The 57,671-nt window shown below is 66.8% G+C and carries 49 protein-coding genes, 2 tRNA genes and 1 pseudogene (1 of these 52 running past the window's edge); 39 read left to right on the top strand and 13 right to left on the bottom strand.

What is annotated here, in order from left to right; all coding sequences use genetic code 11:
* Positions 1-214: hypothetical protein (locus BCHO_RS09590; RefSeq protein ID WP_237743040.1), on the bottom strand; the 214-nt coding region annotated here is incomplete at its 3' end.
* Positions 215-287: 73 nt separating this feature from the next.
* Positions 288-1,736: an LCP family protein gene (locus BCHO_RS05065; protein WP_420306547.1), complete on the bottom strand. Its 1,449-nt coding sequence runs from the start codon at positions 1,734-1,736 to the stop codon at positions 288-290.
* A gap of 184 nt (positions 1,737-1,920) precedes the next feature.
* On the opposite strand from BCHO_RS05065, the gene BCHO_RS05070 reads away from it, so the two are divergent.
* Positions 1,921-5,019: a glycosyltransferase family 2 protein gene (locus tag BCHO_RS05070; protein ID WP_024541256.1), complete on the top strand. Its 3,099-nt coding sequence runs from the start codon at positions 1,921-1,923 to the stop codon at positions 5,017-5,019.
* The gene (locus BCHO_RS05075) at positions 5,016-6,557 is read left to right on the top strand and encodes a DUF5719 family protein (RefSeq protein WP_024541257.1); all 1,542 of its coding nucleotides are present in this window, start codon (positions 5,016-5,018) and stop codon (positions 6,555-6,557) included. Before BCHO_RS05070 ends, BCHO_RS05075 begins: the two co-directional genes overlap by 4 nt.
* A gap of 7 nt (positions 6,558-6,564) precedes the next feature.
* On the opposite strand, the gene BCHO_RS05080 is transcribed toward BCHO_RS05075, so the two are convergent.
* A complete protein-coding gene (locus tag BCHO_RS05080; RefSeq protein WP_024541258.1) occupies positions 6,565-6,993 on the bottom strand; it encodes a metallopeptidase family protein in 429 nt (142 codons plus the stop codon).
* 99 nt (positions 6,994-7,092) lie between these two features.
* On the opposite strand from BCHO_RS05080, the gene BCHO_RS05085 reads away from it, so the two are divergent.
* Both BCHO_RS05085 and BCHO_RS05090 read left to right on the top strand, forming a co-directional pair.
* Positions 7,093-7,899 carry an HAD-IIB family hydrolase gene (locus BCHO_RS05085; RefSeq protein ID WP_024541259.1) on the top strand — a complete coding sequence of 269 codons (807 nt, stop codon included), beginning with the start codon at positions 7,093-7,095 and terminating at the stop codon, positions 7,897-7,899.
* Between the two features lie 44 nt (positions 7,900-7,943).
* Complete coding sequence (locus BCHO_RS05090) at positions 7,944-8,729, top strand: ComF family protein (protein WP_193345751.1); 786 nt, start codon at positions 7,944-7,946, stop codon at positions 8,727-8,729.
* A gap of 76 nt (positions 8,730-8,805) precedes the next feature.
* Here the strand turns inward: BCHO_RS05090 and BCHO_RS05095 are convergent, their stop codons facing one another.
* Genes BCHO_RS05095 through glgB form a run of 3 tightly spaced genes read right to left on the bottom strand, consistent with a single transcriptional unit; the run spans position 8,806 to position 12,931 of the window.
* Positions 8,806-9,936 (bottom strand): sensor histidine kinase, encoded by a 1,131-nt coding sequence (locus BCHO_RS05095; protein ID WP_024541261.1) that lies wholly within the window; start codon positions 9,934-9,936, stop codon positions 8,806-8,808.
* A complete protein-coding gene (locus tag BCHO_RS05100; protein WP_029675618.1) occupies positions 9,936-10,652 on the bottom strand; it encodes a response regulator transcription factor in 717 nt (238 codons plus the stop codon). Before BCHO_RS05100 ends, BCHO_RS05095 begins: the two co-directional genes overlap by 1 nt.
* A 26-nt stretch (positions 10,653-10,678) precedes the next feature.
* Positions 10,679-12,931, bottom strand: coding sequence for a 1,4-alpha-glucan branching protein GlgB (gene glgB, locus BCHO_RS05105; protein ID WP_024541263.1), 2,253 nt, complete (start codon positions 12,929-12,931; stop codon positions 10,679-10,681).
* Positions 12,932-13,067: 136 nt separating this feature from the next.
* On the opposite strand from glgB, the gene BCHO_RS05110 reads away from it, so the two are divergent.
* Together BCHO_RS05110 and ispF are read left to right on the top strand one after the other, a co-directional pair.
* The gene (locus BCHO_RS05110) at positions 13,068-13,664 is read left to right on the top strand and encodes a CarD family transcriptional regulator (RefSeq protein WP_024541264.1); all 597 of its coding nucleotides are present in this window, start codon (positions 13,068-13,070) and stop codon (positions 13,662-13,664) included.
* 8 nt (positions 13,665-13,672) lie between these two features.
* Positions 13,673-14,152 carry a 2-C-methyl-D-erythritol 2,4-cyclodiphosphate synthase gene (gene ispF, locus BCHO_RS05115; protein WP_029675620.1) on the top strand — a complete coding sequence of 160 codons (480 nt, stop codon included), beginning with the start codon at positions 13,673-13,675 and terminating at the stop codon, positions 14,150-14,152.
* 124 nt (positions 14,153-14,276) lie between these two features.
* Here ispF and BCHO_RS05120 read toward each other — a convergent pair whose 3' ends face one another.
* From BCHO_RS05120 to BCHO_RS05130, 3 genes and pseudogenes are all read right to left on the bottom strand, one after another.
* Positions 14,277-15,110, bottom strand: coding sequence for a metal ABC transporter permease (locus BCHO_RS05120; protein WP_024541266.1), 834 nt, complete (start codon positions 15,108-15,110; stop codon positions 14,277-14,279).
* A gap of 359 nt (positions 15,111-15,469) precedes the next feature.
* Positions 15,470-16,003 (bottom strand): annotated as a pseudogene (locus BCHO_RS09740) (ATP-binding cassette domain-containing protein); the annotation flags it as partial.
* 139 nt (positions 16,004-16,142) lie between these two features.
* The gene (locus BCHO_RS05130; RefSeq protein WP_051354908.1) at positions 16,143-17,174 is read right to left on the bottom strand and encodes a metal ABC transporter solute-binding protein, Zn/Mn family; all 1,032 of its coding nucleotides are present in this window, start codon (positions 17,172-17,174) and stop codon (positions 16,143-16,145) included.
* A gap of 133 nt (positions 17,175-17,307) precedes the next feature.
* Between BCHO_RS05130 and BCHO_RS05135 the strand changes: the two genes are divergently transcribed.
* The 13 genes from BCHO_RS05135 to glgX all read left to right on the top strand — a co-directional run bounded on the left by BCHO_RS05135 (position 17,308) and on the right by glgX (position 34,196).
* Positions 17,308-18,186 carry a bifunctional methylenetetrahydrofolate dehydrogenase/methenyltetrahydrofolate cyclohydrolase gene (locus BCHO_RS05135; protein WP_024541269.1) on the top strand — a complete coding sequence of 293 codons (879 nt, stop codon included), beginning with the start codon at positions 17,308-17,310 and terminating at the stop codon, positions 18,184-18,186.
* A 218-nt stretch (positions 18,187-18,404) separates the two neighbouring features.
* Positions 18,405-19,886 (top strand): 30S ribosomal protein S1, encoded by a 1,482-nt coding sequence (gene rpsA / locus BCHO_RS05140; RefSeq protein ID WP_024541270.1) that lies wholly within the window; start codon positions 18,405-18,407, stop codon positions 19,884-19,886.
* Positions 19,887-20,050: 164 nt separating this feature from the next.
* A complete protein-coding gene (gene coaE / locus BCHO_RS05145; protein WP_024541271.1) occupies positions 20,051-20,701 on the top strand; it encodes a dephospho-CoA kinase in 651 nt (216 codons plus the stop codon).
* An 8-nt stretch (positions 20,702-20,709) separates the two neighbouring features.
* Complete coding sequence (uvrB, locus tag BCHO_RS05150) at positions 20,710-22,821, top strand: excinuclease ABC subunit UvrB (RefSeq protein ID WP_024541272.1); 2,112 nt, start codon at positions 20,710-20,712, stop codon at positions 22,819-22,821.
* Between the two features lie 73 nt (positions 22,822-22,894).
* On the top strand, positions 22,895-23,878 hold the full coding sequence (locus BCHO_RS05155; RefSeq protein ID WP_024541273.1) for a TerC family protein: 984 nt from the start codon (positions 22,895-22,897) through the stop codon (positions 23,876-23,878).
* A gap of 132 nt (positions 23,879-24,010) precedes the next feature.
* On the top strand, positions 24,011-25,453 hold the full coding sequence (gene pyk / locus BCHO_RS05160) for a pyruvate kinase (protein ID WP_024541274.1): 1,443 nt from the start codon (positions 24,011-24,013) through the stop codon (positions 25,451-25,453).
* Positions 25,454-25,597: 144 nt separating this feature from the next.
* Positions 25,598-25,674: transfer RNA gene (locus tag BCHO_RS05165), tRNA-Leu, on the top strand.
* Positions 25,675-25,868: 194 nt separating this feature from the next.
* Positions 25,869-26,465, top strand: coding sequence for an NUDIX domain-containing protein (locus tag BCHO_RS05170; RefSeq protein WP_024541275.1), 597 nt, complete (start codon positions 25,869-25,871; stop codon positions 26,463-26,465).
* Between the two features lie 125 nt (positions 26,466-26,590).
* Positions 26,591-27,358 (top strand): ANTAR domain-containing response regulator, encoded by a 768-nt coding sequence (locus tag BCHO_RS05175; protein ID WP_033491347.1) that lies wholly within the window; start codon positions 26,591-26,593, stop codon positions 27,356-27,358.
* 139 nt (positions 27,359-27,497) lie between these two features.
* Complete coding sequence (gene polA / locus BCHO_RS05180) at positions 27,498-30,329, top strand: DNA polymerase I (protein ID WP_024541277.1); 2,832 nt, start codon at positions 27,498-27,500, stop codon at positions 30,327-30,329.
* A 71-nt stretch (positions 30,330-30,400) separates the two neighbouring features.
* On the top strand, positions 30,401-31,321 hold the full coding sequence (locus BCHO_RS05185; protein ID WP_024541278.1) for a Nif3-like dinuclear metal center hexameric protein: 921 nt from the start codon (positions 30,401-30,403) through the stop codon (positions 31,319-31,321).
* On the top strand, positions 31,311-31,961 hold the full coding sequence (locus tag BCHO_RS05190) for an NUDIX hydrolase (protein ID WP_051354909.1): 651 nt from the start codon (positions 31,311-31,313) through the stop codon (positions 31,959-31,961). Before BCHO_RS05185 ends, BCHO_RS05190 begins: the two co-directional genes overlap by 11 nt.
* A gap of 111 nt (positions 31,962-32,072) precedes the next feature.
* A complete protein-coding gene (gene glgX / locus BCHO_RS05195; RefSeq protein WP_024541280.1) occupies positions 32,073-34,196 on the top strand; it encodes a glycogen debranching protein GlgX in 2,124 nt (707 codons plus the stop codon).
* Between the two features lie 101 nt (positions 34,197-34,297).
* On the opposite strand, the gene BCHO_RS05200 is transcribed toward glgX, so the two are convergent.
* A complete protein-coding gene (locus BCHO_RS05200) occupies positions 34,298-35,548 on the bottom strand; it encodes a hypothetical protein (RefSeq protein ID WP_024541281.1) in 1,251 nt (416 codons plus the stop codon).
* A 98-nt stretch (positions 35,549-35,646) separates the two neighbouring features.
* Here BCHO_RS05200 and BCHO_RS05205 point away from each other — a divergent pair.
* The 3 genes from BCHO_RS05205 (at position 35,647) to BCHO_RS05215 (ending at position 36,990) form a co-directional block, all read left to right on the top strand.
* Positions 35,647-35,720 (top strand) — tRNA-Pro (locus BCHO_RS05205).
* Between the two features lie 71 nt (positions 35,721-35,791).
* Positions 35,792-36,178 carry a hypothetical protein gene (locus BCHO_RS05210; RefSeq protein ID WP_024541282.1) on the top strand — a complete coding sequence of 129 codons (387 nt, stop codon included), beginning with the start codon at positions 35,792-35,794 and terminating at the stop codon, positions 36,176-36,178.
* A 227-nt stretch (positions 36,179-36,405) separates the two neighbouring features.
* Positions 36,406-36,990 carry a M23 family metallopeptidase gene (locus tag BCHO_RS05215; protein WP_081707990.1) on the top strand — a complete coding sequence of 195 codons (585 nt, stop codon included), beginning with the start codon at positions 36,406-36,408 and terminating at the stop codon, positions 36,988-36,990.
* Between the two features lie 2 nt (positions 36,991-36,992).
* On the opposite strand, the gene BCHO_RS05220 is transcribed toward BCHO_RS05215, so the two are convergent.
* Positions 36,993-38,468 (bottom strand): substrate-binding domain-containing protein, encoded by a 1,476-nt coding sequence (locus tag BCHO_RS05220; RefSeq protein WP_024541284.1) that lies wholly within the window; start codon positions 38,466-38,468, stop codon positions 36,993-36,995.
* A gap of 116 nt (positions 38,469-38,584) precedes the next feature.
* Complete coding sequence (locus tag BCHO_RS05225; protein ID WP_024541285.1) at positions 38,585-39,802, bottom strand: NADP-dependent isocitrate dehydrogenase; 1,218 nt, start codon at positions 39,800-39,802, stop codon at positions 38,585-38,587.
* A gap of 129 nt (positions 39,803-39,931) precedes the next feature.
* Here BCHO_RS05225 and BCHO_RS05230 point away from each other — a divergent pair, with 129 nt between their 5' ends.
* The 14 genes from BCHO_RS05230 to BCHO_RS05295 all read left to right on the top strand — a co-directional run bounded on the left by BCHO_RS05230 (position 39,932) and on the right by BCHO_RS05295 (position 53,999).
* On the top strand, positions 39,932-41,053 hold the full coding sequence (locus BCHO_RS05230) for a GuaB3 family IMP dehydrogenase-related protein (protein ID WP_024541286.1): 1,122 nt from the start codon (positions 39,932-39,934) through the stop codon (positions 41,051-41,053).
* Between the two features lie 629 nt (positions 41,054-41,682).
* The gene (locus BCHO_RS05235; RefSeq protein WP_024541287.1) at positions 41,683-42,450 is read left to right on the top strand and encodes an Rv3235 family protein; all 768 of its coding nucleotides are present in this window, start codon (positions 41,683-41,685) and stop codon (positions 42,448-42,450) included.
* Between the two features lie 42 nt (positions 42,451-42,492).
* Positions 42,493-44,415 (top strand): AMP-dependent synthetase/ligase, encoded by a 1,923-nt coding sequence (locus tag BCHO_RS05240; RefSeq protein WP_034256300.1) that lies wholly within the window; start codon positions 42,493-42,495, stop codon positions 44,413-44,415.
* 64 nt (positions 44,416-44,479) lie between these two features.
* Positions 44,480-44,965, top strand: coding sequence for a peptide deformylase (locus BCHO_RS05245; protein WP_024541289.1), 486 nt, complete (start codon positions 44,480-44,482; stop codon positions 44,963-44,965).
* A 256-nt stretch (positions 44,966-45,221) separates the two neighbouring features.
* A complete protein-coding gene (rpsB, locus tag BCHO_RS05250) occupies positions 45,222-46,124 on the top strand; it encodes a 30S ribosomal protein S2 (RefSeq protein ID WP_024541290.1) in 903 nt (300 codons plus the stop codon).
* Between the two features lie 81 nt (positions 46,125-46,205).
* Positions 46,206-47,066, top strand: coding sequence for a translation elongation factor Ts (gene tsf, locus BCHO_RS05255; protein WP_024541291.1), 861 nt, complete (start codon positions 46,206-46,208; stop codon positions 47,064-47,066).
* Positions 47,067-47,220: 154 nt separating this feature from the next.
* The gene (gene pyrH, locus BCHO_RS05260; RefSeq protein WP_024541292.1) at positions 47,221-47,967 is read left to right on the top strand and encodes a UMP kinase; all 747 of its coding nucleotides are present in this window, start codon (positions 47,221-47,223) and stop codon (positions 47,965-47,967) included.
* A 54-nt stretch (positions 47,968-48,021) separates the two neighbouring features.
* Positions 48,022-48,576 carry a ribosome recycling factor gene (gene frr / locus BCHO_RS05265; RefSeq protein WP_024541293.1) on the top strand — a complete coding sequence of 185 codons (555 nt, stop codon included), beginning with the start codon at positions 48,022-48,024 and terminating at the stop codon, positions 48,574-48,576.
* Between the two features lie 133 nt (positions 48,577-48,709).
* Positions 48,710-49,678, top strand: a complete 969-nt coding sequence (locus BCHO_RS05270; protein WP_024541294.1) for a phosphatidate cytidylyltransferase — start codon at positions 48,710-48,712, stop codon at positions 49,676-49,678.
* Between the two features lie 60 nt (positions 49,679-49,738).
* The gene (gene rlmN / locus BCHO_RS05275) at positions 49,739-50,956 is read left to right on the top strand and encodes a dual-specificity RNA methyltransferase RlmN (RefSeq protein ID WP_024541295.1); all 1,218 of its coding nucleotides are present in this window, start codon (positions 49,739-49,741) and stop codon (positions 50,954-50,956) included.
* A 195-nt stretch (positions 50,957-51,151) separates the two neighbouring features.
* Positions 51,152-51,721: a TetR/AcrR family transcriptional regulator gene (locus tag BCHO_RS05280; RefSeq protein ID WP_024541296.1), complete on the top strand. Its 570-nt coding sequence runs from the start codon at positions 51,152-51,154 to the stop codon at positions 51,719-51,721.
* Position 51,722: 1 nt separating this feature from the next.
* On the top strand, positions 51,723-52,448 hold the full coding sequence (locus BCHO_RS05285) for an ABC transporter ATP-binding protein (protein WP_024541297.1): 726 nt from the start codon (positions 51,723-51,725) through the stop codon (positions 52,446-52,448).
* On the top strand, positions 52,445-53,197 hold the full coding sequence (locus BCHO_RS05290) for an ABC transporter permease (RefSeq protein ID WP_024541298.1): 753 nt from the start codon (positions 52,445-52,447) through the stop codon (positions 53,195-53,197). Before BCHO_RS05285 ends, BCHO_RS05290 begins: the two co-directional genes overlap by 4 nt.
* A 187-nt stretch (positions 53,198-53,384) precedes the next feature.
* The gene (locus BCHO_RS05295) at positions 53,385-53,999 is read left to right on the top strand and encodes a DUF5067 domain-containing protein (RefSeq protein ID WP_160271593.1); all 615 of its coding nucleotides are present in this window, start codon (positions 53,385-53,387) and stop codon (positions 53,997-53,999) included.
* A gap of 25 nt (positions 54,000-54,024) precedes the next feature.
* Here BCHO_RS05295 and BCHO_RS05300 read toward each other — a convergent pair whose 3' ends face one another.
* The gene (locus BCHO_RS05300) at positions 54,025-55,050 is read right to left on the bottom strand and encodes a helix-turn-helix transcriptional regulator (RefSeq protein WP_024541300.1); all 1,026 of its coding nucleotides are present in this window, start codon (positions 55,048-55,050) and stop codon (positions 54,025-54,027) included.
* Positions 55,051-55,366: 316 nt separating this feature from the next.
* On the opposite strand from BCHO_RS05300, the gene hisF reads away from it, so the two are divergent.
* From hisF to BCHO_RS05315, 3 genes are all read left to right on the top strand, one after another.
* Positions 55,367-56,137, top strand: a complete 771-nt coding sequence (hisF, locus tag BCHO_RS05305; RefSeq protein ID WP_024541301.1) for an imidazole glycerol phosphate synthase subunit HisF — start codon at positions 55,367-55,369, stop codon at positions 56,135-56,137.
* Positions 56,138-56,209: 72 nt separating this feature from the next.
* Complete coding sequence (gene hisI / locus BCHO_RS05310) at positions 56,210-56,626, top strand: phosphoribosyl-AMP cyclohydrolase (protein WP_024541302.1); 417 nt, start codon at positions 56,210-56,212, stop codon at positions 56,624-56,626.
* Positions 56,623-57,671, top strand: the 5' portion of a protein-coding gene (locus BCHO_RS05315) for a chorismate-binding protein (protein ID WP_024541303.1). It continues 508 nt past the right edge of the window; only the first 1,049 of its 1,557 coding nucleotides appear in the window; it begins with the start codon at positions 56,623-56,625; the stop codon falls past the right edge of the window. The genes hisI and BCHO_RS05315 overlap by 4 nt, the downstream gene beginning before the upstream one ends.

Genomic DNA, 57,671 nt, shown 5'->3' on the forward strand with positions numbered 1-57,671 from the left:
ATGGTGCAGATGGGGCCGGCGCGTCGGGATGCGCCGGTTCGCCCCGCCGCGTCCCGGCTGCGCTCCGGCTGCGCGGCGCGAAGCTCGGCGGCACGGAGGCGGCCGTCGCGTCCCGTGTCCCGAAGCGGTGTGACGCGGCCTGCGCGTCGTCGCGCCTGCGGCGCGGCCGTGGTGCGAAGCTCGGCGGTGTCGTCGGCTCATCGGTGTTGCTCATCGTTCCTCCACTGGGCGCGTCGCGCCGTCATCGTGCCGCGGGCCGTCGTAGCCGGCCGTCTGTGTCATCGCGCTCATTCGCTCTTGGCGGGCACCGAGCAGATGGTCGTGTTGAGGTACTGGTAGGCGATGCCGATGTACTGGCCGGTCTCGGGGTCGCGGATCGAACCGTTCTCGGGGTCGACGACGCCGTTCGTGTTCGGGTCGATGAGCGTGCCGTCCTCACGCTTGATCAGGCCGGTCTTCGGGTCGACGGTCGGCTGCGGCTTCGCCGAGGGCGTAGCCGACGGCGTGTCCGTGGCCGCGTCGTCGGCCTCGGGCGTCGGCGTCGTCTCGTCGTCCTTGTCCTTGCCGTCCGCGTCGTCCTTCGCCGTGGATTCCGGGGCGGGGGAGGCGTCGGCGGCGTCGTCGCCGTACAGCGGGCGGTCGTCGCGCAGCCGCTGCCAGACCTCGGCGGCGTTGTCGGCCCACACGACGCGGTTCGGGTCGAAGGGCGCGGGCACGACGGGGACGGTCTGCGCGTACACGTGCGAGACGTCGAGGTGGCGCAGGCTGAGCGCGAGCGCGACGAGCGCGTTCGTGTCGGCCATGCCGGAGCTGATGTTGAGCGAGCGGATCGCGGCGAGCGCGAGCTGGTAGAGCTCGCTCGTCTGCGTGAACATGTTCTTCGATATCGCCTCGGCGATCAGCGATTTGACGAGGTACTGCTGGCGCGTCGTGCGCATGATGTCGCTGCCGTCGGTGCCGGTGCCGTGGCGCATGCGCGCGTAGTTCGTCGCCTGGCGTCCGTCGAGGTGGCGCATGCCCTTCCTGAGGTCCATGTCGGTGTTCGCGTCGACGGTGTCGACCGGGATGCACACGTCGACGCCGCCGATCGCGTCGATCATGTCGGACAGGCCCTTGAAGTCGACGACGACGAAGTTCGTGATGTGCATGCCGGTGAGCGCGTTGACGGCCGTCACCGTGCAGCTCGCCGCCGTCGACAGGTCGCCGCCCTCGCGGTAGGCGGTGGAGAACACCGAGTTGAACATGACGCCGTACTGGGCGGGGATGTCCTTGCCGTCGCTCGTGCGGCAGTCGGGCACGTCGACGATCGAGTCGCGCGGAATCGAGACGATGTTGATGAAGTCGCGCTTGGCGCTGATGTCGACGACCATCGTCGTGTCGGCGTTGTGCAGGCCGTCCTCGCCGTCGTGCATGCCGCCGGACAGCTCCGCGTTGCCGTCGTCGCGCGTGTCCTGGCCGATGAGGACGAACTTGATCGGGCGCCCCTCGTTGGGGTCGAGCTTCTCCTCATCGGCGAAGACGGTCTTGACGGCGCCCTCCTGGACGGCGTTGTTGAGGTTGATCCAGATGGAGGCCACGGCCGTGCCCGCGAACACGAGCGCGGCGGCGACGACGCAGGCGACGGCGGCGAGCGCGCGGTGGCGGATGCGCCACGCCACGGCGCTGTGCCGCGGCCTCGCCTTGCGGGAGCTGCCCAGATACGCTTCTCGTGTCTTCTTCGCGGTATGAGAGGCCAACGGTCCACCTTTCGTGCGTCGTTCCCCGTCGCGGGGTCCCCATGCGCGCGCACGGCCCCATGCCGACGACGTGCAATCGTATGCGATTATAGGACATGACGGTGAGAAAGCCGTGCGGGGGAGCCCGCGCGGCGCCCGGGGGCGGCCGGCGGGCGGATATACCCTTCTGCGTACACTGGGACGCATGACACTCTCGGGCAACAGTGAGATCCAGCGCATCATCGGCGCCGCACTGGCGGCGCGGCCGTATTCGCACAGCCAGCGCGCCGAGCCGAACGTGACGGCCGTCATCACCGTCGAGGACGACCTGCGCTACCTGCCCCGCACCTTCCGCGCCGTGCTCGCCCAGAGCGTGCTGCCGTCCACGATCGTCATCGCCGACTGCTCGGGGCGCACCGTGCAGTCCGTGCAGACGAGCTTCGAGATCATCCCGACGAAGGAGGACGTGCTCGAGACGATGCCCGAGCCGCAGCGCATCTCGATCCAGATCGTCCGCGTCGCCCAGGCGCGCTCCTTCGCCGACGCCGTCGCGAAGGTGCTGCGCAACGCGCAGGTGGACACGTCGACGAAGACGCTGTGGCTGCTGCACGACGAATCCCGCCCCGCCGACGAGCGCTGCCTCGAACGGCTCCTCGACGCATGGGCGAACTCGCCGACGGCGGCGCTGCTGGGCGCCAAGCAGCTCGACTGGGAGGGCCGCGCCCTGCACGACGTCGGCTGCTACGCGGCGCGCGGACGCGTCGTCTCGCTCGTCGTCGACGGCGAACCCGACCAGGAGCAGTACGACGGACGGCGCGACGTCTTCTCCGTCTCGCTCGCCGGCGCCCTCGTGCCCGTCAACACGCTCGCCGCCGTGCACGGCGTCAACCCGTGGTTCGGCACCTTCGACGAATCCGAGGACTTCTGCCGGCGCCTGTGCCTGTCCGGCCGCCGCGTCGTCGTCGTGCCCGGGGCTCGCATCGCGCACCGGCGCGCACGCTACGACGGCGTGCGCACGCGCGACGGCGGGGCGATCGAACCCGACGCCGCCGTCGACTCGTCGATGGCGCAGCTCGTCGGCGCGCAGAAATACGCGATGACCGACATGGCCGCCCCATGGTGGCCGCTGCTGTGGGTCGTCTCGCTCGCCGCCGCGCTCGTCGGCGCCGTCTCGCTGCTGTTCCGCAAACGCCCCTACCGGGCGATGTGCCGCCTCGTCATGCCCTGGGCCGCGCTCGTCGCCGTCCCCGGCGCGCTCGCCGCACGCCACCGCGTCGCCGCCGCGGGCCGGCGCCCGCGCTCCCAGATCGCGCCGCTGATCGCCGACCGCCGCCAGATACGCCAATGGAAGGCCCGCTCGCGCGCCTTCGACGACCAGCGCAGCAACGTCATCCTCGACCCGCTCGCCCTCGTCCACCTGCGCCACCGGCGCATCCGGCGTTGGGCGTGGGCGCTCGCCGCCGCGCTGCTAGCCTTCGGAGCGACGGCCGCGATGTACTGGCCGATCCTGCGCCACGCGTTCTCCGACGCCTCGATGCTCTCGACGCGGCTGCTGCCGACATCCGCGACGTTCCGCCAGCTCGCCGAGGCCGCCACGACGCCATGGGTCTACGGCGTCGGCACCGGCGTCCCCGCCCCGCCGTCGCCGTGGCTGCTCGTGCTCATGGCCGCGTCCGTGCTCACTGGCGGCCACGTCGCCGCGGCGCTCGCCCTCGTCTTCTTCCTGTCCGCGCCCGCCGGCGTCCTGTCGTTCTGGGCGCTCGCCGGCGTCGTCACCCGATCCAACCCGATCCGCGTCGCCTCCGCGCTGTGCTGGTACGGCCTGTCGCTCGCCTTCGGCCTGTACGACACGGCGAACCTGCCGATGCTCACCGTCATGACGTTCCTGCCGGCCGCGCTCGCGCTGTCGTTCAAGGCCGTCGGCATGTACCGCACCGAGGACCCCGTCAACCCGCGCTCGTCGGTGCAGGCCGCCGCAGCCGCCGCGCTGCTGTTCATCCCGGCCGTCGCCGCCGAGCCGCAGCTGCTGCTCGCGCTCGTCGTCATCTTCGTCGCGTTCCTCGTCTTCGTGCGCCGCCACCGGCTCATGCTGCTGCTCATCCCGCTGCCCGCCGCGTTCGCGCTTGCCCCGACGCTCGTCAACGCGGTGCGCTACGCCGGCGACGGCATGTGGCGCCAGCTGTTCGGCGACGTCATGGTCCCGACGCGCCCCGTCAACGGCGAGCCCGAGGCGATCGGGCTGACGACGATGGTGTGGCGCGCCTTCGGCCTCGAGGCCGCGCCGTCATGGCCGGCGATGCTCTCGTGCGCCGACCCCCTGCGCACGCTGATCGTGCTGTGCTGCGCCGTATGCGCCGTCATCGCGCTGCTCACGCTGCTGCGCCCCGGCATGCTGCGCCCATGCCGCATCCTGTGGACGGTGACGCTGTGCGGCCTCATGCTCGCCGTCACCTCCGCCGTTGTCGTCATCGCCGTCACGCCTGACGGCGCGGCCGCCGGATCGGTGCTGCCGGGCGTCGCGCTCGCCGCGTGCGGCATGCTCGCCTGCGTGGCGATGGCGGCCGGCCCGGGCGTCACGCCCTTCCACCGTCTCGTGACCGACCACACGCGACGCTTCGGCGCGACGACGCTCGTGCAGGGCGCCGTCACGCTGTTCCTGACGGCGATGACGGCCGTGTGCCTGCTGTTCGGCGTCCAGACGGCCAACGCCGGAGGCGTCGCCATCGCCGGATCCGGCCTGCCGATGGTCGCCCAGGACTATCTGGCGCAGGACCCCGGCCGGCGCGTGCTCGCGCTGGCCGCCACGAACGCCGACACCGTCGCCTACACGGCGATGCGCACCGGGCGCGGCGATCTGATCGACAGCTCCGCCGCATGGCGTGTCAGCCGCGCCTTCGGCCACGAGGAGCACACCGACGACGAACAGCTCGCCCACATCGCCGCCCGGCTGCTCGCCAACAGCGACAACGACGCGATACGCCAGCTGTCCGACCTCGGCTTCGGCGGCATCTACGTCGTCACCGACGAGGGGCGCGACCTGAGCGCGCGCGCAGGCGAACAGCTTCAGGCGAACGTGACCGCATCCCAGGGCACGCAGGAGGTCGTCAGCAACGCGCAGGGCACGTACTACCGGCTCACGCTCGACGCGACGGCCGGACAGCACATCGACACGGACGCCCAGCTGCGCATGGAGACGAGCCCCTGGCGCACCGCATGGCTGTGGTGCCTCGCGATCCTCGTCGCGATCTACGGCATCATCGCGATACCACGCAGCCACGGCATCAGCAAGGAGGATCAGCAATGAGCGAGGAACCGAACCGTCTCGACGACTTCGCGCACCGCACGCGCACCGTCGTGACGACGGCCGTGACGAGCGTCGCCGTCATCGCGCTGTTCGCCGCGCTGACGGTCGTGCCGCCCCGCTCCGGCGCGCACGACGCGCCCACGGTCGCCGACGCATCCGTCTCCGAACAGGCCAGCGCCCAGCAGACGCTGCGCTACTGCCCGGCCGCGATGACGATCGCCGACACGGAATCCTACGGCGACGAGGAGTTCCACACCTCGACCGGCGACCTCGCCTCGGCCCGCCGCTACGCGGCCTTCGGCTCGGTCTTCCACGCCCAAGCCGACGCGCTCGGCGCCGGGGACGCGACGGACGGTCTCGTCCTCGAAGGGGCGGACGGCAAGGACGACGCCGACGTCTTCATCGCCGGCCAGGACAAGAACGACGACGCCACGATGCTCGACACGCGGCTGCTGAGCGCAACCGACGGCACCGGCTCGGCCGGCGCAGTCGCCTCATGGGCGACGACCGGCGACATCACCGGCATAGCCGCCGCCTCCTGCGTGACGCCCGCCCTCACCCAACGCTTCCTCGTGCCCAGCACGACGACCGGCAACACACAGCAGCTCGTCGTCGCCAACCCCGCCGACAAGCCCACCAGCGTCGACATCGCGATCTGGGGCGTCAAAGGAGGCAGGATCACGCCGGCCACGTCGTCCATCCTCACCGTCGGCGCCGACGGTGAGGATGACATGCTGCTCAACGCGGCCGCACCCGACGAGCAGGGACTCTACGTAGAGGTCACCAGCCACGACGCGCCGGTCGGCGCCGTCGTACGCTCCAGCGCGATGGACGGTCTGACGCCGCACGGCAACGACTACGTGACGCCGCTGCCCCAGGCCGCCACGACGCAGACGATCATGCTTCCCGACGCCGACGCCTCGACGACGCTGAGCGCCTACGCCGACAAGGACGCCACCGTCACGTTGTCGTGGATGAGCGACCACGGCCTGGTCGACCTCGGCCGCCTCGACGTCCGCGGCGGCAAGGTCGCGCTCAAGGAACTCAAGGACCGGCCCAAGGACGCCCACGCGATCCTCGCGCAAAGCGACGCCCCCTGCTCGATCACCGCCCAAAGCGCCGTCGAAGGCGCCGACGGGCGACGCGACTACGCCGTCATCGACGCGCACACCGCCTACGCGCAGTCCGCGCTCGCATTGCCGGCCGGCATCGACGCGACGCTCGCGATCGCCAACATGGGCGAGGGGCGTGCGACGGTCACCTTCACCGGCTACGACGCACACGGCGAGGAGACCGGCACCAGACAGGTCAAGGTGGACGCCGATTCGTCGACGACCCTCGACGCCGACGACCTCGGCAAGGACGTCGCCGCGATCCGTGTCGACGACGCCGACCCGGCGATCGTCTGGGGCGCGTTCGTGACGAACGCGAAGCTGCGCGACGCGAAGACTGCGGCGCTCGCCTACGTGCCGGCGACGAGCCTCGCCGTGCCGCGCCAGCTTGTGCACGCCTTCAACGATCCGGGCATCGTGCGCTGAGCGGCCGTCACAGGCCGAAGTCGGGGTCGATCTCGTCGGGGCGCCGACCGTAGAGCTCGGCGATCGACGCGACGATCTCGTCTCGAATCGCCAGCTGCAGGTCGGTGCGGTTCGCCGCATGTGTCTGGATCGGCAGCCGGTACAGCACGATGCGCGCCGGACTGCCATGCTCGGCGGGGAAGGCCTGCGAGCACAGCCGCGGCTCGGACTCCCACGGCGCCGGCGACGACGGCGGCACATCCTCGACGGCGAACTGCAACGGCCGCACAAGCTCCGGCCACGCGGCCGACAGACGCCGGATCTGCGCGACGACGAGATCGTCGAAGAGACCGGAGCGCGTACGGTAGCGCGGCAGACGCGTGCCGAACATCGGCGTGCGCATCCCGCGGCCATGGCGGTTGCGATACACTTTGGCGTTCCAAGGAAGCTGGGTCATGGCCTCCACTGTAGGCCGACCGCCCCACAGGCCGCGCCCATCGCGCAGGCACGGTAGGATACAAGGATGGTCAGGAACAGGAACGGGGAAGTGATGAGGATGACCGAACCCAACATTGCCGACAGCGCCGCCGTGGACGTCGACGCGCTGTGCCGACGCATGCGCGTCGCCGCCTTCGACCTCGACGGCACGCTCGCACGCTCGAAGAAGCCGATGCACGCCGACATCGCGCAGGCGCTGAGCGAACTGACGACGCTGCTCCCGGTCGCCATCGTCTCCGGCGGCGTCATGCCGCTCATCGAAAGCCAGGTCACCGACATGCTCGCCTCCGGCGCCGACCGCGCCAACCTGCATCTCATGCCCACGACCGGCACACGCTACTACCGCTGGGACGGCGCCGCATGGACGAAGGTCTACGAACGCGACCTGAGCGCGGCCGACCGCGCCGCCGCCATCGCATCCCTCGAACGCCGCGCACGCGAACAGGGCATCTGGACTGACCACGGCTGGGGACCCATCATCGAGGACCGCGGCAGCCAGATTACCTACTCCGCGCTCGGCCAGCAGGCCCCCGTCGAAGCCAAGGAGCGCTGGGACCCCGACAACACGAAGAAGAACCGCCTCGCCGAAGCCGTCCAGCGCGACCTGCCCAACCTCAAGGTACGCTCCGGCGGCTCCACCAGCGTCGACATCTCCGCGCGCGACATCGACAAGGCCTACGCCGTACGCGAACTCGCCCACGCCACCGGCGTCGACGTCGGCTCGATCGCCTTCATCGGCGACCGCATGGACCCCGACGGCAACGACTACCCGGCCGCCGCCGCCGGCACAATCGCCATCCGCGTCACCGGCCCCGAAGCCACGCTGCGCCTCATCGACGCCATCAACATGCGCCTGCGCCACTGAACGGCGACCCGACCCCGGGACACGAGACAGGACCCACGATGCGCATGACGGGCACCACGGCACGACACGCCGCCGCCACATGGCGACAGCTGCGCGACATCCTGCTGCCACGCGGATGCGCCGGCTGCGGGCGCCCCGACGCCATCCTGTGCGACCAATGCGCCCGCGCACTGCACGACCCCACCGCCTTCACGCTGCCACAGGCCGCCGCCGGACACGGCGTCGCCTGCGGCACCTACCACGGCGCCATCCGACACGCCATCCTCTCATGGAAGGACCACGGCGACGCCGAAGCCGACCAGCCACTCGCCGACGCCCTCACCGACCTCTTCGACACGGTCGCCGCGCCGCTTCTCGCCACCCTCAACCCCGCGCCGACCGGCGTCGGCATCATACCGGCGCCCTCATCGCCACGCTCCATACGCCGCCGCGGACGACGCCACCTCGACCCGCTCGCCGACATGCTCGCCGCGCACTGCCGCAGCCACGGCCTGCCCGACACCTGCACGCTGCCGATGCTGCAGGTGCGCGCCGTTCACGGCAAATCCGTCCAGACCCACGGCGCACGCGACCGCATGCGCCGCATCCACGGCCACATCGCCGTCGACGACGCCATACGCCCGCCCGCACCCGGCACGCCGCTCATCCTGCTCGACGACATCGTCACGACCGGGGCGACGATCGGCGCCTGCGCCGACGCGCTCGCCGACGCCGGCCACGATGTGCTCACCGCGCTCGCGCTCGCCTACACGCCGCCGAAGGCCATCGACGAAGACGACGGCACCGCCGTCGAAGACGCGCGGGGGCATCCCGGGGAGCGGCGGTGGTGACGACGTCCGGATATGCGGAGCGGGGCGCAGACCTGATGTCCGCGCCCCGCTCCGCATATGACGGGGTTCCGTGGGATCACTGGCCGTCGTAGGCGGCCTCCGTGTTCCTCCCCGTCGCCGTCTCCTGACGCGGCTGCGGCTCGGGAGGCCTCACCGGCAATGTAATCTCGAAGTCGACGCCGCGCGGGTCGTCGACGACCTGGACGGTGCCGCCGTGCAGCTTCGCCGCCCACCGCGCGATCGACAGGCCGAGGCCGGTGCCGCCGGACTCGGTGCCGGGGCCGGACGTCCCCTTGACGAAACGGCGGAAGATGTCGTCGCGCACCTCCTTGGGGATGTCCGAGCCGAAGTTGACGACGTTGATGATCACCGTGTCGCCGTGCTCGCCGGCGTGCGCCTCGACGAGCACGGCCGTGTCGTCGCGAGAATGCTTGAGCGCGTTCGCGATGATGTTCGTCAGCAGCTGGCGCAGCCTCGCCTCGTCTCCTTCGACGACGAGGTCGTCGGGGACGCGTTGCTCGATCGTGTGCCCATGGCCGGCGTCGGCGTATTCGAGCGGGCCGACGGTCTCGTCGATGAGCTCGGCGACGTTGAGGCGTTCAAGGACGAGGCTCGAGGCGCCGGCCTCGACGCGCGACATGTCGAGCAGGAAGGAGATGAAGTCGGACAGGCGATGCGTCTGCTTGAGGATGTTCTCCATGTTCGCCGGCGTGGGCTCGACGACGCCGTCGGCCATGTTCTCGACCATCGCCTGCAGCGCCGAGACCGGCGTGCGCAGCTCATGGCTCACGTTCGCGATCATGTCGCGGCGCATCTGGTCGGCGTGCTCGAGCTCCTCGGCCATCACGTTGAAGGACCTTGCGAGCTGTCCGATCTCGTCGTTCGTGCTTTTGCGCAGGCGCACGCGTGCGGAGTAGTCGCCTTGGGCCATCGATTCGGCGGCGTCGCGCATCTGCCGAAGCGGGCGTGTGAAGCTGCGCGACGTGCAGTACATGAAGATCAGCGTGATGGTGATCGTCAGCGGCATCGCCATCCAACTGTTGATGCCGATGATGTCGAGCATCCATGCGATGAGGAAGGCGAGGACGGTCGTGATCGCGATCAGCACGCTCAGTTCGGCGCACAGCGAGGAGAACAAGCGGGGGCGCTTGCCGTCCTTCCCGGACCGCGCGCGCCCCATCGATGCCGTAGGATTCTCGTGCTTCATCACTGTTCCGGAGGCTCGAAGGCATAGCCCACGCCGTGCACTGTCCGGATCGTCGCGGCGCCGAGCTTGTGCCGCAGCGCCTTGACATGCGAATCGACGGTGCGCGTGCCGGAGGCGTCCACCCAGTCCCACACCTCCTCGAGCAGTTGCTCGCGCGTGAGCACCGACTTCGGTTTGCGCGCGAGCGTCGTCAGCAGATCGAACTCGGTTGGCGTCAGATGCACGGTCTCGCCGTCGAGCGTCACGCGGCGCGTCGCCGGGTCGATGACGAGCGAGCCGAAGTCGAGGATCTTCTCATGCTCCGATTTGCTCGCGATGACCTTCGCGCGCTCGACCCGGCGCAGCAGCGCCTTGGCACGGGCGACAAGCTCGCGCATCGAGAACGGCTTGGTCATGTAGTCGTCGGCGCCGGCGCCGAGCCCGATGATGACGTCGGACTCGGCGTCGCGCGCCGTGAGCATGAGCACCGGCACCGGGCGCTGCGCGACGATGTGCTTCGTCGCCTCGATGCCGTCCATGCCCGGAAGCATGACGTCCATGACGACCAGATCGGGACGCAGTTGGGCGGCCGCCTTCACGGCGCTGATGCCGTCCGAAGCGATGCGGGCCCTCCAGCCTTCGGCGATGAGCCGTTGCGCGATGGCGGTGGCGAGCGTCGGCTCGTCCTCCACGACGAGAATCGTGTAGGCAGACGGCATCTGTGCGTGTGCGACCATAATCACCAGTCCTTGGTTTTGTCGGTTCAGTTGTTCTCGGGGACGAGGAACACGACGCCGAGCGCCGGCACCGTGATGCGCGTCGACCATTCACGCGAATGGTACGCGCCGGCGTTCGCCTCGATGTCCGTGTTGTGGATGTCTGAGCCGCCGTACTTCTTGTCGTCGGTCGTCAGGACCTCCTTCCAGCGGCCGCCGAGGGGCAGCGCGACCTGGTAGTCGGCCCACGCGGTGCCCGAGAAGTTGACGACGACGACCATGCGTTCGCCGTGGGCGCCGATGCGCTCGAAGCTCAGCGTGTTGTGGTCGGCGTCGTCGCTCGTCAGCCACTGGAAGCCGTCGGGCGTGAAGTCCTGGCTCCACAGCGCCGGCGAATCCTTGTACAGCTTGTTGAGGTCGGCGACGAGCGCCTGCACGCCGCTGTGGTCCGGCCAGTTGAGGCAGTCCCAGTCGAGCTGACTGTTGTAGTCCCATTCTCCGTACTGCGCGAGTTCGTTGCCCATGAAGGTCAGGTTCTTGCCCGGATGCGCCCACTGGTAGGCGAACAGCGAGCGGACGCCCGCGTAGCGCTGCCAGTCGTCGCCCGGCATCTTGCCGAACAGCGAGCCCTTGCCGTAGACGACCTCGTCATGGCTGATCGGCAGCACATAATGCTCCGAATACGCGTAGACCATCGAGAACGTGATCTCGTTGTGGTGCCACTTGCGGTTGATCGGCTGCTCGTGCAGGTACTCGAGCGTGTCGTGCATCCAGCCCATGTTCCACTTGAGCCCGTAGCCGAGGCCACCCTGGCTGGTCGGCGCCGTGACGCCCGGATACGCGGTCGACTCCTCGGCGATCATCATGACGCCCGGGTTGTTCTTGTACGCGGTGGCGTTCGCCTCCTTGATGAAGTCGATCGCCTCGAGGTTCTCGCGGCCGCCGAACTTGTTCGGATGCCACTGGCCCGGCTCGCGGCTGTAGTCGAGGTAGAGCATCGAGGAGACCGCGTCCACGCGCAGGCCGTCCATATGGTATTCGTCGAGCCAGAAGCATGCGTCGGCGACGAGGAAGTTGCGCACCTCGCGACGGCCGAAGTTGAAGATGTAGGTGCCCCAGTCTGGATGCTCGCCGCGCGTCGGGTCGGGATCCTCGTACAGCGGCGTGCCGTCGAAGCGGCCCAGCGCGAACGCGTCCTTCGGGAAATGCGCCGGGACCCAGTCCATGATGACGCCGATGCCGGCCTCATGGAGGCGCTCGACGAGGTACTTGAAGTCGTCCGGGCCGCCGAGGCGCGAATCCACGGCGTAGTAGCCGGTGACCTGATAGCCCCACGAACCGGCGAAGGGATACTCCTCGAGCGGCATGAACTCCACATGCGTGAACCCGAGCTTCTGGACATAAGGTACGAGCTTGTCGGCGAGCTCGCGGTAGTCGTGCACGTCCTTGCGCCAGCTGTTGGCGTGCACCTCGTAGATGCTCACCGGACCCTGATGCGGATCGGACTCGGCGCGCCGCTTCATCCAGTCGCCGTCGCCCCATTCGTGCGTGGAGTCGACGACGATCGAACCGGTGCGCGGGGGCACCTCGTGCGAGCGCTCCATCGGGTCGGCCTTCATCTCCCAGTTGTTGTAGGCGTTGAGGATATGGAACTTGTAGATCTCGCCGGCCTCGACGCCCGGGACGAAGAGCTCCCAGACGCCCGACGAACCGAGCTCGCGCATCGCGTGGCACGTGCCGTCCCAGCCGTTGAAGTCGCCGACGACCTGCACGGCGTGCGCGTTCGGCGCCCACACGGTGAACGCGGTGCCGACGACGCGCTCGCCCCTCGTGCCGTCGTTGCCGCCGAGCGGGTCGTCGTAGCGGCGCACGTGGGCGCCCATGGCCTCCCACAGGCGTTCGTGGCGTCCCTCGCCGAACAGGTAGAGGTCCATGTCGCCGATCGTCGGCAGATAGCGGTAGGGGTCGTTCTCGACGACGGTCGTGCCGTCGGCGCGCACGGTGCGGATGCGGTAGTCGGGGACGCCGCGGCCGTCCTTCGTCCTCACGGCCGGCACGAGCGCGACGAAGACGCCGTTATGCTCGTGCTTCATCGCGTATTCACCGTCGGCGGTGACGATCGTGACGGACTGCGCGCCCGGGCGCAGCACGCGGATCGTGCAGGTGTCGGGGAACTCGGCGGCGCCCAGATGCGCGCCGAGGATCTCGTGGGGGTTGTAGAACGCGCCCTTGCTGACCTCGTCCAGCTGATCGCCGTTGACGGGGACGAGGGCTTTCTCGTTGAATGTGAAGTTTGTCATGTATCCGAGAATACGCATGTTTTCCCGGCGGCACGAGCAGATTCGCGGTTTTGCCCATCTTTTTTTCCAATCTTCCACTAAGTCCACACAAAATGACATAATTATATGCGTTTCTGTTTTTTCTCACGGAGGATTCATGGGCTACAAGGTCGGCGATATGGTCGTGTACCCGCGTCACGGCGCGGCGAAGATTGAGGCCATTACCGAACGGACTGTTAAGGGCGTGACGCGTGAGTATCTCAAGCTTTCGGTGCTTTCCTCCGATGACCTTGAGATCTTCGTGCCCGTCGACAACGTGAAGAAGGTCGGCGTGCGCGACATCGTGGACGGCGACGAGGTGGCGAAGGTGTTCGAGATCCTGCGCACGCCGATCATCGAGAAGGAGATGAACTGGTCGCGCAGGTACAAGCTCAACGTCGAGAAGATCTCGACCGGCGACGTCAACAAGATCGCCGAGGTCGTGCGCGACCTGGCGCAGCGCGACGTCGACGAGCACGGGCTGTCCGCCGGCGAGAAGCGCATGCTGACGAAGGCGCGCAGCATCCTGACCTCGGAGATCGCGTTGTCGGAGAAGATCGAGGAGGAGGAGGCGCAGCGCCTGCTCGACGTCAACCTCGGCTACAGCGACCCGCAGCCCGGCGACGACGGGCATCACACGCAGGCCCCCGAGGAGCCGGCGTCCGAGACGCTCGCGCGCCTCGAGGCCGAGAACAAGAAGACGAAGAAGAAGTGAGCGCCGAGCTGCGCTGCGGGCTGGGCTTCGACGCGCACCGCTTCTCCTGCGACGCCGGCCGTCCGCTGTTCCTCGCGACGCTGCGCTGGGACGGCGCCGGCGTCGATGGCGACTCGGACGGCGACGTGGCGGTGCATGCGCTCATCGACGCGCTGCTCGCCGCGGCCGGTCTGGGCGACATCGGTACATTGTTCGGCGTGGGCGCCGCGTCGCGAGGCGCCGGCATGCACGGCGACATGATGCTCGCCGAGACGGTGCGGCACCTGCGTGAGAACGGCTGCGCCCCGTCCAGCGCGTCGGTGACCGTCGTCGGCAACCGCCCGAAGATCGGTCCGCGCCGACGGCAGGCCGAGGATGCGATGTCCGCGATCTGCGGCTGCCGGGTCGCACTGACGGCGACGACGACGGACGGCATGGGCTTCACCGGCCGGGGCGAGGGCCTTGCGGCGATCGCGACGGCGCTCGTGGACGTCGGCGGCCGCGACTGAGCGTTCCGCGGACGGCGGGAATCGCAGCGGCGCATACGAAAGGGGCCGCACCTCCATCCATATGTGGGGTGCGGCCCCTTTCGCATGCCGCATGTCCCGCCGCGCACGTCGCGGGAAGAGACGCTCAGCCGCGACGGCGCAGCGCCTCGACGCCCTTCGCGATGCCCCAGAACAGCGTCGACAGCGTCACGATGACGAAGCTCGGGGGAGCGGGGAACATCGCCGCGAGGACGAGGCCTCCCCAGATCGAGACGAGGCACAGCGCCGTCGAGGCGACGATCGCGCGCAGCGGCGTCGTCGTCACGACGGTGGCGGTCGCGGCCGGCGTGACGACGAGCGCGAAGATCAGCAGCGTGCCGACGGCCGGCACGGCGATCGTGATGACGCCGGCGAGGACCGCCATGAACAGCGCGTTCATGACGCCGATCGGCACGCCCTTGGCCTGGGCGACCTGCTCGTCGAGCGAGCTGAACAGCAGCGGGCGGTAGATGACCGCCATCACGACGAGCAGCACGATGTCGAAGATCGCGAAGCCGACGATCTGGTCGTCGGTGATCGTCAGGATCGAGCCGAAGAGGATCGACTGCAGCTGCTGCGAGGCGGAGCTCGACATGCGCGCGAAGAACAGGCCCAGACCGGTCGCGAAGGCGAGGACGGTGCCGGTGGCGATCTCACGCTCCGAGGCGCGCTTGCCGAGCGCGGCGATGACGAGCGCGCCGGCGAGTGCGAAGCCGCCGAGGCCGACGGCGACCGGCAGGCCCAGCAGCACGGCGCCGGTCGCTCCCGGCAGGCCGATGTGCGCGATCGCGTGCGCGGCGAAGGTCGAATGCCTCGCGATCGTGAAGTAGCCGACGGCGCCGGCCGCCGCGGCGATGCACAGCCCGGCGAGGAACGCGTTGACCATGAACGGCGTCGTCAGCGTCGTCGTCCATTCGGGGTCGAAGGTGAAGGGATTCATCGCGTCGCTCCTCCATCGGTCTGCGGGCGTGCGCCGGCATGCCCGTGATGGTGGAAGCGCGCTACCTCGTCGGCGTCGTGCATGTCGCATCCGCCCGGCTCGGCCATGTTCGGCGTGACGAACATGGCGCCCTGCGGCGTCGTCACGACCTGCACCTTCGTGCCGTACAGATGGGTGAGCAGCTTCGAGTCGAGCACGTCGTTGAGCCGTGCGTAGTGCGGGTGGCCGTCGAGCAGGTAGACGGCGCCGGTGAGGATCGGCAGCAGCATGTTGAGGTCGTGGGCGACGATCTGGATCGACATGCCGAGCTCGGTGTTGAGCCTCGACAGGATCTGCACCGTCGTACGCTGGCTCGCCAGGTCGAGGTTGGCGAGCGGCTCGTCGAGCATCAGCAGCTCGGGGTTGCTCACAAGCGCCTGCGCGATCGCGACGCGCTGGCGCAGGCCGCCGGAAAGCTCCGAAAGCCGCAGCTTCGCCTTGTCGGCGATGCCGATGAACTCCATCGCCTCGTGCGCCTTCGCCCGCTGGCGGCGCGTCACCGGATGGAAGCCGAAGCGCGTGCCGGTCAGCCCCAGCAGCACCGACTGCTCGGCGGTCAGGCTCGAGTCGATGTCGTTCGTGTAGCTCTGCGGCACGTAGCCGATGCGCGCGTTGTCCTCGCCCGGAGCGGCGCCGAGCACCCGCATCGTGCCGTGGGAGAGCGGTATCACCCCCAGCTCCGCCTTCATCAGCGTCGTCTTGCCGGCGCCGTTGGTGCCGACGATCGCCGTGACGGTACCTCTCGGGATCGTGAAGGTGCCGTGGCTCCAGATCGTGGTCCCGCCGCGTTTGACGGCGATGTCGCGGCATTCGACGCTCGGACCGCGCCTCTCGGACGCGTCAGACTGTTGCATTGCGGTTCCTTTCCGCCGATTGGACGCGACCAGTATCGCAATCGCTATTGACAATGATTCTCAATAACGACGGATGGCGTCGGCGGCCGTCCGTGATCGCCGAAGGCGGCGGACGGCCGCCGACATGACCCGTTCGGACTCAGTCGTCGCCTTCATTGACGGCGCGGTCCTGCTCGGTGTTGCCGTCGTTCGCGGCGTCGCCGGATTCGTCGGTCGGGCAGTCCTTCGCCGAATCCCGGCACGTGTCCATGTCCTGTTCGACGGCGTCGAACAGCGCCCCGATCCATGCCGTCAGATCGGCGTAGTCGGGCGGCATCTGCTCGGTGACGTCGAGCACCGGCATCTTCTCCTTGCGCGCGATGTCGACGAAGCCCTGCGTCGTCTCGTTCTGCTCCTGCGGGTTGTTGACGAGCAGACGTACGCCGTCGTCGCTGAGAAGCCTGCGGAAGTCGCGCACGTCGGCCGCGGCCGGCTCCGCCTCGGACGCCATCGCGCGCGCGTAGCCGGCGGGCGTCTTGTCCTCGAAGCCCATGTCGTTCATCAGGTAATAGGCGACCGATTCGGTCGCCGCGTAGGTGAGGTCGTCGTGCTCCTTGCCGAAGGCCTCGATGCGCTTCTCGAGCGCGTCCTCCTTCTTCTTCCACGTCTCGAGGTTGGCGTCGAAGGACTTCGCGTCCTGCCCGCGCAGCCGCGCGAAGGTCTCCCTGAGCGCGTCGGCCATCGCGTAGCGCGCGTCGCGGGAGAACCACAGATGGGGGTTGTCGCCGTCCATCGCGCCGACGATGTCGGCGGCGGACACGACTGTCGTCGTCGACGGCAGGTTCTTGCTCGCCCAGTCGTCGTATCCGGCGCCGTTGACGACGACGACGTCGGCGGCGTGCAATGTCTTCACGTCCTTGGCGGTGGGCTCGAAGTCGTGGGCGTCCGCCGTCGTCGACGACAGGATCGACGTGACCTTCGCGTCGTCGCCGCCGATCTGCGCGGCGAGCGAACCCCACTGGTTGAGCGAGGCGACGACGGTGAGCGGCCCGGATGAGGCCGAGGCGGAGGCGGTGGGGGATGCGTCGTCGGCGACGACGTGGCCGCATCCGGCGAGCGTGGCCGCGAGCGCGAGCGCGACGAGGGATGCGGCGGCCGCCCGCAGACGGTATGACGAGGTTCGTATGCCCATGAGCGATGGTTCCTTTGCGTAAGACCGTCGCCGCGCCATGTGCGCCGGACGCGTCGCGCGGCACGCATTGGCGCGCCGGTATCGTACGATACGGCAAGGCACATCGTTCCACGGCAACGAAGGGGGTTTCCTCATGGCAATGATACTCGACGGCAAGGCGGTGGCCTCCCAGGTGAAGGAGGATTTGGCACAGCGCGTACGCGCGCTGCGTGCGCGCGGCGTCACACCCGGACTCGGCACCGTGCTCGTCGGCGACGACCCCGGCTCGCTCAAGTACGTCGCCGGCAAGCACCGCGACTGCCAGGAGGTCGGTATCGCATCGATTCGCCACGAGCTGCCCGCCGACGCGAGCCAGGAGGAGCTGCTCGACGTCATCGCCGAGCTCAACGCCGATCGGGCGTGCACCGGCTACATCGTGCAGCTGCCGCTGCCCGAGGGTGTCGACCAGAACGCCGTCATCGACGCGATCGACCCGGCGAAGGACGCCGACGGCATGCATCCGTACAACCTCGGCGAGCTCGTGCTGCACACGCGCGGCGAGCTGACGACGCCGCTGCCGTGCACGCCGAGCGGCGTGCTCGCGCTGCTCGCGCACTACGGCATCGACCTCGACGGACGCCGTGTGTGCGTGCTCGGGCGCGGCATCACGATCGGCAGGACGATCGGGCTCATGCTCACGCGCGCCGACGTGAACGCGACCGTCACGCTGTGCCACACCGGCACGAAGGACGTCGCCGCGCACATGCGCGAGGCCGACGTCATCGTCGCCGCGGTCGGCCGCGCCGGTTTCGTTCGCCCCGAGGACATCCGCCCCGGCGCCGTGCTCGTCGACGTCGGCGTCTCGCGGCTGCCCGGCGCCGACGGCCGCATGCGCGTCCACGGCGACGTCGACCACGGCTGCTACGCGATCGCCGGTGCATACACGCCCAACCCGGGCGGCGTCGGGCCGATGACGCGCGCGATGCTGCTGCGCAACGTCGTCGAGATGGCCGAGCGCGCCGCCGCGGAATAACGGGGCGCCGTCGTCTGTTGGACAAGGTGGACGGACGCGACACGCCCGAAATGCTGCATGCGGTTTTGGGCATGGCTCGCGATAGTCTTGTCTAACGGTCGCACGCGCGCATGATGCGCGCGCCGACTGTGCCTGCGGCCGGGGCCACGGCTCCCGCGCCGCAGCCGATAACTGAAGAACGATTACTATCCATCCACTATTTTGTAAGAACCACATTAATGGCAGAAAACAATAAGGAAGTCGAAAAGGTTGCCATCAACGATATCGGCACCGTCGATGACTTCATCAAGGCAGTCGATTCCACCATCAAGAACTTCGACGATGGTGATCTGGTTGAGGGCACGGTCGTCAAGGTCGACCACGATGAGGTCCTCCTGGACATCGGCTACAAGACCGAGGGTGTGATCCCCTCCCGCGAGCTTTCCATCAAGAAGGACGTCGATCCGGATGAGGTCGTCAAGGTCGGCGACACCATCGAGGCCCTTGTCGTCACCAAGGAGGACAAGGAAGGACGTCTGATCCTGTCGAAGAAGCGCGCGCAGTACGAGCGTGCGTGGGGCGACATCGAGAAGATCAAGGAAGACGACGGCGTCGTCGAGGGCACCGTCATCGAAGCCGTCAAGGGCGGCCTCATCGTGGACATCGGCCTGCGCGGCTTCCTGCCGGCGTCGCTCGTCGAGATGCGCCGCGTGCGCGACCTCTCGCCGTACATCGGCCAGAAGATCAAGGCGAAGATCCTCGAGCTCGACAAGAACCGCAACAACGTCGTCCTGTCGCGTCGCCAGTACCTCGAGGAGACCCAGTCCGAGGTGCGCGAGACCTTCCTCTCGCAGCTCAAGAAGGGTCAGATCCGCGAAGGCGTCGTCTCGTCGATCGTCAACTTCGGCGCGTTCGTCGACCTCGGCGGCGTCGACGGCCTCATCCACGTCTCCGAGCTGTCCTGGAAGCACATCGACCACCCGTCCGAGGTCGTCAAGGTCGGCGACAAGGTCACCGTCGAGGTGCTCGACGTCGACCTCGACCGCGAGCGCATCTCGCTGTCGCTCAAGGCGACGCAGGAGGATCCGTGGCAGCGCTTCGCCCGCACCCACGTGCCGGGCCAGATCGTGCGCGGCAAGGTCACGAAGATCGTCCAGTTCGGCGTCTTCATCTCCGTCGAGGACGGCATCGAGGGCCTCGTGCACATCTCGGAGCTCGCGAACCGCCACGTCGAGAACCCGGAGACCGTCGTCAAGCCGGGCGAAGAGGTCTTCGTCAAGGTCATCGACGTCGATCTCGACCGTCGTCGCATCTCGCTGTCGCTCAAGCAGGCCAACGACTCCGTCGACCCGGCCTCCGAGGACTTCGATCCGGCGCTCTACGGCATGCCGGCCGAGTACGACGAGGAAGGCAACTACAAGTATCCGGAAGGATTCGACCCGAACACCAACGAGTGGATCGCCGGTTACGAGAAGCAGCGCGAGGAATGGGAATCCCAGTACGCCGCCGCCCACGACCTGTGGGAGCAGCACAAGGAGTTCGTCGCCAAGGAGCTCGAGAACGCCGAGGCCTCGGCCGCCGAGGACGGCCAGAACGCCCCGAAGGAAGAGAAGGTCGAGGAGATCTCGAACTACTCCTCCGATTCCGAGTCCAACGGCACCCTCGCCGATTCCGATCAGCTCGCCGCCCTGCGTGAGCAGCTGCTGAACGAGAAGAAGTGAGCCGCTGAGCCCTAGGGCTTTCGACTGAGGGGGCGTCGTGCGCATGTGAGCGCGCGACGCCCCCTTGTTTTCCGTCGACGCGTCCGGCGCCGCGTCGGTTGACACGCCGATGCGGGCGCGCCTACGATGTGGACGTCAATGACCGGACGAGGAAGGACGCGCATATGCAGGGGGAGAGCGGACGACGCTTCGTACGCGTCGGACTGACCGGCGGCATCGCCGCCGGCAAGAGCACCGTCGCGGCGCGCATGGCCGCCGACGGCGCCGACGTCATCGACTACGACTTCCTCGCGCATATCCTGCAGGAGCCGTGCTCGCCGATCATCGCGCCGCTCGCCGAGGCCTTCGGCACCGACGTCGTCGGCGCCGAAGGCGGCATCGACAGGAAGGTGCTGGCGGAGCGCGTGTTCGGCGCCGGCGCCGACGAGCATGCACTCGAGACACTCAACGGCATCATGCATCCGAACGTCTACGATCTGGCGCGCAACCGCGAGCGCAGCATCCTCGCGAGGGGAGGGAGGCGCGTCATCGTCCACGACGTGCCGCTGCTCGGCGAGGTCATGGATACGATTCCCTTCACGTTCGACTCGGTCGTCTGCGTCGTCGCGCCGGCCGACGAACGCGTCCGCCGTCTCGTCGCGACGCGCGGCATGACGCCGGAGCAGGCGCGTGTGCGCGTCAGGGGGCAGGGGGACGATGCGTCGCGGCTGCGCTACGCGGACGTCGTCATCGACGCGTCGCAGCCGATAGAACAGATGTTCGAATGTGTTGATAGGCTTGTCGCGGCATGGTTCGCCGACGGACAGCGGGAGTGAGGAACGTCATGGGATTCAACATCGAACGCACGAACAAGCCGTTCGTCGTCAAGTCGCCGTACAAGCCGTCCGGTGACCAGCCGCAGGCGATCGACGAGCTCGCCACGCGCATCGAGAACGGCGAGAACGACGTCGTGCTCATGGGTGCGACCGGCACCGGCAAGACGGCGACGACGGCGTGGCTCATCGAGCGTCTGCAGCGCCCGACGCTCATCATCGAGCCGAACAAGACGCTCGCCGCGCAGCTGTGCGCCGAGTTCCGCGAGCTCATGCCGGACAACGCCGTGAGCTACTTCGTCTCGTACTACGACTACTACCAGCCCGAGGCCTACATCCCGCAGACCGACACTTACATCGAGAAGGACTCGAACATCAACGACGACGTCGAGCGGCTGCGCCACGCGGCGACGGCGAACCTGCTCACGCGCCGCGACTGCGTCGTCATCGCGACCGTCTCGTGCATCTACGGACTGGGCACGCCGGAGGAGTACGCCGGGCGCATGCTGTTCCTCAAGCGCGGCCAGCAGATCGACCGCGACCGGCTGCTGCGGCTGTTCGTGGACATGCAGTACAAGCGCAACGACATCGCGTTCACCCGCGGCACCTTCCGCGTGCGCGGCGACACCGTCGAGATCATCCCGGTCTACGAGGAGCTCGCCGTGCGCATCGAGTTCTTCGGCGACGAGATCGACCGCATCTCGATGCTGCATCCACTCACCGGCGACGTCATCGGCGAGCAGGACGAGGTGCACATCTTCCCGGCCTCGCACTACGTCGCCGGCCCCGAACGCATGGAGAAGGCGATCGGGTCGATCCAGCGCGAGCTCGACGAACGCGTCGCCGAACTGCGCAAGCAGGGCAAGGAGCTCGAGGCGCAACGCCTGTCGATGCGCACGACCTACGACCTGGAGATGCTCTCCCAGGTGGGCGTGTGCTCCGGCGTCGAGAACTACTCGCGCCACTTCGACGGCCGCGCGCCCGGCACGCCGCCGCATACGCTGCTCGACTTCTTCCCCGACGACTTCCTGCTCGTCATCGACGAGTCCCATGTGACGGTGCCGCAGATCGGCGCGATGTACGAGGGCGACGCGAGCCGCAAGCGCACGCTCGTCGAGCACGGCTTCCGTCTGCCGTCGGCGATGGACAACCGCCCGCTCAAATGGCCCGAGTTCCTCGAACGCGTCGGACAGACCGTCTATCTGTCGGCGACGCCCGGCGACTACGAGCTCGGCCTGTCCGACGGCGTCGTCGAGCAGATCATCCGTCCGACCGGGCTCGTCGACCCGAAGGTCGAGGTGCGCCCGGTCGACGGCCAGATCGACGACCTGCTCGCTGAGATCAAGGACCGCGTCGCCAGGAACGAACGCGCGCTCGTGACGACGCTGACGAAGAAGATGGCCGAGGACCTCACCGACTACCTGCTCGAACGCGGCATCAAGGTCGAGTACCTGCATTCGGACGTCGACACGCTGCGGCGCGTCGAGCTGCTGCGCGAGCTGCGCGAGGGCAAGATCGACGTCATCGTCGGCATCAACCTGCTGCGCGAGGGCCTCGACCTGCCCGAGGTCTCGCTCGTCGCGATCCTCGACGCGGACAAGGAGGGCTTCCTGCGCTCCTACCGTTCGCTCATCCAGACGATCGGCCGCGCGGCGCGCAACGTCTCGGGCACCGTCATCATGTACGCGGACGGCATGACCGCGGCGATGAGCCGCGCAATCGGGGAGACCGAACGCCGCCGCGAGATCCAGATCGCCTACAACAAGGAGCACGGCATCGACCCCAAGCCGCTGATCAAGAAGATCAGCGACGTCAACGACATGCTCGCCAAGGAGGACGTGGACACGCAGACGCTGCTCGAGGGCGGCTACCGCAACGCCGGCAAGGCGGGCAACACGCATCTGGGCGTCCCCTCGCTCGACCCCGAGGAGGCCGATCGGCGCCACGAGGAGATCCTCAGGGCCGGGCTGCCGGCGCAGGACCTCGCCGACCTCATCCGCCAGCTGTCCGACCAGATGCACACGGCGGCCGAGCAGCTGCAGTTCGAGCTCGCCGCGAGGCTGCGCGACGAGATCCGCGACCTGAAGAAGGAGCTGCGCGCGATGACCGAGGCCAAGCGCTGAGCCGTGTTCCGCAGCCCCCACGGACGGGGCTGCGGGCCGCCGGCGTCGCCGACGTTCCGTAAGCTGGATGGCTATGGCAGAAACACCCGTCTCCTTCATGGTCGGCACGTACATCGTGCTCGCCGTCTTCTTCATCGTCGACCTGTTCATCCTCGGACGCCGCCCGCACGTGCCCTCGACGAGGGAATGCGTGCAGCACATCGCGTTCTTCGTCGCGATGGCGCTCATCTTCGGCGGCCTCATCTGGTGGGTCGCCGGCTCGAAGCCCGCGATCGAGTTCTACTCGGGCTGGCTCACCGAATACTCGCTGAGCATCGACAACCTCTTCGTGTTCGTCATCATCATGTCGAACTTCGCAGTACCCAAGAAGCTGCAGAAGTTCGTGCTGTCCGTCGGCATCACGATCGCGCTCGTGCTGCGCGGTCTGTTCATCCTCGTCGGCGCCGCGCTCGTGCAGCGCTTCACCTGGGTGTTCTTCATCTTCGGCGCGTTCCTGATCTACACGGCCGTCAAGGTCGCCCGCGGCGAGGACGACGACGAGGAGTTCCACGAGAACGCGCTCATCCGCATGCTGCGCAAAGTCAGCCACATCACCAACGAATACGACGGCGAGCGCCTGCGCGTCACGAAGGACGGCGTGAAGTACTGGACGCCGATGCTGTTCGTGTTCCTGACGATCGGCACTACCGACGTCATGTTCGCCTTCGACTCGATCCCGGCGATCTTCGGCCTGACGAAGGACCCCTTCATCGTCTTCACATCGAACGTCTTCGCGCTGCTGGGCCTGCAGCAGCTGTACTTCCTGCTTGGCGCGCTGCTCGACAAGCTCGTCTACCTGCCGGTCGGCCTGTCCGTCGTCCTCGGTTTCATCGGCGTCAAGCTCATCCTCGAGGCGCTGCACGGCAACACGCTGCCGTTCATCAACCACGGCCAGCCGCTGACGATGGTGCCCGAGGTGCCGACGTGGATGTCGCTCGCCGCCATCGTGCTCGCGATCGGCCTGTCCGCGCTGTTCAGCGTGCTCAAGATGCGCAGCCTCGAGAAGAGGCGGCCGTAGGGGCGCTGAGCGGTGTTATCGCTCACAAGAAAAATCGTCCCGGAGCGCAAAACGCCGTGCCGGGTGTTGTAAGCTTGAACCGGCGTTCGGGCAACGTCCCGAAAAGTAATCACAAAGAATAGGTAGGCATCCATGCGCAAAGCAAAGATCGTAGATACCATCGGTCCAGCCACTGAATCCCTTGAGAACCTCACCGCCCTCGTCGAGGCAGGAATGGACGTCGCGCGTCTCAACCGTTCGCACGGCACTCCGGAGGACCACCTGCGCGTCTACAACAACGTGCGCGAGGCCTCGAAGACGACCGGCCGTAACGTCGCGGTCCTCGTCGACCTGCAGGGTCCGAAGATCCGCTGCGGCTGGTTCAAGAAGAACGCCGACGGCGAGGACAAGGTCCTGCTCAAGGAGGGCCAGGAGTTCATCATCACGACCGACGACGTCGAGGGCGACGAGCACATCACGTCCACGACCTTCAAGGGTCTGCCGGGCGACTGCCATCCGGGCGACCCGATTCTCATCGACGACGGCAAGGTCCGTCTCGAGGTGACCAAGGTCGAGGGCAACAACGTCTACACGAAGGTCGTCGTATCCGGACCGGTCTCGAGCCACAAGGGCATCAACCTCCCGGGCGTCGCCGTCTCGCTGCCGGCGCTCACCGAAAAGGACGAGAAGGACCTGCGCTGGGCGATCCGCACCGGCGCCGACATCATCGCGATGTCCTTCGTCCGCTTCGCCACCGACATCGACCGCGCCCATGAGATCATGGACGAGGAGGGCCGCCGCATCCCGATCGTCGCGAAGATCGAGAAGCCGCAAGCCGTCGAGAACCTCGAGGACATCGTCAAGGTCTTCGACGGCATCATGGTCGCCCGCGGCGACATGGCCGTCGAGATGCCGTTCGAGGAGGTGCCGCTCGTCACGAAGCGCTGCATCGAGCTGTCCCGCCAATACGCGAAGCCGGTCATCGTCGCCACCGAGGTCCTCGGTTCGATGGTGCATTCGCCGGTTCCGTCGCGTGCCGAGGCGTCCGACTGCGCGAACGCCGTCCTCGACGGCGCCGACGCGACGATGACCTCGAACGAGACGGCCGTCGGCGAGTACCCGACCGAGACCGTCAAGACGATGGCCCGCATCTCCGGCTACGCGACCGAGCACGGCTTCGACCGCATCCCCAAACTCAAGGACCTCGACATGTCGAGCACCGGCGCCGTCTCCTCGGCCGCCGTCGACCTTGCCGAGAAGCTCAACGCGAAGGCGATCGTCGCCTACACGCAGACCGGTTCGACCGTCCATCGCGTCTCGCGCGAACGTCCGGCCACGCCGATCTACGGTCTGACGACGAACGAGCACACCTACCACTGGCTCGCGCTCAGCTGGGGCACCGAGGGCATCCTGCTCGACGAGGACTACCACGACATGTCCCGCAAGGACCTGATGACCTTCACCGACAAGGTGCTGCGCGCCGCCGGCAAGGTCTCCAACGGCGACAAGATCGTCATCCTGAGCTCCGCGCAGGGCGATCACCAGCCGGGCCGCACCGACTCGATCTACGTCCACACCGTCGGAGCCTGCGACTGACATATGCACGGTGACGGATGCGACGTCTGCGCCGCGTCCTCACAGGGGCCGTCCGGGACATCATATCCCGGACGGCCCCACCGTATATCCGCGTGTCGCACGGATCGGCCGCTATGGTATAGTTGGGCTTTGTCGCCTGACGACGCCCCTGTATCCCAATCGGTAGAGGAGACAGCCTCAAAATCTGTACAGTGTGGGTTCGAGTCCCACCGGGGGCACCAAGGCCTGAAGACCGGCAACCGTTGAAATCCCAACGATTGCCGGTCTTCGCCGTTTTCCGGACACATGCCGATTTGGACACGTTTTGGCGGCTGCACGTGGGTCCATCGCGTGTTTTCGTCTGTGCGCCAAGCCGCGTGGCTCCGGCCGTATACAATGGCAGCAGTGTGTTCGTCGTTCCCGAAAGGAGCATCCCATGGGCAAGGAGACGTATCGCCGATTCGATCCGTGGCGGGCGGCGCCCGTCGTCGAGGAGTCGCGCAAGACCGTGATGGGCGGCCATTATTTCACAGTGGACCAGGTGTCCTATGATTCGCGCGACATCGGCCATTTCGACCGCTACATCCTGCACAAGAACAACGGCGACTCGGTCGGCGTCATAGGCCTGACCGACGACGGCCTGATCCCGCTCATCGAGCAGTACCGCGTCGCCGTGCACCGCTGGACGCTGGAGATCCCGGCGGGCCATGCGATCAAGGCGGCGGAGCGGCCGACGGACGTGGCGCGCCGCAAGCTCATCGAGGAGGTCGGCTACACGGCCTCCCATCTGACGCAGTTCTGCCGGTTCATCAACACGCCGAGCTACTCGACGCAGTACACCGCGCTGTTCTTCGCATCCGGACTCACGCCGGCGTCGCCGCAGGACGCGCCCGAGGAGCTGCGCTCGTCGGTGCGCTACTTCACGCCCGAGGAGGCGTACAAGATGGTGGTCAACGGCACGATCCTGGACGCGAAGTCGATCATCGCGATCCAACGCGTCTACGAGTCGCCGAACCATATGGTCCAGGACTGACCCCACCGCGCGGATCGTGCCGCCCCGGACGTGCCACGACCTGCGCTATACTGCATAAGGACCACTGCGCGCCGTCTTCTTCGGCGCCGAGCGAAAGAGACATGGGACGGATGACTGTACAGGATATGGACAAGGAACACGAAGAAGAGGTCCTCACCGAGGAGGAGCTCGACACGCTCGCCGCCGACGGCGACGCGGCGAGCGAGGCCGAACAGGACGAGGAGAAGAAGACGGAGAAGCGCAAGCCGACCGTCGTCGTCGCCGAAGACGAATCGGTCAACCGCATGGACCTCGTCGCGATGCTCGAGGACAACGGCTACGACGTCGTCGGCCAGGCTGCCAACGGCGAGGAGGCCATCGAGCTGACGCGCAAGTTCAAGCCCGACGTCGTATGCATGGACGTCAAGATGCCGCATATGGACGGCATCACGGCCGCAGGCGTCATCTGCGACGAGAACATCGCACCGGTCGTCATGCTCACCGCGTTCTCGCAGATCGACCTCGTCGAGCAGGCGATCGGCGCGGGCGCGATGGCCTACGTGACCAAACCGTATGAGGAGTCGAAGCTGCTGCCGGCGCTCGCCGTGGCGATGGGCCGCTTCGCCGAAATCAACGAGCTGCTCGACAGCGTCGAACGCAACGAAAGCGAACTCAAGGACACGCAGGAGAAGCTCAAGGACACCGAGGAGCAGCTCAAGAAGGCGCAGGACACGCTTGAGGAACGCAAGCTCGTCGACCGTGCGAAGGGCCTACTCATGGACAAGGCGAACTTCACCGAACAGGGCGCGTTCCGCTGGATCCAGAAGACGTCGATGGACCAGCGCATCCCAAAGAAGCGCCTCGCCCAGGCCATCATCGAGAAATACGGCGAGGACGATCAGGACAACGACTGATCGCACGCCTACGGACAGATCGCGGGTGCGCGATCCCGCATCGGGATCGTGCACCCGCGACGTCGTTTCGGACGTCATAACCGCGTCCGGACACACTCTTCACGGAAAATTCATCCAACCCCAGCACGATCGGACACCCATGGACCACTCAGCAACACCACAGACACACCCGACGCTGCTCGTCGTCGACGGCCACTCGCTCGCCTTCCGCGCGTTCTACGCGCTGCCAGTCGACAACTTCAGCACGAAGGACGGGCAGGCCACGAACGCCGTATACGGCTTCCTGACGATGCTCTCCCAGGTCATCGAAACCGAGAAGCCCGACCACATCGGCATCGCCTTCGACGTCAAGGGCGGCACCTTCCGCAACGAACTGCTCACCCAATACAAAGGCACCCGCGAAGCGGCCCCCGAAGAACTGCTCACCCAGCTGCCGCTCATCCAGCAGGCACTGACCGCACTCGGCGTACGTTGGATCGAAAAACCCGGATACGAAGGCGACGACGTCATCGCCACACTCGCGACGATGGGCGAACACGACGGCTGCCGTGTCCTCGTTCTGTCCGGCGACCGCGACTCCTTCCAACTCATCGACGACGACGTGACCGTCCTCTACCCGGGCTACCACTTCAAAGACCTCAAACACATGGATCCCGCCGCCGTCGAAGCCAAATACCACGTGACGCCGGGGCAATACCCCGACCTCGCCGCACTGCGTGGCGAAACCTCGGACAACATCCCCGGCGTACCCGGCGTCGGCGACGGCTTCGCCGCCAAGTGGATCAACCAATACGGCAGCCTCGACGCCATCATCGAACACGCCGACGAAATCGGCGGCAAAAAAGGCGAGGCGCTACGCGACAACATCGATCAGGTCCGCCTCAACCGACGCGTCAACGCACTCGTACGCGACCTCGACCTCGGCGTGACGATCGACGACCTCGACTACGGCCGCGTCGACGCCGACCTCACCGAACGACTCTTCAACGAACTGCAGTTCGGCGAACGCACCCGCACCAAACTGCTCACCACCTTCAACACCGCACCCGACGACACCCCGACACCGGCCCCCGCAATCCCCACCATCATCGAACCACTCGTCGACGCCCTCACCGACACCGCATCCCTGACGATGTGGATCGAACAATACTGCCCTCCAGCCGATCCCACCGAAGAGCGACCCGACCCCACCCTCGACATCACCGCCGAATACGACCACCAAAGCACCCAATGCGCCGACGCCGTACGCCGCTCATGGACGCTCTACATCGACGGCGACGCCAAACCCGGCCACGCCAGCGCGCACATGGCCGCCATCATCGCCGGCGCACACGCCGTCGCCTTCGACCCGGCCGACCCGCGCTACCACGACACACTGCGCACCCTGCTCGACACCCACGCAGACAGCCTCAGCGTCCACGGATACAAGGAACACCTCCACATGCTCGCCGCAGCCGACCTGACCTGCCCCACCGTCCTGTTCGACACCAACCTCGCCGGCTACCTCATCGACCCCGACTTCCAAGGAGGCAGCCTCGAGGAATGCGCCGCCCACTTCCTCGACATCCACCTCGACGACCACGACGACACACCCAAACAAGGCACCCTCGGATTCGAAGACAACGACGACCAGGACGACGACCCCGCACAACGCTGCATCGACCATGCAGCCGTCGTCGCCGCGCTCGCACGCAGACTCGCACCCGAACTTGAACGCCGCGAGCAATACCCGCTGCTGCGCGACATCGAACTGCCGACCTCACGCGTCCTGTTCCATATGGAGCGCACCGGCGCAAGCGTCGACCGCGCCCGCCTCGACGAGCTGCACACGCAGTTCGCCGACGAATCGGCGCAGATGGAGGCCATCGCCGAAAGCGCCGCCGGCCGCAGCATCAACCTGCAGAGCCCCAAGCAGCTCGGCGTCGTCCTGTTCGAGGAGATGGGGCTGAAGCCGACGAAGAAGACGAAGAAGGGCGCGTACACGACGAACGCCGCCGCGTTGCAGACGCTGTACGCGACAAGCGAGGAGGGGTCGAAGGCGAACGAGTTCCTCGGCGCGCTGCTGCGGCACCGCGAGACGAACAAGCTCAAGCAGATCGTCGAGACGCTCATCGACGCGATCAACCCGAAGGACGGACGCATCCACACGACCTTCACGCAGACGGTCACGGCGACCGGACGGTTGAGCTCGGTAGACCCGAATCTGCAGAACATCCCGAACCGCAACGCCGACGGCCGCGAGATCCGTTCCGGCTTCGTGCCGGGGGAGGGCTTCGTCGACCTGCTCAGCGCCGACTACTCGCAGGTCGAGCTGCGCATCATGGCCGACCTGTCCGGCGACGAGGCGCTCATCGAGGCCTTCCGCTCGGGCGCCGACTTCCACCGCTACGTCGCCAGCCTCGTCTTCGGCATCCCGGTCGACGAGGTCACGCCGGACGAACGCAGCCGCGTCAAGGCGATGAGCTACGGCCTGGCCTACGGACTGAGCACCTACGGTCTGTCGAAGCAGCTCGGCATCTCGAACGGCGAGGCGACGAAGCTGCGCGACCAGTACTTCGAGACCTTCGGCAAGGTGCACGACTATCTCGAATCGCTTGTGGCCGACGCGCGGCGCACCGGCTACACCGAGACGATCTTCGGGCGCCGCCGCTACTTCCCGGACCTCAACTCGCCGAACCGGCAGCGCCGCGACGCCGCCGAACGCGGCGCGCTCAACGCGCCGATCCAGGGGTCGGCCGCCGACATCATGAAGATCGCGATGATCCGCGCCGACCGTGCGCTGCGCGACGCGAAGCTCGCAAGCCGCATCGTGCTGCAGATCCACGACGAACTCGTCGTCGAGCTCGCCGCCGGCGAGGTCGACGAGGTGATCGCGCTCGTCAAGGACGCGATGGAGCATGCCGTCGACCTCGCGGTACCGCTCGACGTCTCCACCGGCGTCGGCACCGACTGGCAGCGCGCCGCCCACTGACCCAAGGCCTCCCGTTTCGGTGGGGCCTTTCACACTGCAAAGTAATCAGTAACTTACGAAAAGGAAGCTTCATGACAAGCCTCAAGCAAACCGTCGACGTGCTCGAGACACTGTATCCACTGCGATATGCGGAATCATGGGACCATCCCGGGCTCATCGTCGGTGACCTCACCGATCCGGCCGACTCAATCGTGTTCGCGGCCGATCCGACGATGGACGTCGTCCGCGACGCCGTCGAAAACGGCGCGCAGCTGCTCGTCTGCCACCATCCGCTGTTCTTCCGCGCCGTGCACGAGGTCTCCGGCCGTACGTTCCGCGGCGAGATCGTCTCGACGCTCTACCGCGGGCACTGCGCGCTGTGGGTCGGCCACACGAATGCCGACGCCGCCTGGCGCGGCGTCGGCATGGCGGCGGCCGACGCCTTCGGCCTCGTCGACCAGGTGCCGATGGTGCCGATCGACGACGCGAGCACGCCGCACGCCGTCGGCCTCGGCCGAGTCGGCAGGCTGCCGGAGCCGATGACGCTGCGCGCCTTCGCCGACCATGTCGCGCAGGCGCTGCCGGCCACGCGCTACGGAATCCAGGTCGCCGGCGACCTCGACGCGCCGGTGCGCACCGTCGGCGTGCTGCCCGGCTCGGGCGACTCGATGTTCAACGAGGTGAACGCGCTCGGCGTCGACGTCTACGTCACGAGCGACCTGCGCCACCATCCGGCGACCGACGAATTGCAGCAGAGCCTGTACGAGGCGGCGATGCGCGAGGACGGCGTTCCGCTCGGGCACGGCGACGGCCATATGCGCCCCGCGCTCATCAACACGCCGCACAGCGCCATCGAATCGCTGTGGTTCTCCTACGCGCTCGAGGACGTGCCGAACGCCGTCGAGCTCGCGACCGGATCGCGCCCGCAGGTGCGCTGGAACCGCACGAACACCGACCCGTGGAACCTGTCGCTGGGCGCGAACTTCTCGAGGGGGGACGTCGATGGCCGCTGAACACGGACGGACGGACGAACGGGAGGGGAAGGTGCTCGGCGCGCGGCTCGCGCCGCTGTTCGACGCCACCTCCGACGGCATCGACATGGATGTGCCGGCGCGCATCGTGGCCAGCGAGACGAAGTACCACGGCGCGATCTTCAGCGTCGAGGACCGCACGGTGGCGCTGACGCGCAACGGCGGCGGCGAGACGCTCATCCACAGGCAGGTCGTCGTGCACGCGCCGTGTGTCGTCATGCTCGTGCACGACATGCGCACCGACCGCTATCTCGTCGAACGCGAATACCGTGCCGGATCGAACATCACGACGATCGGGCTGCCGGCGGGACTCATCGACGCCGGCGAGGACCCGCGGCAGGCGATGCTGCGCGAATTGCGCGAGGAGACCGGCGTCATCCCCGATGATGTCGACGTCGATCCCGCCGGATCCTATTACTCGTCGGAGGGCATGACGGACGAGCTTGCGCACATCGCCGTGCTCCATCTGCATGGATGGGGTCAGGGGGAGTGTCGATTCGACGCCGACGAGCACGTCGAATCGGCATGGGTCGACTGGCCGACGCTGCTGACGCTGCCGATCACGGCGTCGAACTCGATCATCGCGATACAGCACGAGCGGATTCGCCGCCTGGGTGCATGACGCGGACGCGAGGCCGCCTATGCGCGGCCTCGACACTATCCGATGGACGAAACTCACGAAGGCATGGCGTGGATGTGCCATACTGAAAGCATGCAGACAAGACCTGGATCCATGTACCCGCTCGGAGCAAGCTACGATGGAGCGGGAGTCAATTTCGCACTGTTCTCAAGGATGGCCGAGAAGGTGGAACTGTGTCTGTTCGACGAGCAGGACAACGAGACCCGCGTCGAGCTGACCGAGCAGAACTCGTTCGTATGGCATATCTACATCCCCGGCATCCAGCCCGGCCAACGCTACGGCTACCGCGTCTACGGGCCGTACAATCCGCACAACGGCGAGTGGTGCAATCCGAACAAGCTGCTGCTCGACCCCTACGCGAAGGCGACCGAAGGCAACATCGACGGCGATGAGAGCCTCTACTCCTACTGGTTCAACGACGCCGACAACCCGGACGACATGAACGACCTCGACTCGGCGGGGCACACGATGAAGTCGGTCGTCATCAACCCGTTCTTCGACTGGGACAACGACCAGCGCCCGAACATCTCGTATTCGGACTCGGTCATCTACGAGGCGCATGTGCGCGGCATGACGAACCTCAACAAGAACGTGCCGCCGGAGATCCGCGGCACCTACGCCGGACTGGCGCACCCCGTCGTCATCGACTACCTCAAGAAGCTCGGCGTCACGGCGATCGAGCTGATGCCGATCCACCAGTTCATCAACGACCCGTTCCTGCAGGAGAAGGGGCTGGGCAACTACTGGGGGTACAACACGATCGGCTTCTTCGCGCCGCACAACGCCTACTCGAGCCAAGGGCAGCGCGGCGAGCAGGTCAACGAGTTCCGCTCGATGGTCAAGGCGTTCCACGCCGCCGGCATCGAGGTCATCCTCGACGTCGTCTACAACCACACCGCCGAAGGCAACGACAAGGGCCCGACGCTGAGCTTCAAAGGCATCGACAACCTGTCCTACTACCGTCTCGTCGACAACGACAACCTGCACTACTTCGACACGACCGGCACAGGCAACTCGCTGCTGATGCGCTCCCCGCACACGCTGCAGCTCATCACCGACTCGCTGCGCTACTGGGTGCAGGAGATGCACGTCGACGGATTCCGCTTCGATCTGGCGGCGACGCTCGCCAGGCAGTTCCAGGAGGTCGACAAGCTGTCGGCGTTTTTCGACATCGTCGAGCAGGATCCGGTCATCTCCCAGGTCAAGCTCATCGCCGAGCCGTGGGATCTGGGCTCCGGCGGCTACCAGGTCGGCGGCTTCCCGCCGAACTGGTCGGAATGGAACGGCCGCTACCGCGACTGCGTGCGTGATTTCTGGAGGTCGCAGCCGGCGACGCTGCCCGAGTTCGCCAGCCGCATCATGGGCAGCTCCGACCTCTACCAGCACAACGGCCGCAAGCCGGTGGCGTCGATCAACTTCGTGACGGCGCACGACGGCTTCACGATGAACGACCTCGTCAGCTACAACAACAAGCACAACGAGGCGAACGGCGAGGGCAACCGCGACGGCGAGAACAACAACCGCTCGTGGAACTGCGGCGTCGAGGGGCCCACGACAATCCGCGACATCAACGAGCTGCGCCACCGCCAGATGCGCAACATGTTCTCGACGCTGCTGTTCAGCCAAGGCATCCCGATGATCTGCGGCGGCGACGAGGTCTGCCGCACGCAGCTGGGCAACAACAACGGCTACTGCCAAGACAACGAGATCTCGTGGACGCATTGGAACCTCAAGGACTACCAGCGCGACATGCTCGGCTTCGTCTCGAAGCTCATCCATCTGCGCCTCGAGCATCCGGTGCTGCACCGGCGCCGCTTCTTCACCGGCCGCGAGGCGGACATGCCGGCCGGCGCACTGCCGCAGGTCGAATGGTTTGACCACAACGGCACGATCATGGACCTCGAGGCGTGGCATAACGCGCACGCGCTGTCCATCATGGTGTTCCTCAACGGCGGCGACATCCCGGAGACCGACTGGTACGGCAACAAGATCGTCGACAACGACTTCATCCTCATCTTCAACGCCCACTACGAGCCGATCATGTTCACGCTGCCGGACGAACAGTACGGGCGCAAATGGAAGCTCGTCGTCGACACGCACAATCCGGACGGGCCGGAACTCAACTACGAGGCCGGCTTCGCGATCACCGCGCAGTCGCGCAGCTTCCTGCTGCTCATGAGCGACGACAAGGATGACGGCGACGCCATCTTCGGCTAGCGCGTCGTCCTCATGCGCGCCGGCGACGCGACCGCGCATGAGGGATATGGAGGGCCCCGATGTCCGTATCGGACATCGGGGCCCTCCATATGCCGTCGCCGTCAGTTGCGGGCGAGCTGCGACGCGACCTGCTGACGCTGCTCGTTCGTGTCGACCTGCGCGGCGAGCACCGGCGAATTGGTGTCGGTCAGGACGGTGTTGAATCCGGAGCTCTCCTCGTCGCTGATCAGGTTGTCGAGCTTGTCGGTGTTGACGACGTCGTGCGCGATGAGCTGCTGCTGGATGCGGTCCGCCTCGATCGCCGCAATCTGCCGCGAAAAGCCGATGAACCATCCGAGGAACAGCATCGCCGCAAGCGCCTCGACGTTCGTGAGCGTGTTCTCGCCCTGCAGCCATGAGACGCCGGCGATGACGCAGACGAGGATTGCGATGTCGGAGATGACGAAGAACGCGCGGCTGAGCTGCGGGGCGAGCCATGGGAGCGCGATGAGCAGGGCGAACATGACGCAGGGCATGCCGCGGGCGAACACATTGTGCAGGATCGGGTGCGGCGTGTAGCGGAAGGTGCCGATGCCGATGAACGCGATGCCGGAGAGCGTCAGCAGGATCGACAGCAATGTGATGCGTACCTTGAAGCGGGGGATGTGGTAGGAGACCTGCGGGTTGCGGATGCCGATGGAGCCGTTGGGGCGGACGACCTGGTAGGTGGCGATGAGTTCGGAGATCGCGAAGTAGGTGATGATGATGATCGACAGGCCGCCGAAGACGAGCGTGATGTTGAACATGCTTGCGGCGAAGGTCGTGCGGTCGCCGAGTTCGGAGAAGTTGTTGCGGAACCAGTGGGGGTCGTTCGTCGTCGAGCAGGCGGTGCCGACGCCGGCGACGACGAAGAACGGCAGCAGCGAGGCGAGCGTCTTCGCGTTCATCAGCTCGGCCTGCACGAAGGTGAGATAGCCGCAGACGCCGGCGAAGGTCGCGGTGAGCGCCGGCAGGTACATTTCAAAGATCGCCTTGCCCATCATCGAGTTGAGCACCCAGAACAACGTGTAGCTCGTCAAGAACAGCGTGACCGCGTAGACGAAGGACAGTGCGACGATCTCGAAGGCGCGGCGCAGATGGACCGCCCACATGACGTGTTCGTTGAGCGTCCTGATGCGATGCGTGTATCCGGTGACGAACGAGATGACGCCGCAGGCGGCGACGAGTGCGGCGGCGGCCATGAATCGACGTTGGGACAGCTGCCAGATGGCGGGCGCCCATCGCAGATAGGCCATGATCGCGAGGCCGCCGGCCACCGCGCAGCAAAAGAACGAGATTAAGCCGGCTGATTCGGCCCTCTGATGACGTTTCATGGTTTCCCTTTCCGGTACGACACTCCACATTGTAACGAGGTGGCCGCAAGTCATGGTATTATTTCTTCTTGTGCCTGAAGGCGGGTGCCTTGGCATGACGGGCTGTGGCGCAGTTTGGTAGCGCGTCTGCTTTGGGAGCAGAATGTCGCAGGTTCAAATCCTGTCAGCCCGACGGAGATACTCGGAGCCACCCTTCACGGGTGGTTCTTTTGCGATAGTTCCGTATTCGGACAGGAGGGGCGTATGAGCGCGAACGCCGATGACCGTCATGCGCTCGAGCAGCTCGCCGAGGAGTCGCGGCATGAGCAGATCTCCTACTACCGCAAGCCGTTCATGGTGCTGTGGGCGGCGGTGCAGGAATCGTCGGCGGAACTCGTCGAGGACTACGGCATGTCGCCAGAGCTCGCCCAGCTGTGGGTCGCGGAGCGGCTGCGGCAGGTGTGCGATTCGCTCGTCGACCGTCTCGCCGAACGCGCGGTCGGCCACGGTGTGAGCAAGTCGAACGTGTCGCGCGCGGCGGGGGCGAGTCCGACGAACGCGCTGCGGCGCTTTCCGCGGCTGCGTGACCTCGACGAAGGGCGCACGCCGAGGCGCACGCTCATCGACGACGTCCTCGATTCGCTCGACTGACCGTCCTCCGGCGGCCGCTTTTGCCGATTGCTGATCCGTTTCCGATTCCCCGTCGACGATTTTTTGTTGCATATGCGACGGCTGTCCACATCGATTGGTCCGTTTCGGCCGCGACACGCCGTGTTCGGGACCGTCCGTACACATGTCCCCGTCGCAGTGGACATGCGCGCCCATGACGTCGGATAGTGGAACGACGACGTTGTTCCACCATCCGAAGGAGGAGTCATATGGGACATCATGATGAGCAGGCACGCGCACGCCGGGTCCGGCGCAGAAGGCGCCTCGAGGCGATGCGCGGACGCCGGCGGCTCAATGCGCTCGTTGCGGCGTCGACGCTGGTCGTCGCCGCAACGACGATGGTCGCCCTCGGCGTGCGCACGGGCGACTGCGTCTACGCCGAGGGAGGCTGCGAGCCGTCGATGGTGCTGCCGGTCAGGGGAGGGGCCATCATGGCGCGTTTCGACGGTCCGGCGCAGGTGTGGCTCGCCGGCCACCGAGGCGTCGACATCGAGGCCGACGAGGGCACGACGCTCGTCGCTCCGGCGGACGGCACGGTCAGCTTCGCCGGAAAGGTGGGCGGCAAATCGGTCGTGAGCATCGCGCACGGCGCATGGACGCTCACCTTCGAGCCGGCGGTCACGGCGCTGGCCGTCGGCACGGAGGTGCACCGCGGACGTCCGTTCGGCACCGTGTCCGGGTCGAGCGACCACTGCGACGGCGCATGCGTGCATTGGGGCGTGCGCACGACGGGACGCCGGTACGTCGACCCCGAACGGTGGTTGCGCCCGCAGCGCGTCGTGCTTGTCGAATGACGCTACAGGTCGGCGTCGGCGAGCGAGATGTAGCCGGGGTCGATGAGCGTCGTCTTGAGGTTGCCGGCGCTCACCGCGACGAGCGGCAGCGCCATCGTCGGCACGCCGTCGACGGTGTTGAAATGCCCCAGCACCGCCTGCGCGTCGCGCCGGTCGAGCGCGCGGCAGATCTCGGCGATGCCCGCGGCGTTGCCGTTGCGGTCGGCGAGGCCGGTCATCCACTGCTTGCCGGCGACGATGTTCGGGATGTTGCTCACATACGAGCCGTATCCGGTGACGATCGGCCAGCGGTTCGACGTCACCGGCGCGGGTCCGCCGTCCCCCCTGCCGCCGTCGTCGGATTTGTCGGCGCCGCCGCTCGGCGCCGATGTCGGCTCCGGCACCTTGCCGCGCTGCACGTCGCGTCGGCCTGCGATGTTGCCGAGGACGTCGCCGATCGTGATCGACGGGTTGATGTCGGCGGCCGTGCCGACGTAGCCCATGGCCGTCAGCCCCTTGATGACGCCGTCGGCGACGAAGTCGTTCATCGAGACGACGCCGTCGATCGGCGTGAAGGCGCCCTTGACGTTCGTGTGCAGACGTGACTGGATCTCGGCGGCGGCGTCGTCGCTTCTGCGCGCCTCGAAGGCCACGTCGCGCCAGTCGTCCGCCGTCGACGAGGCGGACAGCTTGAGCGACGGGCTGACGACGACGCCGGAGCGGAAGTAGGTACCGAGCACGCTCCACACGCCTTTGAACGCATCGCGCGCGAACCGCTGCTCGTCGCCCGGGTGCGCCGCCTCGCCGTCGAAGGGCAGCATGATCTCGATGCGCTTGGGGTTGTCCTTGCTCGTCTTGTCGAGTTCGAGCTTGTTGACGAGCTGCTGCGCCTGCATGCGGCCGATCTGCTCGGCGTCGCAGATCGACACGAAGGCGTCGGGCGTAAAGCCGGGGATGCGCGTCGACAGGACGACGACGTGCGCCCCGGCCTTCTTCGCCCGGTTGAGCGCGTCGGCGGTGCGCCGAAGCGCCTCGTCGGCCTTCGCGCCGTCGCCCCTCGCCGCGTCGAGCGTCTGCGTCGCATAGTCGCCGTAGTACTTCGTCGATTCGGCGGTGCGCACCGCCGGCGCGACGACGAGCGTGCGGCCGCCGTCGTTGCCTTCGATGTGCTCATGGACGTAGTCCTCGATGCTGCGGCTCTGCTTGTCGAGGTCGGCGTCGGCGTGCGTCGTGACGTCGCCGTCGTCGAATCCGCGGTCCGCGAGCGCGTCCGACGTGGCGTCGACGAGACGGTTCCAGGTGTTGAGCGGCACGTTCTGTGAGATCGTGAAGCTGTCGGTCGGCACGAACATCGCCACCGTCCCGGCCGTTGCGCTCGGCGCCGACGACGGCGGCGCGTCGGTCGCTGATCGCGAGCAGGCGGCCAGTGGAATCGTCAGGCCGCAGCACAGCGCCATCGCCATGCAGCGCCGCAGAATGGAAGGACCCGTGAGGGGCATGCCGTACCGCTTTCTTGTGGGGAATGGGACGGGAACGATTGTACCCGAGGAAGTCGGCAAGACGCATGATGCCTCCCTCCCCGGTTGCGGGAGGGAGGCATCGGGGGCGTATGGGATCAGCCGCGCAGCGCCTTGTTCAGGTTCTCGTCGAGCGCGTCCATGAAGCCTTCGGTGTCGAGCCACGGATGATCGGGGCCGATGAGCAGCGCGAGGTCCTTCGTCATCTGGCCGCCCTCGACGGTCGCGATGATCGTCTGCTCGAGCTTCTCGGCGAAGTCGGCGACCTCGGGCGTGCCGTCGAGCTTCGCGCGGTGCTTGAGGCCGCCCGTCCACGCGTAGATCGACGCGATCGGGTTCGTCGACGTCTTCTCGCCCTTCTGCCAGCGGCGGTAGTGGCGGGTGACGGTGCCGTGCGCGGCCTCGGCCTCGACGGTCTGGCCGTCGGGGGTCATCAGCACCGAGGTCATCAGGCCGAGCGAGCCGAAGCCCTGTGCGACGGTGTCGGACTGCACGTCGCCGTCGTAGTTCTTGCAGGCCCACACGTAGCCGCCGTGCCACTTGAGGGAGCTGGCGACCATGTCGTCGATGAGGCGGTGCTCGTAGGTGAGGCCCTCCTGCTCGTAGCGTTCCTTGTATTCGGTCTCGAACACCTCGGCGAAGATGTCCTTGAACTCGCCGTCGTATGCTTTGAGGATCGTGTTCTTCGTGGACAGGTAGACCGGGTAGCCGCGCAGCAGTCCGTAGTTGAAGCAGGCGCGCGCGAAGCCGCGGATCGAGTCGTCGAGGTTGTACTGCACCTGCGCGACGCCGGATCCCGGATAATCGAAGACGAGATGCTCGATCGGCGCGGAGCCGTCCTGCGGTGTGAAGGTCACCGTCAGGCTTCCCGGGCCCGGGACCTTGAAGTCGGTCGCCTTGTACTGGTCGCCGAAGGCGTGGCGGGCGACGACGATCGGCTTCGTCCAGCCCGGCACGAGGCGCGGGATGTTCGAGATGACGATCGGCTCGCGGAAGATCGTGCCGCCGAGGATGTTGCGGATCGTGCCGTTCGGCGACTTCCACATCTTCTTGAGGCCGAACTCCTCGACGCGCGCCTCGTCGGGCGTGATCGTCGCGCATTTGACGCCGACGTGCTCGCGCTTGATCGCCTCGGCGGCGTCGATCGTCACTTGGTCGTCGGTCGCGTCGCGGTTCTGGATGCTCAGGTCATAGTAGTCGAGGTTGACGTCGAGGTAGGGCAGGATGAGACGGTCCTTGATGTCCTTCCAGATGACGTGCGTCATCTCGTCGCCGTCGAGCTCGACGACCGTGCCTTCGACCTTGATTTTCGTCATGGGGGATTCCTCCAATGAGTGATCGGAACGTTTCCATAGACATGCATAGCGCATGACTGTTTCGTCCACGGACGATTGTCCAAAAACCGCGTCGCGCCCGTGTCACAGCTGCGCATTAGCCTAGGAGCCATGTCTCAGGAAATTGAAATCGGCCTCGGCAAGAAGGGCCGCATCGCCTATGGTCTCGACGACATCGCGATCGTCCCGTCCCGCCGCACACGCGATCCGCAGGACGTCTCCACCGCCTGGCAGGTGGACGCCTACCAGTTCGACATCCCGGTCATCGGCGCGCCGATGGACTCGGTGACGAGCCCGAAGACGGCGATCGAGCTCGGCCGTCTCGGCACCGTCGGCGTCCTCGACCTCGAAGGCCTGTGGACCCGTTACGACGACCCGGAGCCGATCCTCGAGCATATCGCCGCGCTCGGCCCCCAGGAGGCCACCGCCTACCTGCAGCAGGCGTACGCCGAGCCGATCAAGCCGGAGCTCATCGTCTCGAGGCTGCATGAGATTCGCGACGCCGGCGTGACCGTCGCCGGCGCCCTGTCGCCGCAGCGCACGCAGCAGTACTACTCCACGGTGCTCGAGGCCGGCGTCGACCTCTTCGTCATCCGCGGCACCGCCGTCTCCGCCGAGCATGTCTCGACCGACCACGAGCCGCTCAACCTCAAGAAGTTCATCTACGACCTCGACGTGCCGGTCATCGTCGGCGGCGCCGCGAACTACACGGCGGCGCTGCATCTGATGCGTGCGGGCGCCGCCGGCGTCCTCGTCGGGTTCGGCGGCGGTGCCGTCTCCGCCGTGCGCAAGACGATCGGCGTGCATGTGCCGCTCGCGACGGCGATCTCCGACGTGGCCGAGGCGCGCCGCGACTACATGGACGAGTCCGGCGGCCGCTATGTGCAGGTCATCGCCGACGGCGGCATGGGCGACTCCGGCAGCTTCGTGACCGCGCTGGCGATGGGCGCCGACGCGTGCATGCTCGGTGCGCCGCTCGCACGCGCCAAGGAGGCGCCCGGCCACGGCAAGCACTGGGGCGCGGAGGCGCGCCATGCGACGCTGCCGCGCGGCTTCCGCTCCGACGTCGGCACCGTCGGCACGCTCGAGGAGATCCTGTACGGGCCGAGCCACATGGCCGACGGCATGACGAACTTCATCGGCGCGCTGCGGCGCGCGATGGCGTCGACCGGATACGTCGATCTTAAGAACTTCCAGCGTTGCGATGTCGTCGTGACGCCCACCGGACGCTGACCGGCGCCTCCCCGGGAACGGGGGCCGCCGCCGCATGGACGATGCCGTGCGGCGGCGGCCCCCATTCCGCGTTCCGGCGACCCGCGATCGTCGGACATGGGATGCGTGGCACCGGCGTGCATGGGGATGGGGTCGGCTTCGGCACATGAGTTTCCGCGTATGGCATAATGTGAGGGGCTTGCGAAAATCGCCGAACTCACAATTTGCCCACTATGTGGATTAGGCAAATCTGCTTCAAATGTCCATATTTATGTTGTCGGTCACATAGTTCAATGTGCAAACGTATTCAACGGCGACGTCGGAAAACGCCCGAAAAGCAACATGTTAAGGGCTTAACGTCCGGGACGTTTTCCGTTATCCACAATGAATCATTGACGATGTGGATATCGGGGAGGTTTTCCACAAATGGACATCGGTTGCTGCAACCGTTGGTATTCCGCGCCGGAATACGCTACATTCGTGTTCGACGGGACGACCCGCCGGCCTCACGGTCCGCTCCGGGAAAGGCGGGCCCGTCATGATAAACGAAGTACAGCATCAGGGATATGGTTCGCGCGCCACGGCCACGGCGGGGCGCGCGGGGGAAGATCCCTGAGGGGCGGGCTCAACACAGGGGGAGGGAACACCCGATGAACGCCAACGACGACTATCGCCATGACGACCATGACGAGGACGACTACCGGTATGACGAAGACGGTTGCCGGCATGATGAAGACGACCGGCGACATGACGACTTCGCCGCCGCCGACGCTGTCGACGAGACCGACGACGCCGACGAGGAGGAGGATGTCCTCGATCTGGGACTGGCCGCGTTCTACGAGGAGATGGACGAGCGCAGCTGCAGGGAGTTCGACGAGGCGGTCGAGCGCGACCGCCGCCGCGCCGAACGCGCGCGCATCGAGGACATGCGCGCCGTGGATCGCATGCAGCGCGGCGCACGACGCCGCGCGCTGCCGTCCTACGACGGCGACATCCCGCTGGCGGTACGCGACGAATCGCTGCACTACCATGTGCAGCTGTGCTTCGAGCACGAGTACACGGACGCCTACATCCGCAATCTGGTGATGCAGATCTGCCGCACCATCTGCGCGGCGGTCGAGGTCATGCGCGCACGCCAGACCGGCAGCTCGCTCGCCAAATACGTCAGGCCCGAATGCATCAGGCGCATCGAGACGATGCGCTCGGTGCTCGAAGGCAATCCGGACCAGCTTCCCGCGCCTGCGCTGCGCCTGCGCTACGCGCCGGTCATGCCGCGTCTCGTGCATGCGATGATGCTCAACGAGCAGACGCTGGAGATCTCGATTCACATCACGCTCGGCGCGACGCCCCACTGCGGCAACATGCGCCTCGTGCGCCATGGGTCGCGCTGGGTGTGCGACATGATTGACCTCGGCTGAAGCGCGCGGCCGCATGCGCGGCCGTGCGTTATAGTGGGAGGCATGCTCAGGGAATACGGACTCGACAATATCTACGTGACCACGCAGAAGGACACGGTATACTCGCTGCTGTCCGACCGCGCGATCGCCGACCCGGGCGACCTGATCGCCCAATGGAAGGACGAGCGGACGCGCCAGTGGAACGACGTGATGGCAGGGGAGATGCTCGCCCAGGTGCGCAGCGTCGCCAAGGGCCTCATGGCCATCGGCGCGAAGCAGGGCACGATGGTCGTGCTCTATTCAGCCACCTGCTACGAGTGGGGCGTCCTCGACTTCGCCTGCGCGGCGATCGGCGCCGTGTCCGTGCCTATCTACGAGACCGATTCGCTCAAGCAGGCGGCCTCGATCGTCGAGGAGGTCGATCCGCTCATCGCCTTCGGCGACGAGGCGCATACGCATACGCTCGACTACATCGCCGCCGAACATCCGGGCCTCAAGCACGTCTTCAACCTCAAGAACGGCGCGCTCGACGCACTCATCGACTACGGCGAGGCGATCGATGACGACGAGCTCGACGAGGCGATCGGACGCGTGCGCGCTGACGACCTGCTGACGATCGTCTTCACGTCGGGCTCGACCGGCAGGCCGAAGGGCGCGATGCTGTCGCACCGCAACTTCACGCACATCGTCAAAAACGGCTACGAGATCCTGCCGGAGATGCTCTACGAGCCGAACCGTCTGCTGCTGTTCCTGCCGCGCGTCTTCGAGAAGGTGTACAACGCCGCGTCGCAGAAGGCCGGCACCGGCATGCGCGGACGCATCTTCGCGAACGCCTTCAAGCACTTCGTCGCATGGTCGAAGATGGAGGTCGAGCACAAGCGGCCGTCGGCCGTCATGCGTATGAAGCACTCCTTCTACATGGGCACCGTCGCCTCGTCGTTCCGCTCGGCGCTGGGCCCGAACCTGCGCTACCTCGCATGCGGCGGCGCACCGATCAACACCGACCTCGTGCATTTCTTCAACGGCATGGACGACATCACGTTCATCCAGGGCTACGGCATGACCGAGACCGCGGCGCCGATGGTCGTCAACTGGCAGAAGGCGAACCGCCCCGGCTCGGTGGGACGCCCCGGTCCCGGCATGGCGATCCGCACCGCCGAGGACGGCGAGATCGAGGTCAAGGGGCCGAACGTCTTCCTCGGCTACTACCGCAACCCGGACAAGACCGACGAGGTCCTCGATCCGAGCGGCTGGCTGCACACCGGCGACCTCGGCACGATCGACGACGAGGGATTCCTGTACATCACCGGACGCAAGAAGGACATCATCATCACCGCCGGCGGCAAGAACGTCTCCCCGGCGCCGATGGAGGGCACGATCTGCGAATGCCCGATCGTCGCGCACGCCGTCGTCGTCGGCGACAACCGGCCGTTCATCGGCGCCCTCGTGACGCTCGACCCGGAGATGACGCCGTCGTGGCTCGCCGAGCAGGGGCTCGACCCGCGCATGCCGATGGAGGACGTCGCCGAAAGCGACGCCGTCCACTCGTTCATCCAGCAGTACGTCGACCGGGCGAACGCTGAGGTCTCGCGCGCCGAATCGGTGCGCAAGTTCATCGTGCTGCCCCGCGACTTCAGCCTCGAGGACGGCACGATGACCGCGAGCATGAAGGTCGTGCGCCCCAAGGTGCTCACGCGGTACGCCGAGGTCATCGACGGGGAGCTGTACGCGCCGGTGGCCGCCGTGCGCACTCCGAACGTCGGCATGCAGATCCTGGAAAGCACGACCGAGACGGTCAAGAAGGCCGGCGAAAGCGTGCGCGCCGCATCCGAGAACGTGACGCCGCGCGTGCGCCAGGCGATCGACAACGTCCATGAGCGCCTCGGCGAATGGCGCGACGAGCACGGCGACGCCGCGCGCGAACGGAACGACGACGCGCAGCCGGACGCCGGCGCCGATGCGAAGGACGATGCGGACGCGGCATGACGGCCGCATCCGCATCGGCGAACCAACACCCCAATAGAGGAACTGATATAACAGAGGAGCAACAGTGGCAATCCGTGAAATACGAGTCGTACCCGATCCGGTCCTGCGCACGCCGTGCGATCCGATCACCGAGATCACGCCGGCGGTGCGGCGCCTCGTCGAGGACCTGCTCGACACCGTCGACGACCCTGGACGCGCCGGGCTGTCCGCCAACCAGATCGGCGTGGGGCTGCGTGCCTTCTCCTACAACATCGACGGCACCGTCGGCTACGTGCTTAACCCGGTGCTCGAGGAGACGCGCGGCGAACAGTACGGCGACGAGGGTTGCCTGTCGCTGCCCGGCCTGTGGTACAAGACGCGCCGCGCCGACTATGCGCGCGTGCGCGGCATCGACCTCGACGGCAACGAGGTCGTCCTCGAAGGCGACGGCATCATGGGGCGCATGCTCCAGCACGAGACCGACCATCTCGACGGCCACGTCTACATCGATCGGCTCGAGAAGGACGAGCGCCGCGCCGCGATGCGCCGCATGCGCAGCCTGAACTCCTGACCGTTCGAAGCGACCCGTGTGCGCCCCTCGCGGAACCATTGATTCTGGGAGGGGCGCATGCTATATTCGTCAGCGATGTGCCAACCGGCGCCCCGTGCAGTCGCGCGCATGGGACGCCACCGAACATCCCCAACCGGCGCACCATGACAACGCGCCATGCGAGCGACGGCTTGTGTCGGTCGGTCGAGCCCCCGGGGCGAGATTGCACGCAATGCCGCATGGCCAGGCAATAACCGACAAGAAAGGTAGCGATACCATGGCTCAGATCACGATGAGCGAGATGCTCAAGGCCGGTCTCCAGTTCGGACACCAGACCCGCCGTTGGAACCCGAAGATGAAGCAGTACATCCTCACGGAGCGCAACGGCATCTACATCATCAACCTGTTCAAGACGCTCGACCTGATCGACGTCGCCTACGACTTCATCAAGACGACCGTCGCGCACAACGGCACGGTGCTGTTCGTCGGCACGAAGAAGCAGGCTCAGGAGGCCATCAAGACCCAGGCCACCCGCGTGAACATGCCGTACGTCTCCGAGCGTTGGCTCGGCGGCATGCTGACCAACTTCCAGACCGTCTCCAAGCGCGTCACGCGCCTCAAGGAACTCGAGGAGATGGACTTCTCCGACGTGCATGGCTCCGGCCTGACGAAGAAGGAGCTCCTGCTCCTCGAGCGCGAGAAGGACAAGCTGGAGAAGCAGCTCGGCGGCATCCGCAACATGAACCGCACGCCTTCCGCGATGTTCGTCGTGGACGTCAACAAGGAGGCCCTCGCGGTCGAGGAAGCCCACAAGCTCGGCATCCCGGTCGTCGCGATCGTCGACACCAACGCCGATCCGGAGACCGTCGAGTACCCGATCCCGGCGAACGACGACGCGATCCGCGGCATCGAGCTGCTGACGACGCTCTTCGCTGACGCCGTCGCCGAAGGCCTGCTCGAGCGTTCCGGAAAGAGCGCACAGAGCGAAGGCACCTCCACCGAGCAGCCGATGGCCGCCTGGGAGAAGGAACTGCTCGAGAACACCGACCGTGAGAACGCAGTCGTCACCGAGAGCGCCGTGCTCAAGGACGACGAGGCCGAAGGCGCCTCCTCCGAGGCCGCCCGTTCGGACGCCCACTTCGAGGCCGCGCAGGCCGAGCAGGACACCGAGGCCAAGTGATCCCGAGCGGATGGCGGCGACCCGCCGCCATCCGCCTGCCTCCATACACTTTTTCTTTTCAATTCAACCAAGGAGACATCAATGGCAGCAATCACCGCAGCATTGATCAAGCAGGTCCGCGAGGAGACCGGCGCCGGCATGATGGACGTCAAGAAGGCGCTCACCGAGGCCGAAGGCGACGTCGCACGCGCGAAGGAAATCATCCGCGCCAAGGGCATTCAGGCCGCCGGCAAGCGTGAGGGCCGCAAGGCCCAGGAAGGCACGATCGCGTCGACCGTCGTCGATTCCGCGAACGGCCAGACCGGCTACGCCGTCGAGCTCAACTCGGAGACCGACTTCGTCGCGAAGACCCCGAAGTTCGTCGACTTCTCGAACACCGTCCTCGCCGACGCCGTCAAGGCCGACGCGAACAGCATCGACGACGTCCTCAACGCGCCGTCCGCCGACGGCGACGTGAAGACCGACATCGAGGAGGCGGCCGCGCTGTTCGGCGAGCACGTCAAGGTCGGCCAGTTCGCGAAGATCACCGGCCCGCGCGTTGAGATCTACGCCCATAAGAAGTCCGCCGAGATGCCGCCGAGCATCGTCGCGATGATTGCGACCGACGAGGCCGGCGCCGCCGTGGCCCATGAGGCCGCGCTGCAGATCTCCGCGATGGGCGCCCGCTGGCTCACCCGCGAGGACGTCCCGGAGGACGTCGTCGAGAGCGAACGCCGCGTCGCCACCGAGAAGTCGCTCGCCGAGGGCAAGCCGGAGAAGATCGTCCCGAAGATCGTCGAAGGCCGCCTCAACGCGTTCTTCAAGGAGAACGTGCTGCTCGAGCAGGCCTACGTCAAGGAACCGTCGAAGACGATCGGCGACCTGTTCAAGGAGGTCGGCGGTCAGGCTCTCGCCTTCGCCCGCCTCGAGGTCGGCAAGGGCCCGGAGGCCGACGTCGACTGACGCGACCGCGCATCGATGATGAACGCGGATGGGGCCGCGCGCCGTGAGGGTGCGCGGCCCCATCCGCGTTCATATGCCTCCCCGCCGCGGTGTCGAACGGCACCGATACTCTAAAAGACGGTATTTTGCGATCCATCGACGAGGAAGGCATGATATGGCAGAGGAAACGACGCAATCCGAACCGCGCAGGGTGTTGCTCAAGCTCTCGGGGGAGGCCTTCGGCGGCGGCAGCGTCGGCATCGACACCGGTGTCGTGCGGCGCATCGCCTCCGAGATCGTGCCGGCCGTCGAAGCCGGCGTGCAGGTGGCGATCGTCACCGGTGGGGGCAACTTCTTCCGCGGCGCCGAACTGCAGCAGGCGGGCATCGATCGTTCCCGCGGTGACTATATGGGTATGCTCGGCACCGTCATGAACTGCCTCGCGCTGCAGGACTTCCTCGAGCAGGAAGGTCAGGCGACGCGCGTGCAGACGGCGATCACGATGGGGCAGGTCGCCGAGCCGTACATCCCGCTCAAGGCGATCCGCCACCTCGAGAAAGGCCGCGTCGTCATCTTCGGCGCCGGCGCCGGCATGCCATACTTCTCGACCGACACTGTCTCGATCCAGCGTTCGCTCGAGATTCACTGCGATGAGGTGCTCATGGGTAAGAACGGCGTCGACGGCGTCTACACCTCCGACCCGCGCAAGGACCCGGACGCAAAGCGCTTCGCGCGCCTGAGCTACAAGCGCGCGCTCGTCGACAACCTCGCGGTTATGGACGCCTCGGCGATGGCGATGGCGCGTGACAACGACCAGCACATCCGCGTGTTCGGGCTCGAGGCGCCCGGCGACGTCACCCGCGCGTTGCTCGGCGAGTCGATTGGTACGCTGGTGTCCAACGGGGAGTCGCAGCTGGCATGAACGCCGTGTGACGCCCACGACGCCGACAACAGGTTTCATCAAAGGAGAACAAACATGGCAAATCTTGTGGATCAGGCCAAGGCGCAGATGGCGAAGTCCGTCGAATCGACGAAGGAGAACTTCTCCGGCATCCGCACCGGCCGCGCCAACCCGGCGCTGCTCAACGGCATCGTCGTCGAATACTACGGCGCGCCGACGCCGCTCAAGTCGGTTGCCACGATCGGCGTGCCGGAGCCGCGCACGCTGTCCGTGACGCCCTTCGACCCGTCGCAGGCGAACGCCGTCGAGAAGGCGCTGCGCGACTCCGACCTCGGCGCGAGCCCGCGCCGCAACGGCGCGCAGATCCTGCTGACGATGCCGGAGCTCACTGAGGACCGCCGCAAGGAATACGTCAAGCTCGCCAAGACGAAGGCCGAGGACGGCAAGGTCGCCGTGCGCAACATCCGTCGCAAGACGAAGGAAGCGATCGACAAGGCCGTCAAGGACGGCGAGATGGGCGAGGACGAGGGCGATCGTCTGCTCAAGGATCTCGACAAGGTCACCAAGCAGATCACCGATGAACTCGACGCCCTGCTCGAAGGCAAGCAGAAGGAGATCATGGAGGTCTGATCCTCCCTGAGACGATGCGCCTGCGCGCGACCGCCACGGCTTCAAGCGACGCCCGGCGCGCAGGCGCATCCTTGTTGTGCACCGGGCGGACCCCGCCGGTGCACGTCGTCGCGCATGTTCCCGAAGGAGGGCCATGATGCCGCATATGCAGCAATCCCGTGAGGCCGAAGAGAAGCTTCAGCAGATCAACAAGAGGACCGGCAGGAACATGCCGCAGGCCGTCGCCACTGCCGTTGTTCTCATCGTGATCATCCTCGCGTGCCTGTTCATCAGTCCGATGCTGTTCGCGCTCCTCGTCGTCGTCTTCATGCTCCCCGCGCTGTGGGAGCTGCGCGTGGACTTCGCGACGCGCGGCCTGCGCATCCCTGTGCTCACGCTCTGGATCTGCTCGACGGCGACGCTGCTCTCCGTCTACTTCTGCGACCGCCATGTCGTGGCGATGGCCGTCGGCGTGCTGGCGTCGCTGCTCGTCGTCGCCGTCACGGCGAGCCTGCAGATCACGCTCAACGGGCGCACATCGAAGGTCGTCGCCGGCAAGGCAACGACCGCGACGCCTGCACAGGCGCAGCCGCGCGCCGACGAGCCGCACAGCCGCCTGACGCAGGTGGCCGTCTCGATGTTCACCGTGCTCTACATTCCGCTGCTCGCTTCGTGCATCATCATGCCGCTCACCTTCAACGGGCATCCGGTCGCCCATGCGATCCTCATCGTGTTCATGCCGGCGCTGAGCGACACCGGCGGTCTGTTCGCCGGCGCGTGGTTCGGCCGGCACAAGCTGTGTCCGACGATCTCGCCAAAGAAATCGGTCGAAGGTCTGCTCGGCTCGATCCTGTTCGCGATGGCCGGCTGTTTCGCCGTCTTCGCGTGCACCTACGAGGCGCCGATGTGGGCGTCGCGCTGGTGGGTGCCGATCGTCGCCGGCGTCATGATCGGCGTCGTCGGCACTTTCGGCGACCTGTGCGCGTCGCTGATCAAACGTGATCTGGGCATCAAGGACATGGGTCACCTGCTCAAGGGGCACGGCGGCATCCTCGACCGCGTCGACTCCATCCTGCTGTGCGCGCCGTTCATCTGCGTGCTGCTGTGGATGACCGGTCTGTGACGTCTGAGCGCCGCGCACCGTCCGAACCATCACGATTCCCCGAGGAAAGCCGATTCCATCATGAACTCCAACGACACCTTCCGCCCCGCCGCGCATCCGCATGACGACGCGGACAGCGGCATCACGCCCGGCGGCACCACCGGGGCGTTCCGCGACGTGCTCGCGAAGGACCACGCTCGACGGGGCAAGCCGCCGCTGCATTTCGCCGACATGACCGTCGACGAACGCGAGGAGCGCGCGAAGGAGCTCGGCATGCCGAGGTTCCGCGTCAAGCAGCTCGCCAACCACTACTACGGCCGTTTCGACGCCGACGCCGCCGATTTCACCGATCTGCCGGCGGCGCTGCGCGAACCGGTTCAGGAGGCGTTCTTCCCGACACTGATCGACGAGGTGACACGTCAGGTGGCCGACGACGGGCAGACAATCAAGACGCTGTGGAACCTGTTCGACGGCTCGAAGATCGAATCGGTGCTCATGCGGTATCCCAACCGCACGACGCTGTGCATCTCGTCGCAGGTCGGCTGCGGCATGGGCTGCCCGTTCTGTGCGACCGGCCAGCTGGGGCTGACGCGCAACATGTCCACCGGCGAGATCCTCGAACAGGTGCGCATCGCCGCCGGCATGATGGCGCGCGGCGAGGTCGCGGGAGGTCCGGGGCGTCTGAGCAACGTCGTGTTCATGGGCATGGGCGAGCCGATGGGCAACTATCGCGCCATCGTCTCCGCGGTGCGTCAGATCGGCGCGATGCCGCCCGACGGCTTCGGCATCTCGACGCGCAACATCACGGTCTCGACCGTCGGCGTCGTTCCCGGCATCCGCCGCCTCGCGCAGGAGGGGCTGCCGGTGCGCCTCGCCGTGTCGCTGCACGCGCCGAACGACGATCTGCGCGACGAGCTCGTGCCGATGAACAGGCGCTTCAACGTCGATCAGGTCCTCGACGCCGCGCATGACTACTATCTGGCGAGCAAGCGGCGCGTGAGCATCGAATACGCGCTGATGCGCGGCATCAACGACCAGGAGGTGCACGCGCGCCAGCTCGCGAACAAGCTCAACCACTACGGCGACAACTGGGCGCATGTCAACCCGATCCCGCTCAACCCGATCGAGGGGTCGAAATGGACGGCGTCGAAACCCGAGGACGAGGCGAGGTTCCTTGAGATCCTGCATGACGCCGGCATCACCGCGACGCTGCGCGACACGCGCGGCCAAGACATCGACGGCGCCTGCGGACAGCTCGCCGCCAAGACGATCGACATGACGATGCCGCAGCGTTCCTGAGCGCCCGCAGGCCGCGAAGGCCCGCCCATCCACGAACGGATGGGCGGGCCTTCATCGTGTCGGCGGCCGAAATCGGCCCTGCGCAATCGCCGGAACTTGCGCCGAAGAGGGACGCTAAGTAATGTAACAACTGTTACGTAACACCTGTTACATTATGTTCCGCGCGTTGAAGTACGCGCGGGGAGGGAGGCCGCGATGCCGCGCGCACAGCAATACACACGCGAGCAGATTGTCGAATCCGCCTTCGCAATCGTGCGTGAGGACGGGGAGGATGCGCTGTCCGCGCGTTCGCTCGCCGCACGCCTCGGTTGCTCGGTGCGTCCGATCTTCAGCCGCTTCGCCGGTATGGAAGAGGTGCAGCACGCCGTCTGGCGGCGAGCGAACGAGACGTACAACGCCTTCGTCGCCGACGCGATGGAGCGCGGCACCGACCGTCCATATCTGTCGAGCGGCCTCGCCTACGTCGACTTCGCCAGACGCGAGCCGCAGCTGTTCGCGATGCTGTTCATGCGTCCGCGTACCGACGAGGAGATGAGGCAGGCCGAACGTGACGTCGAGCCGATCGTGGCGATCGTCGCCCGCCAGCTCGGCGTCACCGAGGCACGGGCCCTCGAATTCCACACGCAGCTGTGGGTGTATGTGCACGGCCTCGCCACGATGATCGCCACACGCTACCTCGACTGGGATGCCGACTTTGTCGAACGCTCCACGTCGCAGGTCTACCGGGCTCTCAAGGCGGACCTCGAATCCGGAAAGGAAGCATGAGATGGATGCGATACGCACCGTCGATCTGACGAAACGGTACGGCGACCTCGTCGCCGTCGACCATGAGAACATCACCGTCGCCGAGGGGAGTCTCTTCGCGCTGCTCGGCGCCAACGGCGCCGGCAAGACGACGACGATCTCGATGCTCACCGGGCTGACGCGCCCGACGAGCGGCGACGCCTACCTGCTCGGCAAGTCGATCCTCAAGGACGGCGCATGGATCCGCGAGCGCATCAACGTCGCGCCGCAGGAGACGGCCGTCGCGCAGAACCTTACGGTCCGGGAGAACCTCGAGCTCATCGCCGGCATCTACGGGCAGCCGCATGCGAAGGCCGTCGCGAGCGCGCGCCACGTCATCGACGTGTTCTCGCTCGCCGACGTAGCCTCGCGGCGCGCGTCGGCGCTGTCGGGAGGCATGCGCCGGCGTCTGAGCATCGCGATGGGGCTCATCACGTCGCCGAAGATCCTGTTCCTCGACGAGCCGACGGTCGGTCTCGACGTGTTCGCGCGCCGGGAGCTGTGGAAGGTCATCGCGTCGCTCAAGGGCAGCACGACGATGCTGCTGACGACGCATTACCTCGAGGAGGTCGAGACGCTTGCGGACATGGTCGCGATCATGGTCGCCGGCAGTGTCGTCGCAACCGGCACCGTCGAGCAGCTCAAGGAGAAGACGGGCGCGTCCACGTTGGAGGACGCGTTCGTCGCGTTGGCGGGAGGTGCACGATGAGCGCGCGCAGGGTGTGGCTGTTCTCAGTGCGTACGGTCAAGGAGGTGCTGCGCGATTCGGTGAACCTGTTCTTCGGCATGGCCTTCCCGGCGCTGCTGCTGTGGGCGTTGTCGGTCATCTACCGTCAGGTCGGTCAGATGCCCGGCGCGCGTGCCATGTCGATCGGCGATCTGACGGCGTCGATCGCGGCCTATGCGCCGGTGTTCCTGTCGTTGTTCTCGGGGATGCTGCTGGCGAAGGACCGTACGTCGAGCTTCCTGGCGAGGTTGTTCGTCTCGCCGATGACGTCGGCGGATTTCATGTTCGGCTATACGGTGCCGATGCTCGTCGTCTCGCTTGCGCAGTCGCTTGTCACGTTCCTGTGCGCGGGCCTGTTCGGCTGGCATGTCTCTGCGCGTCTGCTGCTGGGCGTCGTGGTCGTGCTGCCGGTCGCGCTCATGTATACGGCGATTGGGCTGCTGTGCGGCTGTGTGATGAGCGATCGCGCGGTCGGCGGCGTGTGCGGGGCGATGCTCACGACGCTGGCCTTCATCCTGTCGGGAGTCACCGTGCCGTTGGCGATCATGGGGGAGACGTTCCGCCGTATCGTGCAGGCGTTGCCGTTCTATCATGCGACGCAGGCGGTCGTCGCGGCGCTCGGCGGCGCCGACGGTCGGATCTGGCCGCATCTGTGGATCGTGTGCCTGTATGCGCTCGTGTGCATGGCGGCGGCCGTCGCTGTCTTCGCGTGGCGCAGGCGGGAGCGCTGAAGGCGGCGGAGATGCCCTGTCGGCGGCGTGGTCACAGGGGTCGATGTGAAGATTCGTTGAAGGCGTCTTACAGTGAGACCGTCGACGGCGCCTTCAACGTGCACCCCGCTACAATGCCCATGGACATAATCGGGGTGCGCGGCCGGGCCGCATGCCCCGTGCAGGCATGACGAGAAACGAGCATCGTATGGGTGGAGCGCACGCGAGAAGGTCGCCGGCGGCGGGCGGCCGCGCGCGTCGGCGACGGGGGAGGAAGGCCGGAGCCGGCATGGCGGCGCTCGGCGGCGGCGCGGCGCTCGTGCTCGCGCTGGGCTTCCTCGGCGGATGGCAGGCGAAGGCGATGAGTGCGCCTCCCGTACTGCAGGCCGCGCCCGCGGAGACAATCGATGTGCGCGGCGCGGCCGGCGACGGGGAGGTCGAGGAGGCCTCGACTCAGACGAGTGCGACGACGAAGCGGCCGACGATCGAATCGGTCACGGCGGTGCACGCGACGGACGACGCGCAGGGCCGCGCGACGGTGCTGCTCACCGTCGAATGGGAGAACACGACGGCGTACACGACAGGGCTGGTGCCGACCTTCACTGTCTCGCAGCACGGCATCGTGCTCGAACAGGCCGCCTACGGCGAAGAGAGGCCGGCTGGTTTCGAGGACGCGTCACGCTTCCGCAAGGTGCTTCCCGGCACGAAAACATCGATCCAGCTCGCCTATGTGCTCCTCGACGCGGCGGCGCCGGTGCTGCTGCAGGTGACGGACGGCACACCGAACACCTTCGGCAGCGAGATCGCGCTCGAGATGCGCTGACGCACGCCATGCCGGCGCGCGCCGTTCAGCGCCGGTCGCGGCGTTCGGCGATCGCGTTCGTGACGATCGACGCGATTGCGCACAGCAGGCCGCCGATGACCCACGACATCCAGAACATGCCTTTGGGGCCGCCGTCGAAGAAGAACAGCATCGAAAGGCCCACAATCGTCGCGACGATCATGATCGTGCCGCAGATCGCGCCGTTGACGCCCTCGACCGTGTCCATGCTGCGGCTGCGCTCCTCGCGGATCGCCGCCTTGTTGTACTCCTCGACGTTCACGCGCGCGTAGTTCATGCCACCGTACGTGCATGCGGCCACGCCGCCGGCGACGATCATCATGAACAGTGCGACCGGCCATCCCTCGTCCATGTGCATGACGCCGTCGGCGTAGACCATGAAGCCGCAGGCGATGAGGATCAGGCCGACGCCGAAGATGAGGCTGACCGCGAGCGTGTGCGCCGCCTGACGGCGGTCCTCGCCGGTGTAGAAGTCCTCGACGAAGGGATGGCGGCGCATGAACTCGGCGTGGCCCAGACCCGCGGGCACGAAGAACGCGAGCGCGACGAGCACGCCGATCGAGATGCACAGGAACACGAGGAATTCGCCGATCGAGGCCGACACCGGCACGCTGTTGTCGCCGTCGAACAGCAGGCCGACGCCGACGCCGAAGATGACGGCGAAGACGCCGGCGCAGATCTTGCGGTCGAAGGAACGCATGTGCTCGTCATAGCCGGTGATGTCCTGCGGCAGCGCGGACGGCTCGGCGAGCATCGTCGCGCCGGCGCCGACGGGCGCTTTTGGGCGTTCGTCCCCGGTGTCGTCGGCCGCTGCGGTCTCGGCGCGTCCGTCGCGCACGTCGCCGATGACGAGATCGTCGAGCGTCACGCCGAACAGGTCGCACATCATCAGCAGCTTGTCCATCTCCGGATAGGCCTTGTCGCCCTCCCATTTGCTGATCGCCTGTCTCGAGACGCCGAGCAGCATCGCGAGCTGCTCCTGCGTCATGTTGCGTTGGGCGCGCAGGTACTGCAGATTGTCCCTGAAGGTCATGTCCGTGTCCTTTCCTGACCGTGGCCGTATCGACGCTACCGTCGTCGGCTCCATGGCACCAACTATGCCCGGTATGCGAAAGCCGCGCTACCACCTTTCGGTTGCATCGGCGGATGCAACCGTCGACTTCCGCGGCAACCTGCGGTTGCATCCGCGCGGTTCCAACGATTTCGCGTCCCGGAACGGCTCGGGGATGCAGGCCCGGCCGTTTCGGCATGCGGTCGCGTGGGCGGCGCGTGCGGCGCGTTGTAACAGGGAATCGGTACGCTGGTGGCGTTCCGTGTTGAGTCAGCAACGATTCGAAAGAGGTGCGACCATGCCGTTGGCGGTCCGTGTTATCCCATGTCTCGACGTCGACGCCGGACGCGTCGTCAAAGGCGTCCACTTCGAGAACCTGCGCGATGCGGGCGACCCGGTCGAGCTCGCCGCCGAATACTACCGTCAGGGCGCCGACGAGCTGACCTTCCTTGATGTGACCGCGTCGAGCTCGCATCGCCAGACGATGATCGACGTCGTCACGCGCACGGCCGAGCAGATCTTCATCCCGCTGACCGTCGGCGGCGGCGTACGCACGCCCGAGGACGTTGATTCGCTGCTGCGCTGCGGCGCCGACAAGGTGGGCGTGAACACGGCTGCGATCAACGATCCGACGCTGATCTCCCGCGTCGCCGAACGATTCGGCAACCAGGTGCTCGTCCTGTCCGTCGACGCGCGCCGCGAGCGCGGCGAGCAGCATACGCAGTCGGGGTTCGAGGTCACGACGATGGGCGGCCGCAAGTCGACCGGCATCGACGCGCTGTGGTGGGCGAGGCGCGCCGAGGAGCTCGGCGCCGGCGAGATCCTGCTCAACTCGATGGACGCCGACGGCACGCAGCAGGGCTTCGACCTCGAGATGATCCGCGCGATGCGCGAGGTTGTCTCGATCCCGATCATCGCCTCGGGCGGCGCCGGCAAGGCCGACGACTTCCCGCCGGCGATCGCCGCGGGCGCCGACGCCGTGCTCGCCGCGTCGATCTTCCACTACGGCAAGGTCACGATCGGCGAGGTCAAGGACGCGCTGCGCGTCGCCGGCTACACGGTGCGCTGATCCGCGCGCGATGCGCATCGCGCGGGTATGATGATGTGGTTTGTTGTTGCGAACGATGATTATGGGAGCATGATGGGCAGCGAAGCTGAGAAGACCTACGACAATTCCGTGACGCTCGACCCGCGCATCAAGGCGCGGCTCAAGTACGACAACAAGGGGCTCGTATGCGCCGTCGTCCAGCAGTACGACACCCGTGAGGTGCTCATGGTCGGCTACATGGACGACGAGGCGCTGCGCCGTACGTTGACGGGCGGCCGCGTGACCTTCTGGTCGAGGTCGCGGCAGGAGTACTGGCGCAAGGGGGACACCTCCGGCCATGTGCAGTACGTGAAGTCGGTGAGCCTCGACTGCGACGGCGACGCGCTGCTCGTCGAGGTCGATCAGATCGGCGCGGCGTGCCACACCGGCAAGCGCAGCTGCTTCGACGAGGGCGGACCGCTGCCGGCCGTCGTCGGCATGCGCCCCGAAGGACAGGAGGAGCAGGCATGAGCGTCAACAGCGTGTCCGATCTGGGCTGGGGGGAGACCTGGCCGAGCCGTGAGCGCTTCCACGAACTGGCGGCCGAAGGCTACCGCATCATCCCGATCGTACGCAGGATTCTCGCGGATTCGCTGACGCCGGTCGGGCTGTACGAACGGCTCGCCGGGCACCGTTCCGGCACCTTCATCCTCGAATCGGCCGAGACGAGCGGCACGTGGAGCCGCTACAGCTTCATCGGCGTCGACGCGATGGCGCAGCTGCGTTCGAACGGCGGGCGCGCCGACTGGCTCGGCACCGTGCCGGCGGGCGTGCCGCGCGAAGGCGACGTCATCGACGTGGCGCGCGCGACGCTCGACGTGCTCCGCTCGCCGAAGGTGGAGGGGCTGCCGAACCTGACGAGCGGCCTCGTCGGCAACATCGGCTGGGACGCGATCCGCCACTGGGAGCCGACGCTGCCGGCGGACGCGCCCGACGAGACCGGTCAGAGCGAGCTGACGCTCGCGTTGGCCACCGACATCGCCGTCGTCGACCACAAGAACGGATCGGTGTGGCTCATCGCGAACGCCGTGAACGTCGACGACCGCCCCACGCGCGCCGACGCCGCCTACGACGAGGCGGTCGCCCGCGTGGAGCTCATGCAGGTGCGGGCGGCCACGCCGACGCAGGACGAGTTCCGCGTCGACGTGCTCGACCCCTCGATTCCGCAGCCCGAACTGCGGTTCCGGACGAGGAAAGAGGACTTCCTCGCGATGGTGGAGCGTTCGCGACGCCACATCATCGACGGCGACGTGTTCCAGGTCGTCGGCTCGCAGCGTCTCGACATCGACTCGCCGGCCGACCCCTTCGACGTCTACCGCGTGCTGCGCACGCTCAACCCAAGCCCCTACATGTACTTCATGACGCTCACCGACGCGCAGGGCCGCGACTTCAACGTCATCGGCTCGTCGCCGGAGACGCTCATCAAGGTCGACGACGGACTGGCGATGAGCTTCCCGATCGCAGGCTCCCGTCCGCGCGGCGCGACGCCGGAGGAGGACGAGCGGCTGCACGACGA

Origin of the sequence: Bifidobacterium choerinum, from assembly GCF_000741135.1 — a bacterium.
Lineage (GTDB): Bacteria > Actinomycetota > Actinomycetes > Actinomycetales > Bifidobacteriaceae > Bifidobacterium > Bifidobacterium choerinum.

Bases quoted from the DNA above. Each gene is read 5' to 3' on its own strand.
- rlmN (WP_024541295.1), top strand. From the start codon at position 49,739: ATGAACTCCAACGACACCTTCCGCCCCGCCGCGCATCCGCATGACGAC.
- BCHO_RS05090 (WP_193345751.1), top strand. From the start codon at position 7,944: ATGACGGGCACCACGGCACGACACGCCGCCGCCACATGGCGACAGCTG.
- pyk (WP_024541274.1), top strand. From the start codon at position 24,011: ATGCGCAAAGCAAAGATCGTAGATACCATCGGTCCAGCCACTGAATCC.
- uvrB (WP_024541272.1), top strand. From the start codon at position 20,710: ATGGGATTCAACATCGAACGCACGAACAAGCCGTTCGTCGTCAAGTCG.
- frr (WP_024541293.1), top strand. From the start codon at position 48,022: ATGGCAAATCTTGTGGATCAGGCCAAGGCGCAGATGGCGAAGTCCGTC.
- BCHO_RS05175 (WP_033491347.1), top strand. From the start codon at position 26,591: ATGGACAAGGAACACGAAGAAGAGGTCCTCACCGAGGAGGAGCTCGAC.
- BCHO_RS05135 (WP_024541269.1), top strand. From the start codon at position 17,308: ATGGCAATGATACTCGACGGCAAGGCGGTGGCCTCCCAGGTGAAGGAG.
- BCHO_RS05130 (WP_051354908.1), bottom strand. From the start codon at position 17,174: ATGGGCATACGAACCTCGTCATACCGTCTGCGGGCGGCCGCCGCATCC.
- BCHO_RS05235 (WP_024541287.1), top strand. From the start codon at position 41,683: ATGAACGCCAACGACGACTATCGCCATGACGACCATGACGAGGACGAC.
- BCHO_RS05210 (WP_024541282.1), top strand. From the start codon at position 35,792: ATGAGCGCGAACGCCGATGACCGTCATGCGCTCGAGCAGCTCGCCGAG.
- BCHO_RS05300 (WP_024541300.1), bottom strand. From the start codon at position 55,050: ATGACCTTCAGGGACAATCTGCAGTACCTGCGCGCCCAACGCAACATG.
- glgB (WP_024541263.1), bottom strand. From the start codon at position 12,931: ATGACAAACTTCACATTCAACGAGAAAGCCCTCGTCCCCGTCAACGGC.
- BCHO_RS05285 (WP_024541297.1), top strand. From the start codon at position 51,723: ATGGATGCGATACGCACCGTCGATCTGACGAAACGGTACGGCGACCTC.
- pyrH (WP_024541292.1), top strand. From the start codon at position 47,221: ATGGCAGAGGAAACGACGCAATCCGAACCGCGCAGGGTGTTGCTCAAG.
- BCHO_RS05120 (WP_024541266.1), bottom strand. From the start codon at position 15,110: ATGAATCCCTTCACCTTCGACCCCGAATGGACGACGACGCTGACGACG.
- BCHO_RS05080 (WP_024541258.1), bottom strand. From the start codon at position 6,993: ATGACCCAGCTTCCTTGGAACGCCAAAGTGTATCGCAACCGCCATGGC.
- glgX (WP_024541280.1), top strand. From the start codon at position 32,073: ATGTACCCGCTCGGAGCAAGCTACGATGGAGCGGGAGTCAATTTCGCA.
- hisF (WP_024541301.1), top strand. From the start codon at position 55,367: ATGCCGTTGGCGGTCCGTGTTATCCCATGTCTCGACGTCGACGCCGGA.
- BCHO_RS05190 (WP_051354909.1), top strand. From the start codon at position 31,311: ATGGCCGCTGAACACGGACGGACGGACGAACGGGAGGGGAAGGTGCTC.
- BCHO_RS05220 (WP_024541284.1), bottom strand. From the start codon at position 38,468: ATGCCCCTCACGGGTCCTTCCATTCTGCGGCGCTGCATGGCGATGGCG.
- rpsB (WP_024541290.1), top strand. From the start codon at position 45,222: ATGGCTCAGATCACGATGAGCGAGATGCTCAAGGCCGGTCTCCAGTTC.
- BCHO_RS05240 (WP_034256300.1), top strand. From the start codon at position 42,493: ATGCTCAGGGAATACGGACTCGACAATATCTACGTGACCACGCAGAAG.
- BCHO_RS05170 (WP_024541275.1), top strand. From the start codon at position 25,869: ATGGGCAAGGAGACGTATCGCCGATTCGATCCGTGGCGGGCGGCGCCC.
- tsf (WP_024541291.1), top strand. From the start codon at position 46,206: ATGGCAGCAATCACCGCAGCATTGATCAAGCAGGTCCGCGAGGAGACC.
- BCHO_RS05070 (WP_024541256.1), top strand. From the start codon at position 1,921: ATGACACTCTCGGGCAACAGTGAGATCCAGCGCATCATCGGCGCCGCA.
- BCHO_RS05100 (WP_029675618.1), bottom strand. From the start codon at position 10,652: ATGGTCGCACACGCACAGATGCCGTCTGCCTACACGATTCTCGTCGTG.
- BCHO_RS05200 (WP_024541281.1), bottom strand. From the start codon at position 35,548: ATGAAACGTCATCAGAGGGCCGAATCAGCCGGCTTAATCTCGTTCTTT.
- polA (WP_024541277.1), top strand. From the start codon at position 27,498: ATGGACCACTCAGCAACACCACAGACACACCCGACGCTGCTCGTCGTC.
- BCHO_RS05225 (WP_024541285.1), bottom strand. From the start codon at position 39,802: ATGACGAAAATCAAGGTCGAAGGCACGGTCGTCGAGCTCGACGGCGAC.
- BCHO_RS05295 (WP_160271593.1), top strand. From the start codon at position 53,385: ATGGGTGGAGCGCACGCGAGAAGGTCGCCGGCGGCGGGCGGCCGCGCG.
- BCHO_RS05270 (WP_024541294.1), top strand. From the start codon at position 48,710: ATGATGCCGCATATGCAGCAATCCCGTGAGGCCGAAGAGAAGCTTCAG.
- BCHO_RS05185 (WP_024541278.1), top strand. From the start codon at position 30,401: ATGACAAGCCTCAAGCAAACCGTCGACGTGCTCGAGACACTGTATCCA.
- BCHO_RS05085 (WP_024541259.1), top strand. From the start codon at position 7,093: ATGACCGAACCCAACATTGCCGACAGCGCCGCCGTGGACGTCGACGCG.
- coaE (WP_024541271.1), top strand. From the start codon at position 20,051: ATGCAGGGGGAGAGCGGACGACGCTTCGTACGCGTCGGACTGACCGGC.
- BCHO_RS05110 (WP_024541264.1), top strand. From the start codon at position 13,068: ATGGGCTACAAGGTCGGCGATATGGTCGTGTACCCGCGTCACGGCGCG.
- BCHO_RS05230 (WP_024541286.1), top strand. From the start codon at position 39,932: ATGTCTCAGGAAATTGAAATCGGCCTCGGCAAGAAGGGCCGCATCGCC.
- BCHO_RS05290 (WP_024541298.1), top strand. From the start codon at position 52,445: ATGAGCGCGCGCAGGGTGTGGCTGTTCTCAGTGCGTACGGTCAAGGAG.
- BCHO_RS05155 (WP_024541273.1), top strand. From the start codon at position 22,895: ATGGCAGAAACACCCGTCTCCTTCATGGTCGGCACGTACATCGTGCTC.
- hisI (WP_024541302.1), top strand. From the start codon at position 56,210: ATGGGCAGCGAAGCTGAGAAGACCTACGACAATTCCGTGACGCTCGAC.
- rpsA (WP_024541270.1), top strand. From the start codon at position 18,405: ATGGCAGAAAACAATAAGGAAGTCGAAAAGGTTGCCATCAACGATATC.
- BCHO_RS05215 (WP_081707990.1), top strand. From the start codon at position 36,406: ATGGGACATCATGATGAGCAGGCACGCGCACGCCGGGTCCGGCGCAGA.
- BCHO_RS05075 (WP_024541257.1), top strand. From the start codon at position 5,016: ATGAGCGAGGAACCGAACCGTCTCGACGACTTCGCGCACCGCACGCGC.
- BCHO_RS05095 (WP_024541261.1), bottom strand. From the start codon at position 9,936: ATGAAGCACGAGAATCCTACGGCATCGATGGGGCGCGCGCGGTCCGGG.
- BCHO_RS05280 (WP_024541296.1), top strand. From the start codon at position 51,152: ATGCCGCGCGCACAGCAATACACACGCGAGCAGATTGTCGAATCCGCC.